This window comes from Micromonospora halotolerans, assembly GCF_032108445.1.
In the GTDB taxonomy this organism is placed as follows: Bacteria; Actinomycetota; Actinomycetes; order Mycobacteriales; family Micromonosporaceae; genus Micromonospora; species Micromonospora halotolerans.
The window spans coordinates 2,721,971-2,778,901 of the sequence record NZ_CP134876.1; the positions used below are offsets into that span (position 1 = coordinate 2,721,971).

Here is a 56,931-nt window from a genome sequence, read left to right on the forward strand (position 1 = left end):
GCGCCCGCGCCAGGCCCACCAGAAGCTGGTCGCCGGCCTGGTGGCCGTACGTGTCGTTGACGTCCTTGAAGCCGTCCACGTCGATCGCCAGCAGGGCCGTGCGCCCCGGTGTGGCGCTCGCGATCCGCTGCCCGAACGGCCCGGTGTGGCGCAGCCCGGTGAGCGGGTCCGAGCTGGCCTGCTCGCGCAGCCGGGCGAGCGTACGCAGCCGGTCGAGGCAGATCCACGCCTGCCCGGCCAGCAGCTCGATGAGGTTGACCGTGGTCGGGTCCGGGCGCAGCAGCCGCTCGTCGGCGACCAGCAGCACGCCGCCGCCCTCCGTCGGCCCGACCGGCACGGCCACCAGGGTGCGCGCCCCGGCCCGGGTCAGCGGCAGGTAGTCCTCGGTCGGCGGATGCCCCTCCTCGCCCAGCGTGTACGTCGAGCCGTGCCGGTGGGCACGGGCGATCATCCGGGCCAGCGCCGCCGGGCCGGCCTCGGCCAGCTCGGCCCGGATCCGGGCCTCCAGCGCTCCCGGGGTGCCCGTCGGCGAGCCCAGCCGGGGTTCGCGCGGGCCGGGGAGGATCAGCACGGCGGCGGAGAGCGCCGACACGTCCCGCGCCGCGGTGATCGCGGCGGTCATCAGGTCCCAGTCGGTGGGCGCGGTGGTCATCGCGGCGGTGTGCCGGAGCAGCTTCTCGCTGCGGCTCTCGGCCGGCGGTCCGTCGAGCGCGGCGATCCGGGCGCCGAGCCGGTCGGCCAGCCGCTGCGCGGTCCGCCGCCACCGGTCCGTCTCGACCGGGCCGCTCCACTGGAGGTCCAGCACGCCGAGCGGCCGGCCCGCCCGGTCCCGCACCGGCACGCAGATCTCGGCGGTGACGTCGGGGCGTACCGGGAGGTAGTCGGGATCGGCGGTCACGTCGGGGACGGTGGCCGCCTCGCCGGAGTCGTACACCCGGGCCACGATCGACCGCTCCTGCTCCCGCCGGGGCGGGCCGGAGTTCTCGCTCGGGGTCTTCAGCGGCACGGTGGAGAAGACCTGCCACGCGCCGGTGGCCGCGACGCAGCGCAGCCGGTCGTGGACCTGGAGCAGGATGGAGATCGTCGCCGCGGTGTGCCGGGCGAGTGCGGCGACGGTCCACTGGCACGCCTCCAGCGCGGTCGACGCCATCGGAAGGCGGACCGTGACGTCCCGGACGACTCGCTCGTGATCCACGTCGTTCCTGCTCGGAGGGGGCGGGGCGCGATCAAGGGTACCCAGCGGGGGAGCCGGCGACCTTCGTACACATGTGCTATCCACAGGCTGTGGACGCAGCCTGTGGGCGACGGGGCCGCGCGGTGGGGACGGCGGCGATAGCGTGAGGGGTCCCGGGTTCGTCAGGAGGCGCCGATGCTCATCGCCCAGCTCAGCGACCCGCACGTGACCACCGGCCTGCTCGCCGCCGAGCAGGCGTCCGGGCTGCACCGGGCGCTCGGCCGGGTGCTCGCCCTGCGCCCCAGGCCGGACTGCGTGGTGATCACCGGCGACCTGGTGAGCAACGGCCGGCCGGACGAGTACCTGGCGCTGCGCGAGATCATCGGGCGCTTCCCGCTGCCGGTCCACCTCGCGGCGGGCAACCACGACGACCGGGAGTCCCTGCTCGACACCTTCGGCGGCACCCCGTACCTGGGCGGTGGCTTCTCGGCCTACTACCACGTGGACCAGCCGGACGGCACGCTCGTGGTGCTCGACTCGCTCGCCCCGGGCGACGACGCCGGGCGGCTCGGTGCCGAGCAGCTCGGCTGGCTCGACGGGGTGCTCGCCGGCCGCGCCGAGGTGCCCGCCGTGGTCTGCCTGCACCATCCCCCGGTCGCGGTCGGCGTCCCGGCCATGGACGCCATGGGGCTCACCGACGCCGACGCCCTCGCCGAGGTGATCGGGCGCCACCCCCACGTGGTCCGGGTCGCCGCCGGGCACCTGCACCGTGCGGTGACCAGCGCCTTCGCCGGCACCGTGCTGACCACCGCACCGAGCACCTGGATGCAGGTCAGCCTGGCCATGACGGCGGAGGAGGAGATCGGCTGGGTCGCCGAGCCGACCGCCTTCCTGCTGCACCGGGTGGCCGACGGCGGCTGCGTGACCCACACCGTCCAGGTCAGCCACGCCGCCGGGCGGACCTGCTGGTTCTGATCCGGCGTGGAGCGGCTTCTCTGGTACGTGGCGTACGGCTCGAACCTGCACGCGGCGCGGCTCGACCGGTACCTGCGCGGTGGGCGCCCGCCCGGCGGGCTGCGCACGTACCCGGGTTGCCGGGACTGCCGACCACCGCGCCGCACGGTCGCCGGGGCGATTCCCGGCGGCGTCTACTTCGCCGGTGAGTCGCGGGCCTGGACCGGCGGGATGGCGTTCTACGACCCGGAGCTGCCCGGTCGAGCCGCCGTGCGGGGCTACCTGGTGACGGTCGGGCAGTTCGCCGACATCGCGGCGCAGGAGATGTACCGGCCGCCCGGCGCCGACCTGGACCTGATCCGGGTGGCGGCCGAGACCGGCCGGGCCACGCTCGGCCCGGGCCGCTACGAGACCCTGCTCCGGGTCGGCGAGCGCGACGGCCTGCCGATGCTCACCTTCACGGCCCCGCACGCGGCGTCCGAGGTGGAGTGGGCCGCACCCGCTCCGGTCTACCTCGGCATGCTCGCCCGCGGGCTGCGCGAGGCGCACGGCTGGGACGTCGCCCGGACCACCGACTACCTGGCGGACCGGCCCGGAGTCGCCGGACACTGGTCCCGCTCGCGGGTGCGCCGGCTGGTCGTGGAGACGTCGGCGCCGTGACCGGGAGCGCCACCGGGCGGACCGGCAGAACGAAGCGCCGTTCGGTCGGGATCGGCCGTCCGGTGGCTGTATTTGTCGACGCAGAGGTTGTCGGCGCAAGCGTTTCTCGGTGACATTGGCAGCGTCGGCGGGGCGTGCCCGGCCGGCGGTTGTTCGTGGACCAGCAGGCGCCGCACCCTCCTGCTGGTCCACCCGGCGCACGGCGCCGGCTCCCTGGTCCCTGGGGGCCGGTGCCGTGGGCGCCGGACCGACTCAGCCGAGCAGGGCGTCCCGCAGCGCGGGGGCCAGCACCTCCGGCGGCACCTCGTGGAAGCCACCCGCCAGGCTGACGTGGCTGGCCCGGGGGATCGCCTCGGCGGTCGCCACCGCCGCGTCCCGCAGCCACGGCGGGCTGCCGGTGCTGTCCACCACCACGGTGGGGGCGGCGATCGCCGCGAGCCGCTCGGTGGGCAGGCCGGCGGAGCCGGTGACCGTCGTGTCGTAGGCCAGGGTGTGCGCCAGCCCGGTCATCCACGACCACTCCGGGGCTTCGCGCATCCCGCCGACCGCCTCGGGCGGCACCCCGACCGCCTCGGTGAGGAACAGCGCGACCGCGTCGTCGCGCCGGCCGGCCGAGACGAGTTCGCTCAACCGCTCGGCCAGCCCGGATTTGGGGCCACCGTGCGGGCCGGCCTGGAACGGCGGCTCGAACAGCGCCAGCCCGGCGACCCCCACCCCCTCGGCCGCCACGTACGCGGCGAGGATCGCGCCGGACGAGAGGCCGTAGAGGTGGGCGGCGCCACCCGCCCGGTCGATCAGGGCCGCCACGTCCTCGATCTCGCGCTGCACCGCGTACGGCCCGGTGTCACCGCTGTCGCCGCGACCCCGGCGGTCGTAGCCGTACACGGTGAAGTCGGCGCTGAGCGCGGCGGCCAGCGCGCGGGTGGTGCTCCGGTCATTGAAGGCCCCACCGACCAGGATGATCGGCGGCCCGTCGCCGGCCGTCTCGTAGGCGATCGTGGTGCCGTCCGCGGAGCGCACGGAGTCCACCGTCCAAGTGCCGTTCGACGTCATGACTCCTTCCTACTGCACACCGCCGACAGCGGAGAGCCGTGAAGGATTTCACCTGCCCGTCATGTCCGACTCGTCGGGCAGACCGGTACAGGTCGCCGTCCATATTCAGCATTCCGCTGTGCTCTCCGGTCGACCTCCCGGCCGGTGGATGAGAAGCTTGCCCCCGGCGGGGCGGTGTCCCCCGACTGCCGCCTTCCGCGATCGACCCCTGTCACGGCACGGTCAGGGTCACCGGGCGAACCATCGTCCGGACACCACGCGCCGGTATCTCACGAGGAGTTCCATGTCCGTCCCCGGGATGCGCCGCCGGGCCGCCGTCGGCCTGGCCGCACTCGCCGCCACCGCGTTCACCGCGGTCGCCGTACACCCCGACCAGGCCTCGGCCCGCTCGAAGCCGATCGACGTCAAGCTGCTCGCCATCAACGACTTCCACGGCAACCTGGAACCGCCGACCGGTTCCAGCGGCACCATCGACGGGCAGACCGCCGGTGGCGCGGCATACCTGGCCGCCCACCTCGACAAGCTCCGTGGCACCACGGAGGAGGAGCGGGAGCACACCGTCACGGTCGCCGCCGGTGACCTGATCGGCGCCTCCCCGCTGCTCTCCGCCGCGTTCCACGACGAGCCCACCATCGAGGAGATGAACCTCGCCGGGCTCGAGTTCACCAGCGTCGGCAACCACGAGTTCGACGAGGGCGCCACCGAGCTGCTCCGGATGCAGAACGGCGGCTGCCACCCGGTGGACGGCTGCGCCGACGGCACCCCGTTCACGGGCGCCAACTTCCAGTACCTCTCGGCGAACGCCTTCAAGACCGCCACCGGCAAGCCGCTGCTGCCGCCGTACGGCATCAAGAAGATCGACGGTGTCAAGATCGGCTTCATCGGGATGACCCTCGAGGGCACCCCGCAGATCGTCAGCCAGCAGGGCGTCGCCGGCCTGTCCTTCGCCGACGAGGCGGACACCGCCAACAAGTACGCCCGAATCCTCCAGGCCCAGGGCGTGCAGTCCATCGTCGTGCTGCTGCACGAGGGTGGCGTGCAGAACGGCGGCGGGATCAACGACTGCACCGGGTTCAGCGGCCCGATCGTGGACATCGCCAACCGGATGGACCCGTCGATCGACGTGATCGTCAGCGGGCACACCCACGCCGCGTACAACTGCAACATCAACGGCAAGCTGGTCACCAGCGCCAGCTCCTTCGGCCGTCTGGTCACCGACATCGACCTGAAGATCGACCGGCGGAGCCGGGACATCGTCAGCGCGTCGGCGAACAACGTCGTGGTCACCCGGACCATCGATCCGGACGAAGACACGAACGACCTGATCACCCACTACAAGACCGCCCTCGGCCCGGTGGCCGACAAGGTGGTCGGCGAGACCACGAGCGTGCTCACCAAGACCCAGGAGAACCTGTACCAGACCGGGGTCGACGTCAACGGCAAGCCGACGTACCAGACCGGTGAGTCACCGCTGGGCAACGTGATCGCCGACGCCCAGCTCGCCGCCACCGACAACGAGCAGAACGCGGTCGCCGCGTTCATGAACCCCGGTGGTGTCCGCGCCGACCTCGACGCCGGCCCGGTCACCTACGCCGAGGCGTTCACCGTCCAGCCGTTCGCCAACAACCTGGTGACCCTGGACCTGACCGGCGCGCAGCTCTACTGCATGTTGGAGCAGCAGTTCACCACCGCCAAGGTGCTGTACGCGTCCTCGACCGTGCACTACGTCGTCGACGTCAACGGCACCACCGCGCCGGCCGCGTCGCCGTGCACCGGCACCCGCGTGGTCCGGGGCAGCCTCACCATCAACGGCACCCCGGTGAGCGACACCGCGACCTACCGGGTCACGGTGAACAACTTCCTCGCCGGCGGTGGCGACGGCTTCAGCGTCCTCACCGGTGGCACGAACGCCGTCACCGGCCTGATCGACCTGGACGCCTTCACCGCGTACCTGACCGAGAAGTCGCCGGTCTCCGCGCCGGCGCTGGACCGGATCCAGACCACCGCGGAGGTCCCGGCCGCCTGACGGGCCGACCCGCACGACGGACGGGCCCCGGAGCATCCGCTCCGGGGCCCGTTCGTGTGCCGCGACAGGGTCAGGCGTGTGCGGGCGCCGGCTCCCGGACCACGGCGGCGACGCGGCCGTCCTGGACGCCGGTGAGCAGCCGCCGCAGGGACAGGGCCAGCACCGAGGCGGTGAGGCAGCCGCCCACCACGACCGCCACCCAGAGCCGGCCGTGCGCCGCGCCGATCAGCGGGCCCGCGGTGACGGGGCCGATGACGCCGCTGATCCCGAAAATCATCGAGCTCATGGCGTTGTACCGGCCGCGCAGCTCGTCCGTGGCGAGCGCGTTGGTCAGCGCCGGCATCACCGGCGACAGCATCGTCTCGCCGAACCCGAAGATCGCCGAGCAGGCCACCACGCCGAGCGCCGCGAGCAGCGCGTTGCCCGTGCCGATCAGACCGGCCGCGCCGAGGACCAGCCAGGCGGTCGCGAAGACCGCGCCCACCGCGGCGAGCGCGCCCGTCCGGCTCCGGCCCTCCATCCGGCGGATCACCAGCAGCTGGGAGAGCACGATCATCACGGTGTTGCCGGCGAGCGCCCAGGCCACCACCCGGGGGGACACCTCCACCACCCGCACCGAGTACGCGGCGAAGCCCACCTCGATCTGCGCGTAGCCGCAGGTGGTGAGGACCAGGCCGAAGATGACCAGCCGGCGGAACGGCCGGTCCCGCAGCACGGTCAGGTAGCCCCCGGCCCCCGAAGCAGCGCCCGCCGCCCGGTCCTGGACCAGGCGGTGACCGACATGCGGCAGGGTCAGCAGGATCAGGCCCGGCATCAGGTAACTGATCGCGTCCAGCACGTAGATGGCCTGGAAGGTGACCGGCCGGGCCACGTCGACCACCGCGCCGGAGATCAGGCCACCCACACCGATGCCCAGGTTGAGCAGCGCGAAGTTCAACCCGAACACCCGCTGCCGCTCACCGTCGCCGGTGAGCGAGGCGAGGATCGTGTTCTGACCGGACCAGATCGCCGAGCTGCCCACCGCGATCAGCGTCATCACGCCGAACGCCGACGCGGTCGAGTCGACCAGCGCCAGCGAGCCGGTGCCGATCGCCTCGACGGCCAGGCAGGGCAGCACCACCCGGCGCGCGCCGAACCGGTCGATCAGCGTGCCGCCCAGCGGCGACAGCGCCAGCGTCACGGCGCCGAACCAGCCGATCACCAGGCCGGCGCGGGCGTCGCTCAGCCCGCGGACGTCGGTGAGGTAGATGAAGAGGAAGGGCAGGGTGAGGCCGCGCCCGACGGCCGACAGCAGGGTGCCGATCAGGAGGCGGCGGGCTTCGGGACGGGCGGGCAGGGCGCGGCGCAGCATGGCTGCATTCTTGGTGCCGGGTACGACGACCCGCGACCCGATTAGCGCCGGTTACGCGCTCGGCAGAGCCGGCGGGTGAGCAAATTAACGCCGTCTGCCATGCTGGCGCGGTGACCACCACCTGGCGCCACCTGCCCGCCCCGGCCCGCGAGATCGCGCAGGCCGCCACCGAGGCGGTCGGCGCCGCGCAGGCCCGGGACGCCGGGGCGTACGAGCCGGCGGTCGAGCGGCTCACCGCCGCGGACCGGGCCGGGCTGGTGCTCGGCGGCGTGGTCCGGCTGCTGCTGGAGGAGAGCCACCCGGACGGGCTGGACGGCGACGACGTCCGTCAGGTGCTGGAGCGGTGCGTCCGGTCCACCGCGGGATGGCGGCCCGACGTCGACCCGCACGTGCTCCTCGTGCTGCTGGCCAGCGCGCTCGGCGTCTACGACCCGGGCGACGACGACGCACCGCCGGATCCGGCCGCGATCGCCCGGCACGCCCCGCTGCTCGTCGCCGACCTGCTGGCGGCCACCGGCCGGCCCCTGGCCGACTACCTGACGGCGGCCTTCACCGAGGTCGCCCGCACCGAACTGCAGGACTGACCACCGCCGGAGCGGGTCACGGGCTGGCGGCGAGGAAGACGAACGCGGCGAGCAGCACCAGGTGCACCCCGCCCTGGAGCACGGTCGCGCGACCCGGCACCACCGTGAGCACGCCGGTCACCGCGGTCAGCGCGAGCAGCGTCATCTGCGTGCCGCCCAGGCCCAGCAGCAGCGGACCCTCCAGCCAGATCGAGGCCAGCGCTATGGCCGGGATGGTCAGGCCGATGCTGGCCATGGCCGAACCGAGCGCCAGGTTGAGGCTGATCTGCACCCGGTCCCGGCGGGCCGCCCGGGCGGCGGCGAGGGTCTCCGGCAGCAGCACCAGCAGGGCGATGATCACGCCGACGAACGCCGGCGGCAGGTTCGCCGCCTCGACGCCCGCCTCGATCGCCGGGGAGATGGTCTTCGCGTCGCCGACCACCGCGACCAGCGCCACCACCAGCAGCACCAGGCTGGCCAGAGCGGTACGCGTGGACGGCGGATCGGCGTGCCCGTCGCCGTCGGCGTCCTCGGGAATGATGCTGCCCTCCTGCGTCACCGGCAGGAAGTAGTCGCGGTGCCGGCCGGTCTGCACCATCACGAACAGGCCGTACAGGGCGAGCGAGGCGACCGCCGCGAAGGCGAGCTGCGCGGGGGAGAACTGCGGGCCGGGCCGGCTGGTGAAGGTCGGCACCACGAGGCTGAGAGTGGCGAGCGTGGCCACGGTGGCCAGCGCCCCACCCGTCCGGGTTGAACACCGCCACCCGGCGGCGCAGCGCGCCCAGCAGCAGGGACAGGCCGAGTATCCCGTTACAGGTGATCATCACGGCGGCGAAGACCGTGTCCCGGGCCAGCGCCTGCGTCTTGTCACCGCCGCTGATCATCAGCGTGACGATCAGCCCGACCTCGATCACGGTGACCGCCACCGCGAGCACCAGCGAGCCGAGCGGCTCACCCACCTTGTGCGCCACCACCTCGGCGTGGTGCACGGCCGCCAGCACGGCCCCCGCGAGCAGCGCGGACACCACCACGACCAGCGGGCCGGGCAGCTCCCGGCCCCAGGTGGCCGCGAGCACCAGGACCGCGATCACGGGTAGGACGGTGGTCCAATCGGTCAGGCGGGATCGGATCATGGCGGCCATGACATCAACCTTGCCAGGAAGATGGATCAACCGCCCGTGGCGAGACGCTTGCGATCCGGCGCCGGACCAGCTACGCGGCCGTGCCGGATGACCGTGAGCCCCGCCACAGCCCGTCGTGTGGCGGCGGGTCTGCTTAAGCGAAGCGGCCGCACCCGGTGGACCCGGATGCGGCCTCTCTCCCTCTGGTCGGGGTGGCCGGATTCGAACCGACGACCTCTTCGGCCCGAACAGTCGTCGGTGCTGTCAGCCGCTATCGGCCGCTGTTGGCCGTTCGCCGTGACCTAGGGTCGGCAGCAGTCTCCGGTTCGTTGATGGGGAACCGTTGTCAGGCGTTCGCTGATTTTCTGCTGACGCGCAGCCTGCGAAGATCCATGGCATGGCCTCCCTGCCTCAACCGGCCGACCTGACTTCCGTGGTCTTGCGTACCGACTTCAACGACGACCCAGCCTGGGACACGCTGAAAGCGGCCATCGACAGCCTTGACGCGTACCCCAGCGCTACCTACGTCAGCGACCCGGTGTACGTCGGTATGACCGTCCAGGAGTTGGTTGACATTGATGCCGCCGCGAGCGACGACGACAAGTTGACCTACCTCTTCCTCGCCGACGCGACGACCATGACGGACGACGAGCACCCGCTGCTCGCCGTTGACCTGTACACCGAGCCCGGTCGAACGTTCCGGCTGCCGCCCCGCTGGTACGCCGACGTCTCTGCCAACCTGACGATCGCGAACATGGGCTTCGACGACTTCGCCGACGCCACCGATGAGTCCGGCACGTTCAGGGGCTTCGATGGCGAGTGAATGGGCGCCGCGGCCGTGAGGTCGTGTCGCACCTTCAGTTTGGAAGAGCGCGCTCAGCCGGTCGTGATGGCCGAAGCGCCTGCGGTCGGCAGTCGGCGCGACTGCGCCTCGTGGCCCCTCATGACCGCGGCGCACCCCGGCTACTGGCCCGTGGATGGCCCGGTGAGGGCTCAGACCTGGGCCGATAGGATCCCGCGCCATGAGACGAGCGGTGATCGCGCTGCTGAGCGCAGGGGCAGTTGCACTTGCGGGGGGCGGGTACGCCATCGGCACCGTCAGCCATCGTGGCCCCGCCAAGCAGTCTGCGGTGTGTGAGCAGGCCGAGCAGGAATTCGCGAGCCGCGCCGATCAGCTCCGGAAGCAAATACAGGCACCGCGACAGCTCGGGTTGAACGAGAGCAAGCGAACGACCGTCGAGGACGCGCGCAGCAGGATTCTTGCAGAGGTCGTGCAGCAGAACCCGACCTGCTTTGGCGCGGGGATGCGCGGGGCGGCAGCCGTAATCCAGCAGCACCGATCCGAGGGGGAAGCAGACGTGGCGATCTGCGATCTTGCTGGGATTAAGGCCGAGGACTGTTTGGTTGCGGTCGGCTAATAGGTGCGGATCTCCTCATCGGGCAGTCGCCAGACCGTCCAGCCTCCCGGACGGGGGACAAGGTGGAGCGCCTCACCAGCCGAACGGCCTTGGCAACGTCCGGGGAGGCTGGTAGGCCTTGTGGTGCCCGGCGAGGTGATCCGCGGCGGCATCTCTGAGGAGGGTCGGGGTTCGGGGCGGAGCCCCGAGGTCTTCTAAGCGTGTTTGAGACGGAGTCCGAGTCCGACGCTCAGCCGAAGCACCGAACGGTTACGGCGATGTCGGGAGCAGGGTCGTAGTCCTCTGGGTGGATGACCCCCAGTTCGACCCGCCTTCGGTCCGAGCGCACGGGGTCGTCTTGCTGGCCGGACAGGCAGCTGGGATAGCCGCCGAGGTGCCGACCACCGTTCGCGTCGATCCAGTACTCACCGACGACGGAGTAAAACCTGGTCGGCTCGTCGCCGTCGGCGTCAAAACCGATTGTGCTGGTCTCCTGGTTCGACCAGGTCACCGTGCCGGTGATTCGTTTGGGTGTCACGGTGTGACCGGGTAGTAGTCGCCCGAGAGTGAAGCCGGTCACGAGCCCCAGCGCGACGAGCAGGGCGAGCTGTAGGCGCCGGGGATGCTGCCGGACCAAGCGTCGGATGGATCTCCACTGCGACATGGGGCGTACGGTATCGACTCCCGCAGAAGGACCAACTCCTGCAACCGTCCGCCCGAGACCTGGCCGTTTAGAGATCAACCGGCTAGGAGCACCTTTTCAAACACGCAGTAGGTCCCTGGTCGTCCTTGACCGGTACGGCACGCCTTGGAGGCCGGCGCGGAGAAGGTCAGAGACTCGTTGGCTGACTTTCCGCTGACTTTTGATGCTGACGGGGACGGAACTGGCGACTAGCAGGCGATCAGAGCCGTGAAGAAGATCGTCGGGGTATAGCAAAAGGCCAGGTGAGGAGAGTCCTCACCTGGCCTTTACCTCTGGTCGGGGTGGCCGGATTCGAACCGACGACCTCTTCGTCCCGAACGAAGCGCGCTACCAAGCTGCGCCACACCCCGAGGCGTGCCGACAAATAGTAGCCCACCCGCTCCGATGGTCAAACTCGGTACCCCTGGGGTCGTGAGGTCAGCGGGGGATCAGGGTGAGGACGCTCGCCTCGGGCGGGCAGGCGAAGCGGACCGGCGCGGTGGGATGGGTGCCCAGGCCGGCCGAGACGTGCAGCCAGGAGTCCGAGCCGGGCCAGCGGTGCAGCCCGCGCGCCATCGACCGGGGCAACCCGCAGTTGGTGACCAGCGCGCCGTAGCCGGGCACGCAGACCTGTCCGCCGTGGGTGTGCCCGGCGAGCAGGAGCCCGAAGCCGTCGGCGGCCATCTGGTCCAGCACGGCCGGCTCCGGGGAGTGGGCCAGGGCGATGGAGAGCGCCGCGCCGGCGCTGACCGGCCCGGCGACGGCCGCCCAGTCGTCCCGCTCGATGTGCGGGTCGTCCACGCCGGCCAGCTCGATCTCCCGGCCTCCGGCCTTGAGGGTGGTCCGCGCGTTGTTGAGGTCCACCCAGCCGGCGCCCGTGAAGACGTCGCGCAGCTCCTCGTACGGCAGCGACACGCCCTCGGTGTACTCCCGGTCGGGCAGGAAGTAGGTGAACGGGTTCTTCCACACCGGCCCGGTGTAGTCATTGGAGCCGAAGACGAAGGCGCCGGGCAGGTCGAGCAGCGGTTGCAGGGCGCGCAGCACGCCCGGCACCGCGTCCGGGTGGGCCATGTTGTCCCCGGTGACCACCACGAGATCGGGGTCGAGGGCGGCCAGCGAGGCCACCCAGTCCTGCTTGCGCCGCTGGTCGGGCATCATGTGCAGGTCCGACAGGTGCAGTACGCGCAGCGGCTCGGCGTCGGTCGGGAGCACCGGTACGTCGTACCGGCGCAGGGTGAACATGTTGCGCTCGATGAGCGACGCGTACGCCAGGGTGGCCGCCCCGGCGGCGACGGTGCCGGCCGCGAGCCGGAATAGTGTGCGCTTTCGCATGGCGTTCAGGGTAGTTTGACCGTCCATGAGCACGCTGAAGGACCGCCTCACCGCCGACATGCGCGCCGCACTCAAGGCGCGCGACGAGCTGACCACCTCCACGCTGCGGATGGCCCTCGCGGCCGTCGGTAACGCCGAGGTCGCCGGCAGGGAGAAGCGCGAGCTGAGTGACGACGAGGTGCTCGCGGTGCTGACCAAGGAGGCGAAGAAGCGCCGCGAGGCGGCGACCGCCTTCGCCGACGCGGGCCGCGCCGAGCAGGCCGGCAAGGAGACCGCCGAGGGTGAGGTGCTGGAGCGCTACCTGCCGAAGCAGCTCTCCGACGACGAGCTGGCCGAGCTGGTCTCGGGGGCGCTCGCCGCGGGCGGCTTCACCGGCAAGGCGCAGATGGGCCCGGCCATGAAGGCGGCCCAGGCCGCGGTGGCGGGCCGGGCCGAGGGCGGCCGGGTCGCCGCGGAGGTACGCCGCCAGCTCGGTCTCTGACCGCACTCGTCCGACGACGAAGCGGGCGGACACCCGGTGGGGTGCCCGCCCGCTGGCGTTGCTCGGGTCAGCCGCGCGGTCGGCCCGGGCGGCCCCCGTTGGGCGGCGGGACCACCGGCCCGCCGGGGCCGGTGCCGGTGCCGGGCTTCGGCTGACCGCCGCCGGCGCTGACCTCGATGGTCACCACGCCGTCCTTGATGGTGCGCCCGTCCGGGCTGGTGCCGGCCGCGGTGCCCACCGGACATTCCGACGGGGTCTTCTGGCTGGCGACCACCGGCTCGAAGCCGGCGCCGCGCAGCCGCGACTTGGCGGTGTCGATGGACTCGCACTTCACCCCGGGGATGGCGCGCTGGTCACCCTCGATGATCTTCCCGCTCGGCGGGGTGAAGTCGATCCGCTCCTTGCCGATCATGGCGGCGCGCAGCGTCTGGTAGACCGCCGGGTTGATGCCCCACGGCACCTCGTTGTGCTTCATCCGCTGGTTGGTCTGCGGCCAGTCCGGGTCGGCCTCGATGCCGGCCACCGCGTACTGCTTGGTCATGGCGACCAGGGCGGAGGTCTTGTCCCCGTCGGTGGTACCGGACTTGCCGGCCACCGGGGCGTCGACGATGCCGCGGACGTTGCCCGCGGTGCCGTTCTTGCACTTCGAGGTCGAGGAGTGGTCACCCACCGGGCAGCGCGCGGCGTCCACGGCAGCCCGGGCCACCTGCGTGCTGATCCGCTGCTCGCAGTGCGGGTTGGCGATGTCCAGCTTCTCGCCGTCCGGGCCCCGGATCTCCTGCACCGGGATCGGCTCGCAGTATTTCCCGTCGGCCGCCAGGGTGGCGTACGCGTTGGCCAGCTCCAGCGGAGTGGTCTGCGAGACGCCCAGGGTGAACGCGCCCCACTGGTGCGCGGCGTCCTTGTTGGCGGCGAACTTGGCGTCGTTGGAGGCGCGGAAGGTGATGCCCAGCTTCTCGGCGGCCTTCACCACGTTCTCCGCGCCGACCCGCTGCTGGAGCTCGACGAAGAAGGTGTTGACCGAGGCGCCGAAGGCGCTCCAGATGGTGTGCACGCCCGCCATCGACTTCCCGGCGTTCTGCGGGCAGTAGAAGTGCGTGCCCGTGCAGGCGGCCGGGTTGCCCGAGTCGATGATGTATTCCGACTTGAACTGGTGCTGGGCGTTGATGGTGTAGCTGAGCGGGTAGCCCTTCTCCAGGGCCGCCACCACAGTGAAGATCTTGAAGGTCGAGCCGGCCTGGTAGCCGGTGATGCCGCCGCCGCCGGTGACCAGGGGGTTGACCGTGTTCGGGCGGTTGCCCCGGATCTTCTTCTTGGCCTTCTTCGGGTCGCTGGAGATCTTGTTCTGCGGGTGGTCCGGGTCGTCGAGCTTGAAGTTCCGGTTGACCGCGATGGCGCGGACCCGGCCGCTGCCCGGCTCGATGGCGGCCACCATCCGGGCGGCCGTGCTGCTCTCGCTCAGCTGGTTGCGGACCGCCTTGTCGGCGCCCTTCTGCGCCTGTACGTCGAGGGAGGTGACGATGGTGTAGCCACCGCTCTTCAGCCGCCGCTCCCGGTCGTAGGAGGTGGAGCCGAAGGTCTCCTGCTGGAGCCACCAGCGGTAGAAGTAGTCGCAGAAGAAGCCCCAGGACCGGGTGTTGGTGGCGACGCAGCCGTTCGGGGTGCGCTTCTTCGCCACCGTGAGCTTGATCTGCTTGGCCTGGTCGGCCTGCTCCTTCGTGATGGCGCCGATCTGCACCATGTTGTCGATGACGTAGTTGCGCCGGTCCACCGCGTCCGGGTAGCCGGCCGGGGTGGTGGGGTCGAACGAGGTCGGCGCCTTCACCAGGCCGGCGAGCAACGCCGACTCCTGGATGTCGAGCTTGCTCGGCGGCTTGTTGAAGTAGACCTGGCTGGCGGCGTAGATGCCGTACGCGCCGTTGCCGAAGGCGGCGATGTTCAGGTAGCGCTCCAGGATCTCGTCCTTGGAGAGCTCCTTGTCGATCTGGAGCGCGTAGCGCATCTCGCGCAGCTTGCGGGCGCTGGTGTCCTCGGTCGCGGCCACCACGTCGGCCGGGTGCGTCGCCGAGTAGGAGATGGCGAGCCGGACGTACTGCATGGTGAGCGTCGAGGCGCCCTGCCGCGAGTTCGTCCCGGACTGGTTGTTGACGAAGGCCCGGGCCACACCGTTGAGGTCCACGCCGTTGTGCTTGTAGAAGTCGTGGTCCTCGGCCGCGATGATGGCCTTCTGCATGAGCGGCGAGATGTCCTTGAGCTTCACGTCGCGCCGGTTCTCGTCGTACATGGTGGCCAGCGGCGTCTTGCCGTCGGAGGCCAGCAGGTAGGTGATCTGCGGGGCCCGGGCCACCGTCAGTTCGGTGGGGAGCGCGCCGAAGGTCTCGGCTCCGGCCTTGGCGGCCAGTCCGGACATCGCCACCGCGGGGAAGGCCGCTGCAGCGACCACCACGCCGGCCAACAGGCCACAGATGAGTAGCGATGCGGCGTTGGTCAGCACGTTGTGGTCACGTTTCCGCATCCAGGTCACCTCGACAGGGTACGCGAGTAGGGAACGAGGGGCGCGCGGGGAAGTTTCCCCATTTCCTGCGCGCGCCGGTCTCGTTGTGCTAAACGCACGAACCCCGGTGCGTGGTTGCGTGAAACCTGGCAGAAGTCTCCTCCGAACGGAGGAGTGGCGCAGCGTTTCCACCTACTCCGGCGGGGTAGACGGCGGGCGAAAGCCCGGGAAGCCGGGAGTGTCCGGAATGATGGATTTCGCCGACAACGTTGCGTAATCAGGCGACTACACAGCATGATGGTGGCGGCGACAGCAGCCACACGTCGTCCGCGCCGCCCTGGGGAGGCCGGCCCGGACGACCGGGGGGAATTCGACGGCTGGTCGCGCGAAGTCGGTAGGTACTGCAAGGGGGGACGTGTACAGATGGGCATGATCACTGACTGGCCGTCACTGGCGGCGTGTCAGAACGGGGACCCGGACGCGTTGTTCGTACAGGGCGCCGAACAGAACGTGGCGAAAAGGATCTGCCGGAGCTGCCCAGTTCGGTACGAGTGCCTGGCCGACGCGCTCGACAACCGGATCGAGTTCGGTGTGTGGGGTGGCATGACCGAACGCGAACGCCGGGCGCTGCTGCGGCGTCATCCGCAGGTCACCAGCTGGCGCAAGATGTTCGAGGCGGCCATGAAGAAGAACGCCAAGGAGAAGGCCGGTCGGGACAAGGTCCTCGTGACCACGGCCAACTGACCGACGCGCCGGTCGGTCGCGCCGCTCAGTGCCGGCTGATCGCCTCGCCGATCGTCCGCAGCCCGTCGACGTCGTGCACGTCGGCGGGCTGCGCCGTCACCGACACCGCCGGCACCGCCGGGAACGCCTCGGTGAACCGGGCCGCCACCCGCTCCTCGCGGGCCGCCTGCTCGGCCAGCGTGGCGTGCGCCCGCAGCACCTCGGCGGTGCGCTCGTGCCCGCCCGCACCCGCCAGCCGCTCCGCCGCGGCCAGACTGTCCGCCGCGGACAGGTCCGGCACCGCCGGCCGGTGCACCCGGTTGAGCACCAGGCCGGCGAGCGGCATCCGCTCGGCGCCCAGCCGGCCGGCGAAGTAGGCGGCCTCGCGGACCGCGTCCGGTTCCGGTGCCGCGACCAGCAGGAACGCCGTCTCGCGGGCCTGGAGGATCCGGTACGTCTGCTCGGCCCGCTGCCGGAACCCGCCGAACATCGAGTCCAGCGCGGCGACGAAGCCGGACAGGTCGGTGAGCAGCTGCGCGCCGATCACCTTCTGCACCACCTTCGAGAACATCCCGAAGCTGGCCGTCACCAGGCTGAACATGCTCCGTCCGCCGCTGCGGGCCGGGGCCAGCAGCAGCCGCAGCATCCGCCCGTCCAGGAAGCGGGAGAGCCGGGCCGGCGCGTCCAGGAAGTCCAGCGCCGAGCGCGACGGCGGGGTGTCCACCACGATGAGGTCCCACTCGCCCCGGGCGTGCAGCTGGCCCAGCTTTTCCATCGCCATGTATTCCTGCGTGCCGGCGAAGGTGGAGCTCATGGCCTGGTAGAAGGGGTTGGCGAAGATCTCCGCCGCCTTCGCCGGGTCGGTGTGCTGGAGCACCACGTCGTCGAAGGTGCGCTTCATGTCGAGCATCATGGCGTGCAACTGGCCGCCGCTGGACTCGACGTCGATGCCCTTGACCTGGCGTGGGGTGTTGTCCAGCTCGGTCAGGCCGAGCGACTGGGCCAGCCGGCGGGCCGGGTCGATGGTGAGCACCACCGTCCGCCGGCCGTGCTGTTCGGCCGCTCGCAGCGCCAGGGCCGCCGCGGTGGTCGTCTTGCCCACTCCGCCCGCCCCGCAGCAGACCACGATCCGCACGCCCGGATCGGCGAGGATCTGGTCGACGTCCAGCGGTGGCGCCGCGTCTTCGGAAGGCACCAATCGAGCGTATCGGTCTCGAGGGTCTCTCTGCTCCGTGCCGGCCGCAGGTGTGAGTCAATCCGCCCGGACGAGCGTCTCGGCCAGCGCCTCCAGCCCCGCCCGGTCGACCCCGCCGGGCAGCAGCGGCAGCTCGGTCAGGGGCAGGCCCAGCTCCACCAGGTCGGCGCGGAGCGAATCCTCCAGCTCCCGGCGTACCTGCTGGTCACGGGCCTCGGCGGCGAGGCCGGCCACGGTCCCGGCGTCGGTCGGCAGGCCGGCGGCGGCCAGCCCGCGCTTGAGCTCGGCGGCGGTCACCGGGCGGTCGGCCGGCACCGGGGGCCGGGCCCCGTTGACGATCACCCGGCCGACCGGGAAGCCGAGCTTGGTCAGCTCGGCGATCGCGTCGACGGTCTCCTGGACCGGCATCTCCTCCAGCAGCGTGACCACGTGCACCGCGGTCATCGGCGACCGGAGCAGCGCCGAGACCCCCTCGCTCTGGGTCTTGATCGGACCCACCTTGGCCAGCCGGGCGGTCTCCGCGGTGACGTTGAGGAAGCGGCCGATCCGCCCGGTCGGCGGCGCGTCCAGCACCACCGCGTCGTACGCCCGGCGTTGCCCGCTGGTCCGGGTGGTCGCCTCCTTGACCTTGCCGGTGAGCAGCACGTCCCGAAGGCCCGGGGCGATGGTGGTGGCGAAGTCGATGGCGCCCAGCTTGCGCAGCGCGCGGCCGGCCGCGCCGAGCTTGTAGAACATGTCCAGGTATTCGAGGAGCGCCTCCTCGGCGTCGACCGCCAGGGCACGCACCTCGCCGCCGCCCGGCGCGTCGGTCAGGTGCCGCTCCTCGTAGGGCAGCGGGTCGGTGCCGAAGAGCTGGGCGATGCCCTGCCGCCCCTCCACCTCGACCAGCAGGGTGCGCCGGCCGCCGGCGGCCAGCCCGAGGGCCAGCGCCGCCGCCACGCTGGTCTTGCCCGTGCCGCCCTTGCCGGTCACCACGTGCAGGCGGGCCGGCCATCTGCCGGCGGACTCGGCCGGCTGCTCAGTCGCTGCCACCCGTCGAGCCTATCCAGCCGTCGCGGTCAGGCGACCTCGCAGACCCACCAACCCGTCTTCCGCACCACCGTGAAGCGCAGCTCCTGGTCGGCCGTCTTCTCGTCGGCGGTGGTCATGGTGACCCTGGTGCTGACCGTGGCCCGGTCCCCGGTCTGGTTGTCCACCTTCGGGGTGGTCCAGCGGAACCGCGCGTTCTGGTACTGCCCGGCGTACTTCCGCACCTCGGCGACCTTGGCGGCGATCTTCTCGTCGTCGCGCGACGCCGAGCAGACGAAGGTGGCCGCCGCGCGGGCGTCCCGGTCCTTGTAGACCGCGGTGAGGAAGCCGTCCACGGCGACCGTCGGCTCCTTGGCGCCCTGGCCGTCCTCGGCCTGGCGCAGGGTGAGGAACGCGGCCGTGCCGCCACCGCCGCAGAGCAGGACCGCCGCGGCCAGCACGATCGAGGCGATCAGCAGGCCGCGCCGCTTCTTCGGAGCCGCCGGCTGCGGGTGCGGCGGGTAGCCGGGCGTGGCCGGGTCGCCGGGGGCCGGCGTGGCGCCGGCGGTCGGCTCCTGGTGGGCGGGACCTCCGGGCGAGCCGGCGGCGCCACCGATGGGCGGTTGGGTCATGTCGTTCCCCCGGGGTGCGGCGCGCCGACGCCGCCCCAGGCGACGGACACGTGATCGAGCGTGGCGGGCGAGCGCGGGCACTCATCCAGACCGGAAGGGTAGCGGTCGGCGGACGGCTTGCCAGCCCCGCGTACGCCGCGCCGCGCCGCGCCGGACGTGAGCCCGCCGCCGCTTTCCCGATCGGGGATGTGTCGCATATGTGACTGGAGGTGACCGGGTGTGCGCGTCCCGTTGCCGGGACTCCCGGCAGGTCCTACGTTCGTCGCGACGCGGGGGGCCGGACCGGCGACGGGTTCCGAGCCGGATGGTGGTGACGGTGAACAGGTATGAGGCCCGGAGGCAGCGGATGCGCGACGCGGAGAACATTCCCCGAGCCCAGTTCCCCGGCGAGCGGGCCGGACGGCCCGGCGACGCCGAGGGGCCCGGCGCGGGAGCGCCGTTCAACGAGCGGTCCTACCGCCCGCCCGCCGAGGTGGTGCGCACCCTGGGCCGGCCGGCCGGGCGGGGCCGCGAGGAGGAGGAGCCCGGCTACGTCATCCACCTGCCGGTCCGGGTCCCCGACCTGGCGGCGGCCACCGCGCTCGCCGGCACCGTGGCCACCTCGCTGGGCTTCCTCAGCGAGCTGGACGCCGGCGAGACCACCGTTTCCACGGCCGACGACCAGAACAACCGGCACCGGGTCTTCTGCGACCTCCTGCTGTCCGACCGCAGCCGCTGCCCCCAGCAGTACGAGCACGAGGGCCCCTGCGGCGAGCCCTCCGGTACGCCCGAGCAGCGTCCCGCGTCCCCGTAACGGCGGCGGACCGTAGGCTGTGCCTGACCGCAGTCCATGTCAGGCAAGGGAGCCTTCACCCGATGCAGAAGTGGGAATACGCCACGGTCCCGTTGCTGGTCCACGCGACCAAGCAGATCCTCGACAACTGGGGCGAGGACGGCTGGGAGCTGGTCTCCGTGGTACCCGGTCCGAACCCGGAGCAGCTCGTCGCCTACCTGAAGCGCCCGAAGGGCTGACGGGCATGAGCAACGGACCGCACGCGAAGCTCGCGGAACTCGGCCTGACCCTGCCCGAGGTGGCGTCGCCGCTGGCCAGCTACGTGCCGGCCGTCCAGTCCGGGCAGCACGTCTACGTCTCGGGCCAGCTCCCGATCGCCGAGGGCAAGCTGCTCGCCACCGGCAAGGTCGGCAACGGCGTCTCCGCCGAGCAGGCGAAGGACCTGGCGCAGCGGTGCGCGTTGAACGCGCTCGCCGCGGTCGACTCGCTGGTCGGGCTGGAGAACGTGGTCAAGATCGTCAAGCTGACCGGCTTCGTGGCCAGCGCGCCCGGCTTCACCGGCCAGCCCGGCGTGGTCAACGGCGCCTCCGAGCTGTTCGGCGCCGTCTTCGGCGAGGCCGGCCGGCACGCCCGCAGCGCGGTGGGCGTCGCCGAGCTGCCCCTGGACGCCCCCGTCGAGGTCGAGGTCATCGTCGAGGTCGCCTGACGCCGCGTACCCGTGATCTTGCCGGTGCCGGAGGGGCAGACGACCCGCAAGGGGACATAACTCCTGGCGGCACCGCAAGATCGCGGGCAGTGGCGGGCGGGGTCGTACGATCGCTGCCATGGGGCCTGTGACCGGAGCCGCAGGGGCGCTCGCGGACGAGCTGCCGGAGTGGGTGACGCTGGTGCGTGCCCCCAACCCGGGGCCGATGACGCTCGACGGCACGAACACCTGGGTGCTGCGCGCCCCGGGCGCCGAGCACGCCGTGGTGGTCGACCCCGGCCCGGCCGACGAGGAGCACCTGGCCGCGCTCGCCGCGCACGGCCCGGTCGGTTTCGTGCTGATCACCCACGGGCACGCCGACCACACCGAGGGCGCGCCGCGGCTCAGTGAGCTGCTCGGCGGGGCGCCCGTCCTCGCCGTCGACCCGGCGCACACCGTCGGCGGCGCGCCGCTGACCCCGGACACTCCGCTCGACGCCGGCCTGGACATCCGCCTGCTCTCCACCCCCGGGCACACCGCCGACTCGGTCTGCTTCCTGGTCGGGCACGGCGACGAGCGGGTCGTGCTCACCGGCGACACCATCCTCGGGCGGGGCACCACCGTGGTCGCCCACCCGGACGGGCACCTCGGCGACTACCTTTCCAGCCTGGAGCTGCTCGCCACGTACCGGGGGATCCGGGCGTTGCCCGGGCACGGCCCGGCGCTGGCCGACTGCGGTGTGGCGGCCGAGTTCTACCTGGCCCACCGGCGGGCGCGCCTCGACCAGGTCCGCGCGGCGGTCGCCGCCGGCGCGACCACCGCGCCCGAGGTCGTCGAGCGCGTCTACGCGGACGTCGACCGGTCGCTGTGGTGGGCCGCCGAATGGTCGGTCCGGGCCCAGCTGGAGTACCTCGGGGTGAGCCCCCGGGAATCCGGCGCCGGGGGTACGGGGTTGGAGCTGCCGTGACCTGCCCGGTGTGTGGAACCGTCGCCGTACCCGGCGCGCGGTTCTGCCACAACTGCGGAGCCGCCCTGCCGGCCGCCGCCACGCTGCCCGCCGCCGAGCGGCGGGTCGTCACCGTGCTCTTCGGCGACCTCTCCGACTTCACCTCCTGGTCGGAGGACCTCGACCCGGAACGGGTCGGCGCCGTCACGGACCGGGTGCTGGCCGCCCTGGCGGGCGCGGTCAAGACCTTCGGCGGGCACGTCGACAAGCTCACCGGCGACGGGATCATGGCGGTCTTCGGCGCGCCGGTGGCGCACGAGGACGACGCCGAGCGCGCCGTCCGGGCCGCGCTCTCCATGCAGCGGGCGGTCCGCCGGGTGCTCGACGACGAGCGGGGCGGTGGCGCGCCGCTCGGCCTGCGGGTCGGCCTGAACACCGGCGACGTCATCGCCGGCATCCAGGCCGCGATCGAGTACACGGTCATCGGCGACACGGTGAACACCGCCGCCCGGCTCGCCGACGCCGCCGCCGTCGGCGCGGTCTACGCGGGCGGTCGCACCTCCGCCGCCACCCGGCACGTCGCCTCCTGGCGGGCGCTGCGCCCGCTGCGGCTCAAGGGCAAGCGCGAGCCGGTCGAGGCGTACGAGCTGCTCGGCCTGCTGGACGCGCCGGGCACCCGGTCCGGCCTCGGCGACGAGGCGCCCTTCGTGGGCCGGGAGACCGAGATCGGCCGGGTCGCCGGCCGGCTCGCCGAGGTGATCGACCGGGGTGAGCCCCGGGTGCTGTTGATGACCGCCGAGGCGGGGATCGGCAAGTCCCGGTTCGCCGCCGAGGTGGAACGCCTCGCCGCCGGCTACGACGTCGGCGCCGGCCGGTACGCCGCGCACACCGGCGCCCGGGTGCTCTCCGTGCGCTGCGCCGCGTTCGGCGAACGGCGCCGGCTCGCCCCCCTGGCCGACCTGGTCCGGGCCGCGGTCGGCCTGCCCAACGACGCGGCCACGGCGCTCACCCGGCCGGCCGTCGAGGAGCGGCTGCGCCGGCTCGGGCAGCGCCTCGGCCGGCTCCCCGGCGACCCGCCCCCACTCGCCGTGGACCAGCTCCTGGCCCTGCTCGGGTACGCCGAACTCCCCGCCGGCACCGAGAACGGCGAGTGGAACGCCGCCTCCCCGCCCCCGGACGCCGAGGCCGTGCCCAACGCGGTCGCCGAGCTGCTCAGCGCGCTCGCCCTGGAGGCGCCGCTGGTGATCGTGGTGGACGACCTGCACGACGCCACGGCCGAGACGATCAAGGCGCTCGCGCTGACCCTCAACCGGCTCAGCGGCCCGGTGCTGGTGCTGCTGCTCGGCCGGCCCGAGCTGGTGCGGACCGCCGGCGCGCTGACCCGCGTCGCGGACGCCGAGGTGCACGCGCTGCCCCCGCTGCGCGGCGCCGACGCCTCCCGGCTGCTCACCAGCTATCTGAGCGGCGGCAAGCTGTCCACGGGCGACGCCGACCGGCTGCTCGCCACCGCCCAGGGCAACCCGTTCTACCTGGCCGAGCTGGTCACCCTGCTGATGGAGCGGGGGGCGCTGACCGCCGGCCCGGGGCGGGACGCCAACGTCGGCTGGCGGCTCGCGCCCGGCTCGCTGGGCAGCCGGCTGCTCTCCCGCGACCTGGCCGCCGTGCTCGCCGCGCGTATCGACGCCCTGCCGCCGGACGCCCGCTCGGTCCTGCGGGACGCCGCGGTGGTCGGCGACATCGTGCCCGACGGCGCGCTGGAGGCGCTGCGCGAGCAGCGCGTCGGGCGGGACGGCCGGCCGGCCGCGGTGGCGGCGGTCGAGCTGGACCGGGCCGTGGAGGAGCTGCTGCAACGCCGCATGCTGCACCGCACCCGCACCGGGTTCGCCTTCGCCACCCCGCTCATGCGGGAGGCCGCGTACGCCGGGGTGAGCAAGGCCGAGCTGGCCGAGCGGCACGCCGCGCTGGCCCGCTGGGCGGCACCGGAGAACGTCGACGGCACCACCACGGCGGCCGGCGGGTTCACCGAGTCCGCCCGGGACGACTTCGTCGCCCAGCACGTCGAGCGGGCCGCCGCGCTCGCCGACGCGGTCAAGCTCCGCCCGGACGCGCCGGCCCGGGCGGTGTCCCCGCTGGGCGTGGCCGCGCTGGGCCGGGCCGCCCGCCGCGCGCTGCGGTCCGGGGAGCCGGCGATGGCCGTCGAGTACGCCGAACGCGCCGCCGAGCTGGCCCGCGACGGGGTGCCGCTGGCCGACCAGGTGGTGCACGCCCGGGCGCTGCTCCAGATCGGTCGCCCGGCCGACGCGCTCGCCTTCGGCGAGAAGATCGCCGCGAACGCCGGGGACGCGGCGGCCACCCGGACCAGCGCCCTCCTGCTGGCCGGGCAGGCCCACCAGACGCTGGGTGACGCCGCCCGGGCCGAGCGGAGCTGGCAGGAGGCGTTGCAGGTGGCCACGGCGGCCAACCTGCCGACCATGCGCGCCTCGGCGATGCGCCGGCTCGGCATGGCCGACTTCATCGCCGGCCGGCTGGGCCAGGCGAGCAGCCGCCTGGCGGCCTCCTACCAGGTCAGCCTTGCCGCGAAGGACCCGCGCGGGCAGGCCTGGTCGTTGCAGAACCTGGCCTGGGTCACCACGACCCGGGGCGACTTCGCCGGCACCGACGCGGTGCTCGGCCGGGCCGCCCGGCTCTTCGCCGAGCTGAAGGACCCGTACGGGAGGGCCTGGCTTCGCGGCACCACGGCGTTCGCCCGGCTGCTGGCCGGCCGGCTCCGCGAGGCGTGCCGGATGGCGCAGGTGTTCCTGCCGTTCGGCGAGCGGGTCGGCGAGGCGTGGGCGGTGGGCACCCTGCGCGCCGTCGAGGCGTACGCCACCGCCGAGCTGGGCGAGCTGGCCGAGGCGGACCGGGCGGCACGCCGCGCGTACCGGGAGTTCGCCGAGGTGGGCGACGACTGGGGCCAGGGCTTCGCGCTGGTGGTGCGCGGTGTGGTGGCGCGCGGGCTGGGCGAGCCGGAGCACGCCGCCGACCTGCTCACCGACGCCCTCGGGTACGCCGACCGCACCACGCACCCGCTGCTCACCGGGATGGCCGGGACACTGCGCGGCTTCGTGGCACTCGACATGGGCGACGCCGCGACGGCCGAGCGGGAGGCCCGGTCGGTGCTGACCACCGTGGAGCCGCACAATCCGCAGGCCCCCGCCCAGGTGGCGCCCCGGGTGCTGCTCGCCATGGCCCGGCTCGCGACCGGCGACGCCGCGACCGCGGTGGGGCTGCTCGCCCCGGTCGCCACGACCGCCGCCAACACCCCGTCGCTGCTGTTCTCCCGCCGCCAGACCATGGCCCGGTACGCGTCCGCGCTGCTCGGCCTCGGCCAGCGCGAGCAGGCGCTGGACTGGGCGCAGCGGGCCGTGTCGGCACCGGCCGAGGACGTGCGCAGCCAGGTCATCGCGCGGATGGTGCTCGCCGAGTCGTTCGAGGCCTGCGGCCGTCCGGCCGAGGCGCTGGCCAGCGCCGAGGAGGCGGTGCGGCTGGCGTACGCCACCGAGCAGCGCAGCGAGCGGGCCGCCGCCGACGCGCTCCGCGTCCGCCTCGCCGCGCACTGATCCCCACCCGGTTCTGCCGGTTCCGGGGATGTGCCCGTCGGAGGGGGCGGTTAGCGTGGGGGCGAGCGAGCGGGCCGTCCACGCCGACGGCCACGGTTGGGGGAGGGACGATGAGGCTGCCGCGCTCCGGCGCCGGCTGGACGATCGCGGTCTTCGGGCTTCTGGCGCTGCTGCTCGGCGCGCTGGGGCTGATCTGGCCGGAGACCCAGCTCCGCCTGCTCGGCTTCGAGGTGCCGGCCGAGCGCGCCCCGGGTGACTACACCGGCACGTTCCTGACGGCGTCGTCGATGGCCTCGTTCAACATGGGGGTCTACTACCTGCTCGCGGTGGCGACCGAGTGGCGGCCGTTCTACCGGTTCACCGTCTGGTTCCGGCTGGTCACGTTCACCGTCTTCAGCATCGCGGTGCTCTCCGACGTCGCCCCGGACCGGTTCTTCGGGGTCGCGGCCTGGGAGGGCCTGGGTGCGGTCGCGACCGCCGTCGGCCTGTGGTGGGACGCCCGCCGGGCGGCCGGCGGGCCGGGCCGGCCGGCGGCGGCCGACGACACCGCTCCGGGTCCGGGCCCGGTTCCGGCGACCGACGCGGTGCGCTGAGCGACCGGGACCGTTGGGTATTTTCGAGTCGTGACCGAGACCCCGCCCGGCGCCCTGCGGCTGCCCATCGTGCCCGGTCTGACCGACCTGGAGGTCTTCGCCCGGGGCGGCTACGCCACCGTCTACCGGGCCACCCAGATCTCGGTGGGGCGCGAGGTCGCGGTCAAGGTGGAGAACCGCACACTGGACAGCGACCGGGACCAGGCGCGTTTCCTGCGCGAGGCGCGGGCCGCCGGCAAGATGTCCTCCCACCCGCACGTGGTGGACCTCTTCGACGTCGGGGTCACCGTCGACCAGCACCCCTACCTGATCATGGAGCTCTGCGACGGCTCGTACGCGGAGCGGATGCGCCGGTGCCCGTTGGGCGCGGTCGAGGCCCGCGACCTCGGCGTGAAGATCGCCGATGCGCTGGCCCACTCGCACGCGGCCGGGGTGCTGCACCGCGACGTCAAGCCGGCCAACATCCTCTACTCGCACTTCAATTCGGCGGTGCTGGCCGACTTCGGGCTGGCGGTGCTGGCCGAGGTGCGCGACGCCTCGGTCACCCTGGAGGTGCTCACCCCGGCCTACGCGCCGCCGGAGATGTTCAGCCACAGCCCGCCCAGCCCGGCCGTCGACGTCTACGCGCTCTGCGCCACCCTCTACGCGGTGATGCACGGCCGTCCGCCGCGCTGGCAGTCCGAGCGCAACCCGAGCCTGGTCACCGTGCTGGAGATGTTCCAGCAGCCGATCCCCGGCCTGCCCGGGGTGCCCGACGAGCTGATCGACGTGCTGCGGCTCGGCATGGCCAACGACCCGGACGAGCGTCCCTCCGCCGTCGAGCTGCGCGGCATGCTCGCCGCGCTCCCGCTGGACCCGGGGGCCGCGCCGGTGAGCGGCGCGCCCTATCCGGGGGCTCCGGTCAGCGGCGGCCCGACCACCGGTGGCCAGCCGCTGACCCGCGCCGGCCAGCCGGGCCCGCGCCCGCCGGCCGAGGACGCCCACCCGACCGTGCCGAGCCGCGGCCGCCGCTGGCCGCGGCGCTGGTTCCTCGGCGGGGCGGGCGTGCTCGCGCTCGCCGCCTCGGCCGGTGCGGGCGCCTGGCTGGCCGACGGTGCCCCCGCCGTGGTGTCGCCGACGCCGGTGGCCAGCGGGGCGGTCGAGCCGGCGCGGGTGCCGCCCGGCTGCGCGGCGGGCGACGTCCGCCTGCCGGCGGGCGCACACTGCGCGTCCGAACTGGAGTGTTACGGCCCGGTGCGGCTGCGCCGCGACCGGGCCGAGGCGACCCGGGTGCCCTGCGACGGCCGGCACACGTGGGAGAGCTACGCCGAGGGCGACCTGCCGGCCGCGCTCGTCGGCGCGGGCCACGACGCGGTGGTCGCCCACCCGGCCGTCCAGCAGGTCTGCAGCGTGGACACGTTCCAGCTGGCCAGCGGAGTGCGACAGCTGACCGGCTGGAACCTGGAGGTGCTGCCGCCGGCCGGCGCCAACCGCACCTACCGGTGCCTGGCGGGGCGGGGCGTGGACGCGCTGGCCGTGCCGACCCTCACCGGTCGCTGATCCCGTTCGCCGTCCGCTGCTGCCGCACCGCCCGCGGGTCGAGTGCGCCCGGGGTGTCGGCGTCGCCCGGGTAGCCGCTGCCGGACGCCCGCAGGTCCCGGACCGCCCGTGGGTCGAGCGCCTCCAACGTGTCGGCGTCGCCCGCGTAGCCGCCGACCGGCGTGCGGAGCTGCCGGACCGCGCGGGGGTCGATCGCCTCCAGGGTGTCGGCGTCCACCCCGTACGCCATGGGGGCCGGCCACTGGTCGGTGGACGCGTCGGCGCGGGGAGGAGCCTGCCGGGCGGCGGTGACCGCCACCCCGGCGATCATGCCGAGCAGGACGCAGACCAGGGCCAGCACCACCGACAGGATGCCGGCCGGGCGCCACACCACCAACGTCACCAGCGCCGCCACCGCCGTTACCGACGCGACGACGGCCTTGACCCGCGCATCGGGCTTCGGGAACGAACTCACCCGACAAGCATGGCCCAGGGCGTCGAGCTGTCAACTGCCGGACCGGTACGGCTTCCCGCCGACCACGCCCGCCGAGCCGACCAGCCTCCACTACGGAGAGCGATGAAGGCGCCGATCAATACGATTTCGTTACACATAACCGGCAGGTTCCCCGGTTCAAGTCTGGGCTACGGGACGGGGCGCAGGGGCGGGGAGCCGGGGAGGGCCGTCGTCTCTGCTGCCAATCCGGGGGTGCCGGAGCAGCCTATCGGCCCGGTGTGGCGTCCGGGACACCAAAGCGCCGCAGCGACCGTGCCGACCTGGCTCCGCTCCACGGGGGCCAGGCGGCACGGTCCGCAAGACAACCCAACCGAGGAGTCGAATGCGACGAGCTGAGCTTGCCGCAGTCCTCGCCGGGACTGGGCGGCGACATGGTCCGGTACGAGCGCGGGCTGCTGGACGACATCGAGACCTGTGACCTCTTCCAGCGACTGGTCGACACCGGCCTGGTCTGGGGGGCTGCAGGGACACTACGTGCGGGCGGCGCACCGGCCGCTCGACTGTGGACTGATCAAGCAGAGGGAGGCGGCGATTGAGACGCCGCTGAGGCACGGTGACCTGGCGCTGGTGCGGGCGACCAACCTGTCGGGGCTCGGCCGGTACAACGACCTGGACCAGGACCGCCGGGACGCGGGGAAACGACCCTGACTTCCTGGTCGACCCGTACTGGACGTTCTTCGGGTCCGAGTACACGGTCGACGAGATCGAGGTGGTCAAGCGCCTGCGGCTGGTCGACGAGGACGGCAACGAGGTGCGGGTGGAATGAGCCGCCGCTGGCACCCCAAGGGCAAGGGCTGGACCCGGACCCTGGACTACGGCTCGGTCGTCGCGTGGATGCGTCCGCACCCCGCTGGCCTGGAGGTCGTGGTCTACACCGGGGACTGCTGGGGCTGGGACGAGACCCGGGGCGAGGTGTGGCACGTCCTGTGCCCGCCGCACTCCTGGATCCCCCGCCACGTCCAGGACAAGCCCCACCGGATCCGGTGGTTGCTCGACGAGCACGACGGGTCGGTGCTGCTGGCCCGGTACAAGGTGCGCGGCCTGCCTGCGCACCGCGTCGGCGGACGGCGCGGTAGTGACCATCCCCGGCTCAACTCGCGGCGGTGGGTCAACATGTGGCCGCCGCCGCGCAAAATCGTCCGGGCGCTGGGCGAGTCACCCGACCAGCTCCGGTACCGGCCAAGGCCGGACACCTCGCTATTCCCGGCGAGGATCGAGCAGAGCTTCGCCGAGGCCCTGCGACTCGTGGCTGAGGAGGAGAGCCAATGAACAACTCACCGAGATCGTGACCCCGGCCGTGGCCCCGGCCAAGGAGCGCCCGCACTACATCCCGAAGCGGGAGGCCGACGCGGGCAAGACCCGATGCCGTCAGTGCCTGGTCCGGGGCACGACGCGCAACAGGGGTGGGCGTGACGGGACCTACCGTCACCAGCCCCGGTACCCGGTGCTCTACCTGCACCCCGAGGCGGCTGCGTGAAGGACCAGACGGCTGGGTGACGCTCGGCTGTTTGGTCGACACGCCCCGTCGCGACTGGACCCACGCCCTGATGACGGGGCATGGTTGCCCCGTCCGTTCCATAAACTGGAGGAGAAGGATCTTGAAAAAGGTACTGAGCGCTGCCGTGTTCGCGCTCGCGCTTCCGGCAGCGCTGGTACTCCCGAGCCCGGCCTCGGCGCAGGCTGGCCCGGTTTCGGTGGCCAGCGAGTGCCACACGGGGTGGTACGTCAACCCTGACGAGGCCGCGCTGCTGCCGAAGCAGACCGAGGCCGGGTTCCTGTTCGACGGCCCGAGCCTGGTCCACCACGCGACCAACGTGGCGCTGGCCGACGTGCCCGACGAGGTGGGCTTCACCGCCGCCGACGTGACCGGGGCCAAGCCGCTGTTCAAGATGGAGACGACGGCCCAGTACTCCACGATCAACGTCACCGCTGACGGCAAGTTCTGGTCGAGCAAGATCCCCGCCACCGATGAGGGTGGGCAGAACAAGCCGGTCGACAAGGCGGGCGACCTGGTCGGCAAGTGGAGCGGCTACACCGAAGCCACCCGGGTCGTCAGCTTCGGGGTGGGCTACGCCAACGACACCGGCAACAAGGCCACGGTCACCAGCATCACCTTCGGCACCAAGTACGCTCTCGGCTGCAAGGAGGTGTCCGCAGAGGAGCCGGGCCACACCCCGCCGACCTGCACCACGACCGGCACGGTCACGCCGAAGACCACCGAGGGCGTCACGTACACCGCCACGCGCAAGATCGAGAACGGCGTCACGGTGTCGGCCACGGTGACCGCCACGGCCAAGGAGGGCTACGTCCTCAAGGAGGGCACCGCCACCTGGACGTACCCGGTGGCCAAGCTGACCGGGGCGCAGTGCGAGGAGAGTCCGTCACCGGACCCGAGCACCAGCAGCCCGGCCCCCACGGCCGAGCCGACCACGACACCGGCCGCCACCCCGAGCGTTTCCACGAGCCCGGTCGGCAACGCAGGTGGTGGTAGCGACGACGGTGGCCTGCCGGTGACCGGAGCGGACGTACTCACGGTGGCCGGTCTCGGTGGCCTGCTGGTGGCCGTGGGCGGTGCACTGTTCTGGCTGACGCGGCGCAGGCGAGTGGCGTGAACCACTCGTAACTACGTTACGTAGCACCAAAAACGCCGGAAAGGCCCCTACGAGCCTCCCAGAGGCCCGTAGGGGCCTTTTGGCTACTAGGAGTAGCACATCATCGGCGATCTGTTGCTTCCATCCGCGCTTGACGGACCGCCCGTGGTGGCACCGCTGCCGGCGGTCGGCGCGCTGACCGTCCGCTGACGGACCCCGGGGGTACGGCGGGTGATCGGGCACCCGCCGTACCCCGGGCCGACCGGACGACGCACGCGATCGGGGCAGTGGGCAGGCGCTTCGGCGGGTTAGAGTACGGCCGCACCCCGCTCCCGCCGATCCCCGGCCGGAAGGCGGGGGCGCCCCGCCGCCGTGATCCGCCCCCTGGCGAACGGCGGCCCTCGACCTCCCGACCAAGGAGATCTCCACTCCCATGTCTCGAAGATGGATCTCTGTTCTGATGTCCGCCGGGCTCGCGCTCGGCGCGCTCGGCATGGCGCAGCCGGCCAGTGCGGCCGACGCGGCGCCCGACGGTGGTGGCCACGCGAACGCCGGCGTCAAGCCGGGCGCGCGTACCACCTCGGCGTCCACGAGCGCCGCCATCCCGGCCGGCTACACGATCCGCGGCATCGACGTCTCCAGCCACGACCACAACCTCGGCCCGATCGACTGGCCGGCCGTGGCGGCCGGTGGCGCCAAGTTCGCGTACGTCAAGGCGACCGAGGGGCACACGTACCGCAACCCCTACTTCGCCGAGGACTACGCGGCGGCCAAGGCGGCCGGCCTGCTCGTCGGCGCGTACCACTTCGCCCGCCCGGACGGGCGTGACCCGGTCACCGAGGCGAACTTCTTCATCGACAACGCCCAGTTCGCCAAGGACAGCCAGACGCTGGTGCCCATGGTCGACATCGAGTGGCCGTACTGGTCCGGCGCGCCGACCTGCTACGGGCTCACCACGACGGAGATGTCCGCCTGGATCAAGTCCTTCACCGACCAGGTCAAGGCACGCATCGGCCGGCCGGTGATGATCTACACGAACACCAACTACTGGAACCCGTGCACCGGCAACAACGCGTCCTTCGGCGCCAACCCGCTGGACATCGCCGGCTACACCGCGACCCGCCCGCCCCTGCCGGCCGGCTGGACGACGGAGACCATCTGGCAGTACGCCGCCGGTGACCCCAGCACGCCGGGGAGCTACAGCCAGAACGTGTTCAACGGCGACTACCCGGCGCTCACCCGGCTCACCGGCGCTCCGGCGGTCGCGGCCCCGATCGCCCTCCGCGCCCGGATCAACAGCCGTTACGTCGTGGCCGAGAGCGCCGGTGCCAAGCCGCTCATCGCCAACCGGACCTCGGTCGGGCTGTGGGAGCAGTTCGACATGGTCGACGCGGGCGACGGTTTCGTGGCCCTCCGGGCGCGTGCCAACGGCCGGTACGTGGTGGCGGAGAGCGGGGGCGCCCAGCCGCTGATCGCCAACCGGACGTCGGTCGGCGCCTGGGAGAAGTTCACGGTGATCGACAACGCGGACGGCAGCATCAGCCTCCGGGCCAACGCCAACGGCCGGTACGTGGTGGCGGAGAACGCGGGCACCCAGCCGCTGATCGCCAATCGCACGTCGATCGGCCCCTGGGAGAAGTTCGACCGGATCGCCACCTCCTGAGACCGCGCTGCCCGTGCCCGGCGCCCCCGAACAGGGGCGCCGGGCACCGGCGTCTCAGTAGGACTTGTCCTGGCCGAGGACGTGCTGGGCGACGAAGTTGAGGATCATCTCGCGGCTGACCGGCGCGATCCGGCCGGCCCGGACCGCGCCCAGCAGGGTCGCCACGCCGTACTCCGTGGTCATGCCGGCGCCGCCGAGCGCCTGGACGGCGGTGTCCACGGCGAGCGCGGCGGCCTCGCCGGCCGCGTACTTGGCCATGTTGCCGGCGACGCCGGCCTCCAGGTCGCGGCCGGCGTCGTAGAGGGTGGCCGCCTTGTGGATCATCAGGCGGGCCAGCTCCACCTGCACCGCCGCGTGGGCGAGCGGGTGGGCGACGCCCTGGTGGGAGCCGATGCTCTTCCCACCCCACACCGCCCGCTTGGCGGTGTACTCGCTGGCCCGCTCGATGGCGTACCGGCCGGTGCCGGCGCCCATCGCGGCGACCGTGATCCGCTCGGGGTTGAGGCCGGAGAAGAGGGCCGGCAGCCCGGCGTCCAGGGATTCGCCGACCAGCGCGTCGCCGGGCAGCCGGACGTCGTCCAGGTAGAGCAGGAACTGGTTCTCCGGGGAGAGGATCTCCATGTCCAGCTTGGACCGCTCCAGCCCGGGGGCGTCGGTCGGCACGATGAACAGGGCCGGCTTCAGCTTGCCCGTCCCGGAATCCTCGGTCCTCGCCACCACCAGCACGTGCCCGGCCTCGTCGACGCCGGAGATGTAGCACTTGCGGCCGGTCAGCAGCCAGTCGTCGCCGTCGCGGCGGGCCACGGTGCCGAGCCGGTGGAAGTTCGACCCGGCCTCCGGCTCGGTGATCGCGAAGACGATCTTCTGTGAGCCGTCGGCGAGCCCGGGCAGGTGGCGCTTGCGCTGCTCGTCGGTGCCGTGCCGGGTGATGACGGTGGCCGCGATCGCGGGTGAGACGACGAGCAGCAGCAGCGGGCAGCCGGCCGCGGCCAGCTCCTCGCAGACGATGGCCAGCTCGGTGATGCCGCCGCCCCCGCCGCCGTACTCGGTGGGGATGTTGACGCCCAGGTAGCCGAGCCGCCCGGCCTCCTGCCACAGCTCGGTGGTGTGCGTGCCGGCCCGGGCCTTCTCGACGAAGTAGCCGTGGCCGTACTTCCGCCCCAGCGCCCGGACGGCGTCGCGGAGCTGGTCCTGCTCGGGGGTGAGGTCGAAGTTCATCGCGGGTCCTCCTCGGGATTCGACGGCGCCGGGCCGGAGCCGTCGATGACGGCCAGCACGGCCCCGGTGTCGACCTGGCCGCCGGCCGGCACGGGCAGCTCCGCCACCACGCCGTCGGCCGGCGCGAGCACGGGGTGTTCGAGCTTCATCGCTTCGAGGGTCAGCAGCAGGTCGCCGGCGCTCACCCGCTGGCCGACCTCGACGTGCACGCGGGTGACCGCGCCGGGCAGCGGCGCGAGCAGCGACCCGGCGGCCAGCTCGGCGGTGGGCAGGGGGAACCGGGGCAGCTCGGTGAGGCTCGCGGCCCCGTCCGGGCCGTCCACGAAGACCTCCGACCCGACCCGGTGTACGCGGAACGTCCGCCGCACCCCGTCGATGTCGAGCGCGACGCGGTCGGGGGCGGCCTCGACCACGGTCACGGTCGGGACGGCGTCCGAGGCGGTGCCCCCACCGGCCGGGGACACCGACCAGTCGGCGAGCGCGCCCGTGCGGTCCAGCCGGTACCGGACCTCGATCTCGCCGCCCGTCCCGGTGAACCGGGTGACCTGCGGAAACGCCGGCACGTTGCGCCAGCCCGACGGGAGCCCGCCCAGCCGGGGCGCGGACGCCCGGCGTCCGGCGGCGCCGGCCAGCGCGGCGGCGAGGGCGGCCACCGGGAGCCGGTCGGCGGGGAGCAGCGGGGCGAAGACCTCGGGGTGCCGGTCCAGGAAGCCGGTGTCGATGTCCACGGCAGCGAACTCGGGGCTGCGCAGCACCCGGACCAGCAGGTCCCGGTTGGTGGCGACGCCGTGCAACTCGGCCCGGGCCAGCGCGCCGGCGAGGGCGCGGGCCGCCTCGGCCCGGGTGGGCGCCCAGGCGATCAGCTTGGCCAGCATCGAGTCGTAGTGGACGCTGACCGCCGACCCGCCGGTCACGCCGGAGTCGAGTCGCAGGCCCCTGGTCGGACCGAACTCGGCGCCGACCCCGGGGACCGCGAACCGGTGCAGCGTGCCGGTGGCCGGGCGGAAGCCCTGGGCCGGGTCCTCGGCGCAGAGCCGCACCTCGATGGCGTGACCGTCGGCCGGCGGCGTGGCCGTCAGCGGCAGCGGCTCGCCCTCGGCGACGAGCAGTTGCAGCCGGACGAGATCCAGCCCGGTGGTCAGCTCGGTGACCGGGTGCTCCACCTGGAGGCGGGTGTTCATCTCCAGGAAGTGGACCTGCCCGTCGGGGGCGAGCAGGAACTCCACGGTGCCCGCGCCCACGTAGTCGACCGCCCGGCCGGCGGCCACCGCCGCCTCGTGCAGCCGCTCGCGCACCTCCGGGGGCAGGACGCCCGGCGCCTCCTCGACGATCTTCTGGTGCCGGCGCTGGATCGAGCAGTCGCGCGCCCCGAGAGCCACCACCGTGCCGTGGCTGTCGCCGAAGATCTGCACCTCGACGTGCCGGCCGCGTTCGACGTACCGCTCGATGAAGACCGTGCCGTCGCCGAACGCCGCGGCCGCCTCGCGGCGCGCACCCGCGACGGCCTCGGCGAGCCCGGCGGCGTCGCGGACCACCCGCATGCCCCGGCCGCCGCCGCCGGCGGCCGCCTTGACCAGGACCGGGAAGTCGGTCACCTGGCCGGCCTCGGTCCAGGTGGGCAGCATCGGCACGCCCGCGTCGGCGAGCAGCGCCTTGGCCGCCATCTTGTCGCCCATCGCGGCGATCGCCTTGGCCGGCGGGCCGACCCAGGTCAGCCCCGCGTCGGTGACCGCGGCGGCGAACTCCGCGTTCTCGGCGAGGAACCCGTAACCCGGGTGGACCGCGTCCGCGCCGGCCCGGCGGGCCGCGTCCAGGACGAGGTCGATCCGCAGGTACGTCTCGGCCGGCGAGTTGCCGGGCAACCGGACGGCCTGGTCGGCCTCGGCCACGAAGGGCGCGTCGGCATCCACCTCGGAGTGCACGGCGACCGTCTCCACCCCGAGCGCCCGGCACGTGGCGAAGACCCGCCGGGCGATCTCGCCCCGGTTGGCGACCAGCAATCTCTGGATCATGGTGGGCAGCCCTCTCACATCCGGAAGACGCCGAAGCCGTCGGCGCCCTTCACCGGTCCGTTGTGGATCGCCGACAGGCAGAGCCCGAGGACGGTACGGGTGTCCCGGGGGTCGATCACCCCGTCGTCGTAGAGCCGGCCGGAGAGGAAGAGCGCCCCGGACTGGGACTCGATCTGCTGCTCGACCATCATCCGCATGGCGGCGTCGGACTCCTCGTCGTAGTCGCGGCCCCGGGCGGTGGCGGCCTGCCGGGCGACGATGGAGAGCACCCCGGCGAGCTGCGCCGGCCCCATCACCGCCGACTTCGCGTTCGGCCAGGTGAACAGGAACCGCGGCTCGTACGCCCGGCCGCACATGCCGTAGTTGCCGGCGCCGTAGGAGGCGCCCAGGTTGACGGTCAGGTGCGGGACCGTCGAGTTCGACACCGCGTTGATCATGAGAGCGCCGTGCTTGATGATGCCGCGCTGCTCGTACTCGGTGCCGACCATGTAGCCGGTGGTGTTCTGCAGGAAGACCAGCGGGGTGTCGGCCGCGTTGGCGAGCTGGATGAACTGGGCCGCCTTCTGCGCCTCCTCGCTGAACAGCACACCGCGGGCGTTGGCCAGCACGCCGACCGGGTAGCCGTGCAGCTCGCCCCAGCCGGTGACCAGGGCGGTGCCGTAGCCGGGCTTGAACTCGTCGAAGTCGCTGCCGTCGAGGACCCGGGCCAGCACCTCGCGCGGGTCGAACGGCACCTTGAGGTCGGCGCTGGCGATGCCGAGCAGCTCGTCGGGGTCGTACTTGGGTGGCGAGGGGAACGGGTTGCGCGGCGCGGGGCCCTGCTTGCGCCAGTTGAGCCGGCGGACGCACTGCCGGGCCAGCCGGATGCCGTCCCGCTCGTCCTCGGCCAGGAAGTCGGCCAGGCCGGACTTCGCCGAGTGCATGACCGCCCCGCCCAGCGACTCGTCGTCGGTGACCTCGCCGGTGGCCATCTTCACCAGCGGCGGCCCGGCCAGGTAGACCTGCGACCGGTCCCGGATCATGATCGTGTAGTCCGACATGCCCGGCACGTACGCGCCACCCGCGGTGGCGTTGCCGAACACCACGCTGACCGTGGGGATCTTCGCCGCGGAGAGCCGGGTCAGGTCGCGGAACACCCGGCCGCCCGGGATGAAGATCTCGGCCTGGGTGGGCAGGTCCGCACCGGCGCTCTCCACCAGGTTGACCATGGGCAGCCGGTTGGCCAGGGCGATCTCGCCGGCCCGTCGGGTCTTGGCGAGCGCCCAGGGGTTCACGGCGCCGCCGCGTACCGTCGGGTCGTTGGCGACGACCAGGCACTCCACGCCCTCGACCACCCCGATGCCGGTGACCGTGCTGGCCCCGACCGGAAAGTCGGTGCCGTAGGCGGCCACCGGCGACAGCTCCAGGAACGGGCTGTCCTGGTCGAGCAGCAGCTCGATCCGCTCCCGGGGGAGCAGCTTGCCGCGCTTGTGGTGGCGGGTCACGTACTTCTCGCCGCCACCCGCCCGGGCCTGGTCGAGCGCAGTCTCCAGCTCGGCGAGGCGTTCCAGCAGCGCCTCCCGGTTGGCCCGGTAGGCCGGCGAGGACGGGTCGAGCCCGCTGTCAAGTGTGGTCACAGCGATCCTTCCGTTCGTGACTGCGGGGCTCGCAAACCCGGCTCACTCCTCGCACTCACAGGCCCATGCCCTTCGCGATGATCTCGTTCATGATCTCCGTGGTGCCGCCGCCGATGCCCAGGATCCGGGCGTCGCGGTAGTGCCGTTCCACCTCGGCGTCGCGCAGGTAGCCGAAGCCGCCGTGCAGTTGCAGCGCCGCGTCGACGACGAAGTCGCAGGCCGCCACGGCGACGTTCTTCGCCATCGCCACCTCGGTCACCACGGGTTCGCCGGCCACGACCCGCTCGGCCACGTCGTGCACGTACGCCCGGGCCGCCTCGGCGCGCGTGTGCATCTCGGCGAGCCGGTGCCGGACGAGCTGTCGGCTGGCCAGCGGGCGGCCGAAGGTGGACCGGTCCCGGCACCAGCGGGTGGCCAGCTCCACGCAGCGCTGCGCGGTGGCGTAGGCCTGGGTTGCCAGGGACAGCCGCTCGGTGGCGAACTGCTGCATGATCGCCAGGAAGCCGGTGTCCTCCGGGCCGACCCGGTTCGCCACCGGCACCCGGACGTCGACGAAGGAGAGTTCGGCGGTGTCCGAGCAGTGCCACCCGAGTTTCTCCAGCCGCCGGCCGACGGTGAACCCGGGCGTGCCCTTGTCGATCACCAGCAGGCTGAGCGCGCCACTGCCCGGCAGTTCGGTGCAGACGGCGGTGGTCACGAAGTCGGCCCGGATCCCGCTGGTGATGTAGGTCTTCGACCCGTTCACCACGTAGTGGTCGCCGTCCCGCCGCGCGAAGGTGCGGATGCCCGCCACGTCGGAGCCGCCGTCCGGCTCGGTGATCGCCAGTGCGCCGATCATCGTGCCGGCGAGCGTGGGCCGCACGTACCTCTCGATAAGATGCTGCGGACCGGCGGCGCCTGGGCCTGCCTTGTCTCCGCAGGCGGCGACGATGTGCGGCAGCGCGATGCCGTGGGTGAAGAGCGCGGCGATCAGCCCGGACGAGCCGCCCGAGCGGATGATCTCCTCGGTGACCAGGATCGAGTCGAGCAGGTCGCCGCCGCTGCCGCCGACCGACTCGGGGAAGCCGATGCCGAGCAGCCCGATCTTCGCGGCGGTCTCGTGCAGCGAACGGGGCACCTCGCCGGCCCGCTCCCAGTCGTCCAGGTGGGGCAGGACCTCCCTGGTCACGAAGGACCGGGCCAGCTCGCGGAGCTGTCGGCGCTCGGGATTGTCCACCATGGTCACGACGGCACCCCCGGGGTGAGGTGGGCGGGCAGGTCGACCAGCCGGGAGCGGAGCAGCTCGCCGAGCGCCTTGGCCTGCGGGTCGAAGCGGGTGGAGGCGGCCACCCCCTGGCCGAGCAGCCCCCGGATCACGAAGTTGACCGCGCGCAGGTGCGGCAGCTCGTACCGCTCGACGGTCAGCGGGGCGGTCTCCGGCAGCAGCTCGGCCAGCCGATCGACGGTCAACCAACCGCGCAGCCAGGCCCAGCCGGCGTCGGAGCGGGCCCAGACGCCGAGGTTGGCGTCCCCGCCCTTGTCGCCCGACCGCGCCCCGACCAGTTCGCCGAGCGGCGCCCGCCGGGTCGGGTGCGCGGAGGGGCTTGCGGTTGACGCCTCGCGTGGTACCGGGGCCCCCGGCGAACTCGTGACGGTGGGTGGCGGGATCGGCTTGCGGGTGCCGTCGGGAAGGACGGCCACGTGCGCGACCGCGTCCTGCGGGACCGCGTCGGCGGTGAACACCCCGTACGGGGTGGCGTCGCCGGGCAGCGTGGTCAACGTGCAGCCCGGATAGGAGGCCAGCGCCAGCTCCACCGCGGCCGCCGAGAAGGCCCGCCCGGCCCGCGCCTTGTCGCCGTCCCGCAGGTGTACGTGCAGGAGTGCGCTCGCCGCCTCGGTGTCGGTGGCGTCCGGGTGGTCGGTCCGCGCCAGCGTGAACTCCAGCCCCTCCTTGCCGACCGCCTCCTCCAGCTGGCCCCGGACCAGGGCCGCCTTGGCCGGGATGTCCAGCCCGCAGAGCACGAACGTCATCGAGTTGCGGAAGCCGCCCAGGTTGTTGACGCCCACCTTGAGGGTGTCCGGCGGGGGCGTGCCCCGGACACCGGAGACCCGTACCCGGTCCGGCCCGTCCTGCGCCAGCTCCACCGTGTCCAGCCGGGTCACCACGTCCGGCCCCAGGTAGTCCGGCCCGCCCACCTCGTAGAGCAGTTGGGCGGTGACCGTCTCCACGGTGACGGCGCCGCCCGTGCCGGGGTGCTTGGTGAGCACCGACGACCCGTCGGCGTGGATCTCGGCGATGGGGAAGCCGGGGCGGTGCCCGCCGTCGGGCAGCTCGGTGAAGAAGCTGAAGTTGCCGCCGGTGACCTGCGCCCCGCACTCGATGAGGTGCCCCGCGACGGTGGTGCCGGCCAGCGCGTCGAGGTCGTCCCGGGTCCAGCCGAAGTGGGCGATGGCCGGGCCGACCGCCAGCGAGGCGTCACTCACCCGCCCGGTGACCACCACGTCCGCCCCGGCGTCGAGGCAGGCCGCGATCCCGAACGCCCCCAGGTACGCGTTCGCGGTCAACGCGTCCGGCCGGGCGAGGGCGTCGCCCTCGACGTACCCGATCCGGACGGTGAGGCCGAGCCGGTCGGCGAGGGCGCCGATGGCGGCGGCCAGCCCGGCCGGGTTGAGCCCGCCCGCGTTGGTGACCAGCCGGACCCGGCGCTCCAGCGCGGTGCCGAGGGTGCCCTCCAGTTGGCGCAGGAACGTCTTCGCGTAGCCCAGCGAGGGGTCGCGCATCCGGTCCCGGCCGAGGATCAGCATGGTCAGCTCGGCCAGGTAGTCGCCGGTCAGGACGTCCAGCTCGCCGCCGTCGAGCATCTCCCGCCAGGCGGTGAGGCGGTCACCGTAGAAGCCGGACGCGTTGCCGACCCGCAGCGCGGTCACCGGACCACCCCGCCGCCCGCCGCCTCCCGCTTGCCGCCGGGCGGCCCCGCGAACGCCTGGGCCACGTCGAGCCACTCGTCGGCGACCGGCCCGGTGGCGACGAGCGCCAGGTCCGCGCGGTGCCGCCGCTGGGTGACCAGGAGGCAGAAGTCGAGCGCCGGGCCGGTGACCCGGTCGGCCGCGTCCGCCGGCCCGAAGGCCCAGGTGTCCCCGTCGGGTCCCGCGAGCTCGACGCGGACCGGCGCCGTCGGCACCGCGCGGCCATGGGCCGCGAAGCTGTGCCCGAGGGTACGGAAGCCCAGGTGCGCGACGTGCCGGAGCCGGGCCGTCGGGGCACGCCGGACGCCCAGCGCGTCGGCCACGTCCTCGCCGTGCGCCCAGGTCTCCATGAGCCGGGCGGTCGCCAGAGAGGCGGGCGACATCCGGGTGCCGTACCAGGGGAGCTTCTCCTCGGCCGGGACGGCGGCGAGCGCCGTCGCGAGCGCGGCCCGGCCCGCCCGCCAGCGCGCCAGCAGCGCCGCGGCCGGGGCGAGGAACGATTCGGCGCCGTCGTCGACCAGCCGGGACGGGTCCGGGGCGGAGGTGACCGAGGCGTAGAACGCCGCCGCGTCGGTCGCCGCGAGGTGAGCCACGTGGTCGGTCCAGGCCAGGTGGGCGATCTGGTGGGCGATGCTCCACCCGGGCGCCGGGGTCGGCCGCTCCCAGGCTTCCGGCGGCAGCGGTGCGACGAGGGCGTCGAGCTGCTCGGACTCGGCGGCCAGGTCCGCGAGCAGGGCTGTCAGGTCGACCATGGTGCCTCCGGGGGGATCAGTGCGGCCGTGCGCTCCCGGGCGTCGGCGCTCCGGCGTCGGGGGTGAGCAGGGTCGCGAGCTGGCGTTTCCAGGTGTGCAGCAGGGCGGTGCGGCGGGTCGTGTCGTCGCTGAGCAGGTTGGCCACGCCGAGGCCGCGGAGCAGGTCGAGGGTGGCCTGCACCGCCTCGCGGACGCCGGGTCGCCGCTCGTCCACGCCGAGCAGCTCGACGGTGAGCCGGTGCATCTCCCGGCCGACCCGCGCTTCGAGGGGGACCAGGGCGTCGCGCAGCTCGGGGTCGGTGCGGGCGGCCACCCACAGCTCCAGCGCCGCGACGAAGAGCGGCCCGGTGAAGGCGGCGGCGAGCAGGTCGACCACCCCGTCGAGGCGCCGTGGGCCGGCCGGCAACGCCGCGGCCTCGGTGCGCAGCTCCACGGCCCGGCGCTCGGTGAGGTGGGTGACGGCGGCGGTGACCAGGGCCGCCTTGGTCGGGTAGTGGTGCAGCTGGGCGCCCCGGGAGACGCCCGCCCGGGCCGCCACCACGGTCGTCGTGGTGCCGGACCAGCCGTGCTCCACCAGGCACTCGACGGTCGCCTCCAGCAGCCGGGCCTGGGTGGCGCGGCTGCGCTCCTGTTGAGGGACGCGGGTCGATGCGGCGGGCACGGGGACAGCGTGCCGCCCTCGAAACAAACAGTCAAGCCTGACTTTTTCTGAGTCGTGACCGAGCGATGTATACAATCCATGCGCATAGATCTAGCTGTCCGTCGATGGCTGGACTAACGTGCGCCTCACCAGATCAAGGAGGCGTGCCGTGACTCATCCTCCCGACCCATCCGAGACAGTCGCCCAGGTCGAACGGTTCGGCTACCGGCAGGAACTCAGCCGGACCCTCACCTTCACCGACCTGCTGATCTACGGTCTGATCTTCATGGTGCCGATCGCACCCTTCGGCATCTTCGGCAGCGTGTACGCCGGCTCCGGCGGCATGGTCGCGCTGGCCTACCTCATCGGCATGGTGGCGATGATGTTCACCGCCTCCTCGTACGCGCAGATGGTCCGCGCGTTCCCCATGGCCGGCTCCGTCTACAGCTACACCGGTCGCGGCATCGCACCGCCCGTCGGCTTCCTCGCCGGCTGGGTGATCCTGCTCGACTACGTCCTCGTGCCCGGCCTGCTCTACCTGGTGGCCAGCGTGGCCATGCACTCCCTCGTGCCGGGGGTGCCGGTGTGGGCGTGGCTGGCGGCCTTCGTCGTGCTCAACACCGTCGTCAACTACTTCGGCATCCAGCTGACCGCCCGGGTCAACCGGGTGATGCTCGCCGCCGAGCTGGTCATCCTCCTGATCTTCCTGGTCGTCGGCGTGATCGCCCTGGCACAGGGCAAGGGTGCGGGCTTCTCGCTCCGGCCCCTGTTCGACGCGGACACCTTCTCCTGGCCGCTGGTCTTCGGCGCGGTGTCGATCGCCGTGCTCTCCTTCCTCGGCTTCGACGGCATCTCCATGCTGGCCGAGGAGAGCCGCGAGGAGGCCCGGCAGATCGGCCGGGCGATGATCGCGGCGCTGCTGCTGGCCGGCGCCCTGTTCATCGTGCAGACGTGGGTCGCGGCCCTGCTGGTGCCGGACGCGCCCAGCCTGCTCGACAACGGCGACCCCGAGGGCACCGCGTTCTACGACGCGGCACGCGCGGCCGGCGGGGGCTGGCTGGCCGGGCTGACCGCCCTGGCCACCGCGATCGCCTGGGGCTTCGCCAACTCCCTGGTCGCGCAGGCCGCGACCTCCCGCCTGCTGTACGCGATGGCCCGCGACCGGCAGATGCCGCGCTTCCTCGCCCGGATCAACCCGAAACACAAGGTGCCGGCCAACGCCACCCTGCTGGTCGCCGCCATCTCCCTGGCGCTCGGCCTCTACATGGCCAGCCGGGACGACGGCATCTCGCTGCTGTCCACACTGGTCAACTTCGGCGCCATGACCGCGTTCCTGGCGCTGCACGTCTCCGTCGTGACCCACTACGTGGTGCGCAACGGCAGCCGGGACTGGTTGCGGCACCTGGTGGTGCCGGTGATCGGGTTCCTGATCCTGCTCTACGTCGTGATCAACGCCAAGGTCGCCGCCCAGGTGCTCGGCTTCGTCTGGTTGGGCGTCGGTCTACTGGTCCTGTTGGCCTTCTACCTGACGGGCCGGCGTCCCGAGCTGGCCGCGCTCGTCGACGTCGCCCACGACAGCACCGACGAGCCGGTGAAGGAGCCGCAGTGACGACCGACGTGGTGAAGTACCGGCCGGAGCCGGACGAACTCTCCTACACCTTCGGTGGGCGCGAGGCGGTGCTCCGGGTGCGCCCGGGCACCATCCTCGAGCTCTACACCGAGGACTGCTTCGGCGGCCGGGTCCGGACCACCGACGACCTGCCGTCGCAGGTCTGCCAGTTCCCGTACCTCAACCCGGTGACCGGGCCGATCCACGTCGAAGGGGCCGAGCCCGGGGACACCCTCGCCGTGCACTTCATCGCCATCGAGCCGGCCCGGGACTGGGCCGTGTCCACCACCTTCCCGCACTTCGGCGCACTTACCAGCACCCACACCACAGCGACCCTGCAACCCCCGCTCGACGAGGTGGTCTGGCGGTACGACGTCGACGTCGCGGCCGGCACGGCGACGTACCGGGCGCGCCGGGGCGACTACACCGTGGCGCTGCCGCTGGACCCGATGCACGGCACCGCCGGGGTGGCCCCCGGTGCCTTCGAGGCGCGGATGACGATCACCCCGGACGCGCACGGCGGGAACATGGACACCCCGGAGCTGCGGGCCGGCGTCACCGCGTACTTCGGCGTGAACGTGCCGGGAGCGCTCTTCGCCCTCGGCGACGGGCACTGCCGGCAGGGCCACGGCGAGGTCTGCGGCACCGGCATCGAGGCGGCCATGAACACCACGGTCGTGGTGGACGTCGTGAAGGGCGCCGGCACCCCGTGGCCGCGGCTGGAGTCCGACGACGCGCTGATGTCCACCGGCTCGGCCCGCCCGCTGGAGGACGCGTACCGGATCAGCCAGCACGACCTGGTCACGTGGACCGCCGAGCTGGTGGGGCTGGACCAGCTCGACGCGTACCAACTGGTCAGCCAGGCCGGTGGGGCGCCGGTCGGCAACGTGTGCGACACGAACTACACGATGGTGGCGAAGGTGGACAAGCGCTACCTGGGCGGGGCCGGCGGGTACGACGGCGTGCACGCCCGGCTGCGCCAGACGGCCCAGCACTACCTGAGCCACCGCTGACGGGCACCGGGACCGGCCGGGTCGCTCCCGGTCGGTCCCGCCACCCGTGGCGGTGGCGGGACCCGTTGCCCACGGCGCGCTCTCGAAAGGCGATTCACAAACTTCACGATCTCGCGCGGGCGTGGCCGGTCAGCGGCCGTCGCGGGGGCCGAAGACGGCGAGGGCGTCCGCGTCCGAGTGGCGGGAGCGCACGTACTCGTCGGCCCAGGCGGCGGCGTCCGGGAAGCCCGACTCGGCGGCCACCCGGGCGCAGGCGGCGTCCACGTCGAAGCCGGTCCGGCGCAGCTGCACGCCCGGCCCGAGCAGCGCCCACCAGGCGCCCGCGCCCCCGTACGGCATGCCGACGCTGCCCGGATTCACCACCAGGCGGCGGTCGACCAGCCGGGTGAACGGCATGTGGGTGTGCCCGCAGACCACCGTGTCCACCCCGGCCGGCAGCCCGGCGAAGACCTCGGCCCAGCGCTCCAGGCGGGAGTCGACCAGCACCATCTCCTCGTCGTCCCGGGGCGTGGCGTGGCAGAAGAGCACGTCGCCCAGGCCGGCGACCGGCAGCGTGACGGTCGGCGGGAGCGCGGCGAGCCGCGCCACCTGGTCGTCGCGGAGCTGGGTCGCGGCCCAGTTGGACACCTCGATCCCGGCCGGCCGCCCGGCCCGTGCCTCGACCAGTTCGCGGTCGGCGTTGCCGCCGACCCAGCAGGCCCGGTCGCCGAGCGAGGCGAGCAGGTCGAGCACCTCGACGGGCTGCGGCCCGGCCGCGATGTCCCCGGTGAGCACGATCAGGTCGGCGGCGGCCACGTCCGGCTCGGCCAGGACGGCCTCCAGCGCCGGCAGCACGCCGTGGATGTCGGAGAGAACAGCTACCCGCTCGATCATCGGCCCAGCCTGCGCCGGTGCGGGCTGGCCGGTCCAGGAATTCTGCGCCCGGCAGAGCCGGAACCGGCCGGCCCGCGGACCCACGGCGCGGGCGGAGCGGGCAGACGGAACCGGCCCGCACCCGCGGAGGCGGGCACGGGCCGGGATGCCGGTGGAGGTGTCAGACCCGCGCGCGGCGGGCCAGGCGCTCCGGGTCGAGGATGATGATGCTCTTGCCGTCGAGCCGCAGCCACCCGCGCGAGGCGAAGTCGGCGAGGGCCTTGTTGACGGTCTCCCGGGAGGCGCCGACGAGCTGGGCGATCTCCTCCTGGGTCAGGTCGTGGGTCACCCGCAGCACGCCGCCGTCGCGGGTGCCGAACCGGCCGGCCATCTGGAGCAGGTTCTTGGCGACCCGGCCGGGCACGTCGGTGAAGATCAGGTCGGCCAGCGAGTCGTTGGTCCGCCGCAGCCGGCGGGCCAGCACCCGCAGCAGCTGCTCGGCGATCTCGGGCCGGTTGTTCAGCCAGGGCCGCAGCGCCTGCTTGCGCAGCCGGACCAGCCGGGTGTCGGTGACCGCCGTGGCCGTCGCCGTACGCGGGCCCGGGTCGAAGAGCGACAGCTCACCGACCATGTCCGACGGGCCCATCACGGCGATCAGGTTCTGCCGGCCGTCCGCGGCCCGGCGACCCACCTTGATCTTGCCGGACAGGAGGATGTAGAGACTGTCGCCGGGCTCGCCCTCGTTGAAGACGACCTCGCCCTTACGGACCTCGATCGTCTCCATCTCCTTGGCGAGCGCCTCGGCAGCCTCCGGGTCGACACCCTGGAAGATCCCGCTACGGGCCAGTACCTCGTCCATCGCGCACCTCCGCTTGCGCGTGCCGTCCGTCGGCCGGGTCCGCCGTCCGCTGATCCCTCGCGCGCCGCCAGTCTAGGCGCACATGAGCACGAATCAGAGGTGCACCCCTGGAATCTTGATCGTTGGGCGTAACCTGCCCGGCCCGGTCGAGGGCTAGGATCCCGCCTCCGTGCGGGTGGGCGCCACCCGCCCCCACCTGTGATCGTAGGGTGACCGGCGTGCTGAGCGAGCCGTTCCTGACCAGCCGGCCCGAGGACGGGTCGGACATCCCGCTGCTGGTCTGGCGGGCCGAGGCGCCGCTGCTGGCGGTCGGCTCCGCCCCGCTGGGCGGGGGGATCGGCGTACGCGGGTGGGTGGTCAACGCGACCGTGCCCATGTCGTACGACCGGGAAGACCCGGCCGCGCACCTGGCCGAGCTGGCCGACGGGCTCGGCCTGGCCGGGCCCGGCGTCGGGCTGCTGACCGGGGTCGACGTGACCGAGGTGGTGCCGCGGACGGACGGCGGCGTGCGGGTCTGGGCGACGGTCGGCCTCGGCATGCCGGTCTGGGCCGCCGCGCCCGCCCCCGCCACCCCCGCCCAGCGGGTCGGCACGGTCAACATCGTGGTGTACGTGCCGGCCCGGCTCGGGGACGCCGCTCTGGTGAACGCGGTGGCCACGGCCACCGAGGCGAAGGCCCAGGCGATCTGGGAGCTGGGGTTGCCGGCCACCGGCACCCCCACCGACGCGGTCACCGTCCTCTGCCCGGCCGACGGCGATCCGGCCCCGTACGGCGGTCCCCGCTCGGCCTGGGGCGCCCCGCTTGCGCGGGCCGTGCACGCGGCCGTCCTGACCGGCGGCGCCGGCACCGTCGTGCCCTGGTCCCACCGGCGGACGGGCTGAGCGTGGACCGGCCCCCGCCCGGCCGACGGCGTTTCCGACCGATCGGCCCTCGTCGCCGCGTCCCCGGGACGGTAGCGTCGCCCACGATGTACGCTCCCGCCCTTTCCGTGTCTCGTCCCCGCCGCCGCCCCGCCGGCCTGCGCGCGCGCCTCGCCGCCGCCCTCGGCGCGGCGCTCGTCGTCCTGCTCGTCGCCGGCTGCGGCGACGCGGGTTCCGGCGACGGCCCCCTCTGGCAGCCGGGCCAGGGCGGGGGATCGACCGCGTCCGGAGGGCCGGCCGAGGGCGACCAGGCCGCCGAGCCGAGCGGTTCGACCGAGAAGTCCATCTCGCTGACCGCGACCGGTGACGTGATCATGGGCAACGCCCCGTCCCGGCTTCCGGCCAACGGCGGGAAGGGCTTCTTCGACGACGTCAAGGCCGCGCTCAAGGGCGACCTGGTGATGGGCAACCTGGAGGAGCCCCTCACCGACGACACCGGCGCCGGCAAGTGCGGCCCGAAGCCCAAGAACTGCTACCAGTTCCGGGCGCCCCCGGGCTGGGCGGCGCACCTGCGTTCGGCCGGGTTCCAGCTGCTCAACCAGGCCAACAACCACGGCTACGACTACGGCCAGCAGGGCTACGAGAACACCCAGTCGGCGCTGGAGGCGCACGGGCTCAAGCACACCGGCGCGCCGGGCGAGATCACCGTCGTCGACGTCAAGGGCGTGAAGGTGGCCGTGGCGGGCTTCTCGTCGTACCCGTGGTCGAACAGCCTCGTCGACATCGACGCCGCGAAGCAGGTCATCACCATGGCCAAGGGCATGGCCGACCTGGTCGTGGTGCAGGTGCACATGGGCGCCGAGGGCGCCGACCGCAGCCGGGTGAAGCCGGGCACCGAGATGTACGTCGGGGAGAACCGGGGCGACCCGATCCGCTTCTCGCACGCCGTGATCGACGCGGGCGCCGACCTGGTGATCGGGCACGGCCCGCACGTGCTGCGCGGCATGGAGTTCTACAAGGGGCGGCTGATCGCCTACAGCCTGGGCAACTTCGCCGGCGGCGGGAAGTCGCTGAACAGCGCCGGCCGGCTGGGCTGGGGCGGCGTGCTGAAGGTCTCGCTGACCGCGGAGGGTCGCTTCGTCGGCGGCCAGTTCACGTCGACCGCGATGAACAGCGTGGGCCGGCCGGCCGTCGACGGGCAGGACCGGGGCCTCGGGCTCGTCCGCGAGGTGACCCGGTCGGACTTCCCGACGACCGGCGCCAAGCTCGACGGGAGCGGCAAGATCAGCGCCCCGGCGGGTGGCTGAGGAGCACCGCCGCCCGTGTGGGCCCGACGGGACGTCGTCCCCGCGACGTAGGCTGACCGGCGTGACCACGTCCTCCCCCGAGACCGACCTCGGTCGCACGCGCCGTGCCCGGCGGATCGGCCGGGTGCTCACCGAGACCCACCCCGACGCGCACTGTGAGCTCGACCACTCCAACGCGCTGGAGCTGGCGGTCGCCACGATCCTGTCGGCGCAGTGCACGGACAAGAAGGTCAACGAGGTCACCCCGAAGCTGTTCGCCCGCTACCGCACCGCGGCGGACTACGCCGGGGCCGACCGCGCCGAGCTGGAGGAGCTGATCCGGCCCACCGGCTTCTACCGCAACAAGACCAGCTCGCTGATCAACCTGGGCCGGGCCCTCTGCGAGCGCTACGACGGCGAGGTCCCCGGCCGGCTGGCCGACCTGGTCACCCTCCCGGGCATCGGGCGCAAGACCGCCAACGTCATCCTCGGCAACGCCTTCGACGTCCCCGGCATCACCGTCGACACCCACTTCCAGCGGCTGGTGCAGCGCTGGCGGCTTACCACCGAGACCGACCCGGTCAAGATCGAGCACGCGATCGGCGCGCTCTACCCGAAGCGCGACTGGACCATGCTGTCGCACCGGATCATCTTCCACGGCCGGCGGGTCTGCCACGCCCGCAAGCCGGCCTGCGGCGCCTGCACGCTGGCGAAGCTCTGCCCGGCGTACGGCACCGGGCCGACCGATCCGGTGGCCGCGGCCAAGCTGCTCAAGGGCCCCCGCGCCCGGGATCTGGCGGCGGCCGTCGGCATCGACCCCGACCTGGTGCCGCAGCAGGCGGTCGCGGCGGAGGTGCCGTGACCCGCCGGCTCGCCTACCTGCTCGTCCCGCTGCTGCTCGCGGTGGCCGGCTGCACCGGCACGACCGTCGAGCCGGCGGGCCCGGCGCCGGCCACCCGCGCCGAGCGCCCCTCGCCGTTCGCCGACTGCGCCCCGCTGACCGCCGCGCCGGCCTCCGGCCCGACCCCCTCCGGCGCCGCCGGGGACCCGCTGCCCGACCTGGCGCTCTCCTGCTTCACCGGGGGCGCCCCGGTGAACGTGCGGGACATCCGGGGGCCCGCGGTGATCAACGTGTGGGCGTCCTGGTGCCCGCCGTGCCGCAAGGAGCTGCCCGCGTTCCAGCGACTCAGCGAGCGGGCCGGCGGCCGGTTCCAGGTGATCGGCGTCAACAGCCGGGACAGCCGTGGTGGCGCGCAGTCCATCGGTGAGGACTTCGGCGTCCGGTTCCCCATGCTGGTCGACCAGGGTGACGCGTTCGAGCGGGCGCTCGGCCGCAACGCCTTCCCGCTGACCGTCCTGGTCGACGCCGACGGGCGGATCCGGCACACCGACTCGACCGGGGCGCTGGACGACGCCCGCCTGGCCGAGCTGGTCCGCACCCACCTCGGGGTGCGGCTGTGACCCGACGGCCGCCGGACTGGCTCGATCCGCTGCTCGGCCGGCTCGGCACCGCGCGGGCCGAGGACTTCACCCGGCTCGCCACCCCGGAGAGCGGCGGCCGGGAGAGCGCCGTGCTGGTGCTGCTCGGCGAGGAGCCGGGCGCCGGCCCGGACGTGCTGGTCCTCCAGCGCGCCGCCACGCTGCGCAACCACGCCGGGCAGCCGGCCTTCCCCGGCGGCGCGGCCGACCCGGAGGACGCCGACGCCAGCGCCACCGCCCTGCGCGAGGCGAACGAGGAGGTCGACCTCGACCCGGCCAGCGTGACCGTGCTGGCCGAGCTGCCCAAGCTGTGGATCCCGGTCAGCGACTTCGTGGTCACCCCGGTGCTCGCCTGGTGGCACACCCCGCACCCGGTGCACCCGCGCGAGCCGGCCGAGGTGGCGCACGTCGCCCGGCTGCCGGTCGCCGAGCTGGTCGACCCGGAGAACCGGATGCGGGTACGCCACCCGAGCGGCTGGATCGGCCCGGCCTTCTCGGTGCGCGGCATGCTGGTCTGGGGCTTCACGGCCGGGGTGCTGAACACGCTGCTGGAGATGGGCGGCTGGGCCCGTCCGTGGCCGCGTTCCCGGGTGGTGGAGCTGCCGCCGGCCGCCGCGCCCGCCCCCTCGGCCGGCACCGACGCGGTCGACGAGAGCCCCGTCCGCTGAGCCGGGGGGCGTCACCCGCCCGGATCCGAAGGTCACGTTCAGCGAGCGGTCAGCCTCTTCGGGGCGCGGTGCCCGTACCCTGGGGGCGTGTCCGCCGTGGATCTCGTACTGCTCCTGCTCATGCTCGTGTTCGCGATCAGCGGATACCGTCAGGGTTTCGTCATCGGGGCGCTGTCGTTCTCCGGTTTCTTCCTGGGCGCGCTGCTCGGCCTGCAGCTCGGGCCCCTGGTCGCCCGGCAGTTCACCGACAGCGGGACACGCGTGCTGATCTCCCTGGTCGCCATCTTCGGGCTGGCCGTGCTGGGGCAGGCGCTGGCCGGCTGGCTGGGCTCCAACCTGCGGGCCGCGATCACCGGGCCCGCCGGGCGGAAGATCGACGACGCCGGCGGCGCGGTCATCTCGGTCTTCGCGGTCATGCTGGTGGCCTGGCTGGTCGCCGTGCCGCTGGGCTCCTCGTCGGTGCCCTGGCTGGCCTCCTCGGTCCGCAACAGCGCCCTGCTCACCGTGGTCGACCGGGTGCTGCCGGACCAGGCGCAGGAGCTGTCCACGGCACTGCGCGACACGGTCGACACCAACGGCTTCCCGGACGTCTTCGGCGACCTCGCGCCCACCCGGGCCCGGCAGGTCTCCCCGCCCGACCCGGCACTGGCCAACTCGCAGGTGGTGAAGAACAGCCAGCGGGCGGTGGTGAAGGTGCTGGGCTCCGCGCCGAGCTGCGCCCGCCGCATCGAGGGCTCCGGCTTCGTGTACGCCGACGACCGGGTGATGACCAACGCGCACGTGGTGGCGGGCACCCGGTCGGTGGCCGTGGAGCTGCGCGGCGAGCGCTACGACGGTGAGGTCGTCGTCTACGACCCCGCACGGGACCTGGCCGTGCTGCACGTTCCGGGGCTGCCCGGACCGTCGCTGCGCTTCGCCGCCGGTGAGGCCGGCAGCGGGGCCGACGCCATCGTGCTGGGCTTCCCCCTCGACGGTCCGTACGACGCCCGCCCGGCCCGGATCCGGGACGTCGACCGGATCACCGGGCCGGACATCTACTCGTCCGGTGACGTGACCCGGGAGATCTACACGATCCGGGCGCTGGTCCGCAGCGGCAACTCGGGCGGCCCGCTGGTCTCCTCGAACGGGCTGGTGCTCGGCGTGATCTTCGCCGCCGCCGCGGACGACCCGAACACCGGCTTCGCGGTGACCGCCGCCGAGGCCCGGTCGGTGGCGCTGGCCGGCGCGGAGCGTACCCGGGGGGTCGCCACCGGCGAGTGCACCTGAGCCGCCGGTGATCAGCGGGCGGCGGTGCGCGCCGGGGCCACGTCGCCCCCGGAGCGGCCGAGCGGCAGTTTGGCCCGGCCCCAGGTGAGCGTGCGGTCCAGCACGGCCCGCGCCATGATCGCCACGCAGGCGGCGCCGTTGAGGAAGGACGCCACCACGTCGCTCGGATGGTGCATGCCCCGGTACATCCGGGTGAGGGCGACCCCGACCGGGACCAGCACGAGGAGGGTCCACCAGGCGACCTTGGCCGGCCTGCTCCGCGCCCGCAGCGCGAGCAGCACCGCGAGGCCGACGTAGAGCGCCATCGCGGCCGAGGTGTGCCCCGAGGGGAAGCTGGAGGTCGGCGGCGAGTCGTCCATGTGCTCGACGGCCGGCCGGTGGCGGTCGATGACCATCGTGGTGAAGAGGAAGATCAGCGCCTGCGCGCTCACGGCGGCGCAGAGGAAGATCGGCTCCCGCCAGCGGTGCAGCACGAGCCGCAGCACCAGCGCCGCCAGCACGGTCACCACGACGATCAGCTGGGTGCTGGCCAGCGTGCTGAACACCAGCGAGACGTCGTTCCAGCCGGGTGTCCGGTGCGCGGCCAACTCGCGGTTGACCGCGTCCTCCACGGTGAACGGCCAGGTCGTCGCGAGCACCCGGGTGACCAGCAGGCCCAACCCCACCAGGACGGCGAAGAGCAGGGCCACCGGCAGGAGCACCCGCCGGGCGATGTGGACCGCGACATCGGACATGGGCCGCCCATTACCCCAACGGGTGCCCGACTACGCGTGGCGGCCGTCCGGCCCCGGCTCGGCCACCTCCGGCTCGACCCCCTCCCGGGCCGTACGCACCGGCCGCCGGCCGACCCGGGTCCGCCAGGTGGAGAACGCGGCCGCGGTGGCGACCACCACCGCCACGCCGAGCAGCCAGCCGCCGACCACGTCGCTGGTCCAGTGCACGCCCAGTGCGATCCGGCTGAGCCCGGTCAGCACCGCGATGAGCACCGCGGCCACCCAGAGCGCGCCGCGCCACACCCGGCTGTGCCGGGCGAACGGCAGGAAGACCAGCAGGAGCACCCCGGCGGCCAGGGTGGCGTTCAGCGCGTGGCCGGACGGGAAGGAGTAGCCGGCCGCCCGGGCCACCGGGTCGAGCAGGTCCGGCCGGTGCCGGCCGACGAGCAGTTTCAGCAGCGCGCCGAGCAGCCCACCGACGGTCATCGTGGTGACCACCCAGAGGGCCAGCCGGGGCGCGCCGCGCCACAGCAACCACACCACCACGCCGGCGGCGGCCAGCCGGAGCGGGCCGGGCCCGAAGACGTGGGTCCAGACCTCGGTCAGCCGGACCCAGGCCGGGTGGTCGAGGGCGTACCCGTGCAGGGCGTCGGTGATCGCGGCGTCCAGCCGGGACAGCGGCGACCAGGCGCCCAGCACCAGCAGCGCGAGCAGGGCGAACGGCACCAGCACCAGGAACGCGGCGGTGGCCGCCAGGGTCAGCCGGAGGCCCAGCGAATGGTCCGGGTCCAGGCGGCGGTGCCGCCAGGACCGATCGCGAGTGGAGAGGCCGACGGGCGTGTTCATGTGCTGTTCCCTACCCAGGGTGGGGCCAGGTCAGACGGGTGCCACCGACGACTCCAGCTCGGCGCGTCTTCGCCGCGCCGCGACCTGGAGCCGCCGCCGGTCAGCGGCGGGACTGGCGTAGCCGGCGGACCACCAGCGCGGCACTGGTGACCAGGGCGACGAACATTGCGAGCCCGGGCCAGAGCCGCTCCCGCGCCGAGTCGGCGACCTGGCCGGCCGGGTGGGCCGCCCACCGGGTCTGCTGCTGCGGCGCGGCGACGCTGAACCGGTCGCCGCCCGCCCCGGCGGCGGCCCTGGTGTCCGGCCCCAGGCCGGGCGCCCAGCCGAAGCCCACCGTCCCGGGCGAGCCGTTGTCGTCGAGCGGGTTGCGCTGCACCGCGGGCACGTCGGCGGTCAGGGCCGCCACCGGATCCACCATGCCGTAGCCGAACCGGTCGTCGCGGCCGGTGGGCCCGAGGTCCCGGGCCGTGTTGATGATCCGGTTGACCACGTCCGCTGCCGACATCTGCGGGTACCGGGCCCGGACGAGGGCCGCGGTCGCCGCGACCAGCGGAGCCGCGAAGCTGGTGCCCTGCACTAGCCAGTATCCGCCGGGCCGGGCCCCGTTGATCGCGGTGGCCGGGGCGCTGAGCACCGTCTCGTGACCGGTGATGGCGCCGGACCAGAGGTTGTCGTTCGCGTCCAGCCCGGTGACGGCGAGGACGCCCGGCTCGCGGGCCGGGTACCAGACGTCGCGGCTGTTCGAGGTGGCCAGGTTGCCCGTGCAGGCGACCACCACGACGTTGCGGGCGAAGGCGTAGTCGATGGCGGCGGCCAGGGAGTCGCTGGTGTCGCTCCCACCGAGGGAAAGGTTGATCACACGGGCGCCGTGGTCGACCGCCCAGTACACCCCGTCGGCGACCGTGCCCGCGTCGTCGTACCGGTTCTCCTGGTCGAGCACCCGGACCGGAAGGATCTTGGCATCCGGCGCCAGCCCGACCGCGCCACGATCGTCGTCCCGGCGCCCGGCGATGAGGCCGGCCACCGTGGTGCCGTGCCCCACCGGGTCGGGCCCGTCGGCGCCGCCGGAGACCAGGTCCACGCCGGACAGCACCTGGCCGGCCAGGTCGGGATGGGAAGCGTCGACTCCGGAGTCGACCACCGCGACGATGACGCCGCGACCGGTGGAGGTCTGCCACGCGGTCTGTGCCCGCAGGCTGGCGAGCTGCCACTGGCCGTCGCGGGTCGGGTCCACCCCGGCGAACTCGTCCGCCGGCGCCAGCCGGGCGGCTCCCGGTGCGGCGGTGGCCGGGGCGGCGTGAGCGGGCGGCGCGAGGGGACCGGCCACGGCGGCCACGACCGCCGCCGCGGCGAGCAGCGCGCGGCCGGCGAGACGCCGGGGAGGCGCGGTGGGAACTCCCTGCCGATCCCTGGTCACATTCCCCAGCCATTTCATCGCGTCAGACACATGCTGCTCGGAGATTACCGGTTTTCGCGCGCGTCACGGTGCAACTCCGGTCACCCGGGTGGGAGATGGGCCAGCTGGACCAGGCGTACGCCCTCGCGCCGGGTCACCAGCCGGCCCCGCCCCGGTGGCAGCGGACCCGCCTTGACCTGGCCGACGAGCGGGCCTTCCTCCGGGCCGCCCGACATCACCAGCCCGGCGGTGGACAGCTCCCGCAGCCGCTGGATGATCGGCTCGAACGAGGTCCGGCCCGCGCCACCGGAACGGCGGGCCAGCACGAGGTGCAGGCCGACGTCCCGGGCGTGCGGCAGGTGCTCCTCCAGCGCCCGCAACGGGTTGGTCGGCCCGCCGGCCACCAGGTCGTAGTCGTCCACCAGCACGAACAGCTCCGGCCCGGTCCACCACGACCGGGTACGCAGCTCGGCCGGGGTGACGTCCGGCCCCGGCAGCCGCCCCTGGAGGTAGCCGGCCGCCGAATCCACCAGCTCGGCCGTGTGTGGCGCGGCGGTCCCGTAACCGATCAGGTGGGCCGTCTCGATGGTGCCCATCAGGCTGCGCCGGTAGTCGACCAGGATCACCCGGGCCTGCTCCGGGGTGAACCGCCGGACGATCGAGGTGGCCAGCGCGCGCAGGAACGAGGACTTGCCGCACTCGGCGTCGCCGAAGACCACGAAGTTGGGCTCGGTGGCGAAGTCCAGCACCACCGGGCGCAGGTCCGCCTCGGCCACCCCGATCGGGAAGGCCAGCCCGCTGGTCGCGGCCTGGTCCAGCTCGGCGTAGGGCAGGACCGGCGGGAGCAGCCGCACCCGGGGCGCGGCCGGTCCGGCCCAGGCCCCGGCGACCGCCTTGACCAGATCCCCGGTCTCGTCGCCGAGGCCGGCGACCCGGGGCGCGGCGGCGAGGAAGTGCAGCCCGCCCGCGGTGATTCCCCGCCCCGGCCGCTCCTCCGGCACGGTCGCCGCCAGGGCGCGCTTCACCACCACCGAGTCGGCCGGGTCGCCGAGGCGCAGCTCCAGCCGGGAGCCGAACAGGTCGCGGATCGCCGGCCGGAAGTCCGACCAGCGCAGCGCGCTCGCCACCACGTGCACCCCGTACGCCAGGCCGCGGGTGGCCAGCTCGGTGACCAGCGGCTCCAGGTCCTCGTACTCGCCGCGCAGGGTGTTCCAGCCGTCGACCACCAGGAACACGTCGCCGAACGGGTGGGTGGCCGGGTGGCTCCCGGCCGGGGCCGCGGCCCGTCGCCGCCGCCAGGCCGCCATCGACTCCACCCCCGCCTCGGTGAACCGCCGCTCCCGCTCGGCCAGCAGGGTGGCGATCTCGCCGACGGTCCGGCGTACCGCGGTGTCGTCGGTCCGGCCGCTGACCCCGCCGACGTGCGGGAGGTCGCGCAGCGCGCCGAGCGTCCCGCCGCCGAAGTCCAGGCAGTAGACCTGCACCTCGGCCGGGGTGTGGGTGAGCGCCAGCGCGCAGACCAGGGAGCGGAGCAGGGTGGACCGGCCGCTGCGGGTGGTGCCGACCACCGCGACGTGCCCGGCCGCCCCGTCCAGGGCCAGCCACAGCAGGTCGCGGCGCTGCTCGAACGGCTTGTCCACCACGGCCACCGGCACCTGGAGGGCGCCGTGCAGCTCCGGGTTGGCCACGGTGAGCCCGCGCGCCGGGTCCGGGCCGACCGGGCCGAGCAGCTCGTCCAGCGCGGGCGCGGTGTCCAGCGGGGGCAGCCACACCTGGTGCGCCGGCGGGCCCTGCCCGGCGAGCCGCCCCACCATCAGGTCGAGCAGGGTCTCGCCGGTCTCCTCCTCGGCGGGGAGGGCGGCCGGGGTGGCCGGCTCGGGCACCGGCACCAGGTGGGTGGAGAAGGCGAGCAGCCGGGGGCCCGGGGTGCCGGCCGCGCCCGCCGGGCCGCCGCGCCGGCGCACCGCGCCGGAGACGTACGCGGCCTTGAACCGGACCAGCGGGTCGGTGCCCGAGCGCAGGTAGCCGTGCCCCGGGCTGCGGGGCAGCTCGTGCGCGTCCGGCACGCCGAGCACCGTCCGGGACTCCAGCGCCGAGAAGGTGCGCAACCCGATCCGGTACGACAGGTGGGTGTCCAGCCCGCGCAGCCGGCCCTCCTCGAGCCGTTGGGACGCGAGCAGCAGGTGCACGCCGAGCGAGCGACCCAGCCGGCCGATCTGCACGAAGAGGTCGATGAAGTCGGGCTTGGCGGAGAGCAGCTCGGAGAACTCGTCGCAGATGAGCAGCAGCGACGGCAGCGGGGCGAGCGGGGTGCCGGCCGCCCGGGCCCGCTCGTAGTCGCGCACGCTCGCGAAGTTGCCGGCCCGGCGCAGCAGCTCCTGCCGGCGTATCAGCTCGCCGTTGATCGCGTCGACCATCCGGTCGACCAGCGGCAGCGCGTCGGCCAGGTTGGTGATGACCGCGGCCGTGTGCGGCAGCCGTGCGAACGGCGCGAAGGTGGCGCCGCCCTTGAAGTCGACCAGCACGAAGTTCAGCTGCTCCGAGCTGTGCGTGGCGGCGAGCCCGAGCACCAGCGTGCGGAGCAGCTCCGACTTGCCCGACCCGGTGGCGCCGATGAGCAGCCCGTGCGGGCCCATCCCGTCCTGCGCCGACTCCTTGAGGTCCAGCTCGATCGCCCCGCCGTCGGCGCCCACCCCGATCGGCACCCGGAGCCGGTCCCGGGCCGCCCGGGGCGTCCAGCCCTGCTCGGCGGTGAAGCTCTCCGGCTCGCCGAGGCCGAGCAGCTCGGGCAGGCCGGGCTCGGCGCCGGGCGGGGCGTCCGGTCCGCGTGCCGCGCCGGCCAGCCGCAGCGGGGCGAGCCGGCGGGCGACCGCCTCGGCGTCGGCCGGCTCCAGCGCGTCGGCCGTGCCCACCTCGGCGTGCCCGTCGGCGGAGTGCGAGTGCAGCCGGCCGTCGACCAGGTCGAGCAGGAGGGCGTACCGGTCGAGCAGGCGGGGCGGCGGGCTGTCCAGGTCGAGCACGGTGACCGCGTCGATCCCGCCGTCGCCGGCCAGATCGGTGGCGCCGGTCAGGTCGCCACCGTCGAGCACCACCACGACGTGCGGCCCGTCGGTGGCCGGACCGGCCGGGCTGAAGCGGGAGCGGCTGCCCAGCACGTCGTCGAGGAGCCGTTC

The 56,931-nt window shown here is 73.5% G+C and carries 51 protein-coding genes, 1 tRNA gene and 1 pseudogene (2 of these 53 only partly in view); 28 read left to right on the forward strand and 25 right to left on the reverse strand.

The window, feature by feature from the left end:
* A protein-coding gene (locus RMN56_RS12965; protein WP_313724033.1) for a sensor domain-containing diguanylate cyclase crosses the window boundary here: on the reverse strand, positions 1–1,195 show its 5' portion. Its footprint begins 269 nt before the window's first position; only the first 1,195 of its 1,464 coding nucleotides appear in the window; it begins with the start codon at positions 1,193–1,195; its stop codon lies off the left edge, out of view.
* Positions 1,196–1,369: 174 nt separating this feature from the next.
* Here RMN56_RS12965 and RMN56_RS12970 point away from each other — a divergent pair, with 174 nt between their 5' ends.
* Positions 1,370–2,149, forward strand: a complete 780-nt coding sequence (locus tag RMN56_RS12970; protein WP_313724034.1) for a phosphodiesterase — start codon at positions 1,370–1,372, stop codon at positions 2,147–2,149.
* Between the two features lie 6 nt (positions 2,150–2,155).
* Positions 2,156–2,788: a histone deacetylase gene (locus RMN56_RS12975; protein ID WP_313724035.1), complete on the forward strand. Its 633-nt coding sequence runs from the start codon at positions 2,156–2,158 to the stop codon at positions 2,786–2,788.
* Between the two features lie 252 nt (positions 2,789–3,040).
* Here the strand turns inward: RMN56_RS12975 and RMN56_RS12980 are convergent, their stop codons facing one another.
* The gene (locus RMN56_RS12980) at positions 3,041–3,841 is read right to left on the reverse strand and encodes an alpha/beta fold hydrolase (protein WP_313724036.1); all 801 of its coding nucleotides are present in this window, start codon (positions 3,839–3,841) and stop codon (positions 3,041–3,043) included.
* Positions 3,842–4,124: 283 nt separating this feature from the next.
* Here RMN56_RS12980 and RMN56_RS12985 point away from each other — a divergent pair, with 283 nt between their 5' ends.
* Positions 4,125–5,867: a bifunctional metallophosphatase/5'-nucleotidase gene (locus tag RMN56_RS12985; protein ID WP_313724037.1), complete on the forward strand. Its 1,743-nt coding sequence runs from the start codon at positions 4,125–4,127 to the stop codon at positions 5,865–5,867.
* A 70-nt stretch (positions 5,868–5,937) separates the two neighbouring features.
* On the opposite strand, the gene RMN56_RS12990 is transcribed toward RMN56_RS12985, so the two are convergent.
* Positions 5,938–7,218, reverse strand: a complete 1,281-nt coding sequence (locus tag RMN56_RS12990) for an MFS transporter (RefSeq protein WP_313724038.1) — start codon at positions 7,216–7,218, stop codon at positions 5,938–5,940.
* Positions 7,219–7,328: 110 nt separating this feature from the next.
* Between RMN56_RS12990 and RMN56_RS12995 the strand changes: the two genes are divergently transcribed.
* Complete coding sequence (locus RMN56_RS12995) at positions 7,329–7,802, forward strand: hypothetical protein (RefSeq protein ID WP_313724039.1); 474 nt, start codon at positions 7,329–7,331, stop codon at positions 7,800–7,802.
* Positions 7,803–7,818: 16 nt separating this feature from the next.
* Here RMN56_RS12995 and RMN56_RS13000 read toward each other — a convergent pair.
* Positions 7,819–8,914, reverse strand: a pseudogene (locus tag RMN56_RS13000) (calcium:cation antiporter).
* A 385-nt stretch (positions 8,915–9,299) separates the two neighbouring features.
* Between RMN56_RS13000 and RMN56_RS13005 the strand changes: the two are divergent.
* Together RMN56_RS13005 and RMN56_RS13010 are read left to right on the forward strand one after the other, a co-directional pair.
* Positions 9,300–9,725 carry a DUF6924 domain-containing protein gene (locus RMN56_RS13005; RefSeq protein WP_313724040.1) on the forward strand — a complete coding sequence of 142 codons (426 nt, stop codon included), beginning with the start codon at positions 9,300–9,302 and terminating at the stop codon, positions 9,723–9,725.
* Between the two features lie 199 nt (positions 9,726–9,924).
* Positions 9,925–10,320, forward strand: coding sequence for a hypothetical protein (locus RMN56_RS13010; RefSeq protein WP_313724041.1), 396 nt, complete (start codon positions 9,925–9,927; stop codon positions 10,318–10,320).
* Between the two features lie 229 nt (positions 10,321–10,549).
* Here the strand turns inward: RMN56_RS13010 and RMN56_RS13015 are convergent, their stop codons facing one another.
* From RMN56_RS13015 to RMN56_RS13025, 3 genes are all read right to left on the reverse strand, one after another.
* Positions 10,550–10,963 (reverse strand): hypothetical protein, encoded by a 414-nt coding sequence (locus RMN56_RS13015; RefSeq protein ID WP_313724042.1) that lies wholly within the window; start codon positions 10,961–10,963, stop codon positions 10,550–10,552.
* Between the two features lie 312 nt (positions 10,964–11,275).
* Positions 11,276–11,352: transfer RNA gene (locus tag RMN56_RS13020), tRNA-Pro, on the reverse strand.
* Positions 11,353–11,419: 67 nt separating this feature from the next.
* Positions 11,420–12,313 (reverse strand): metallophosphoesterase, encoded by an 894-nt coding sequence (locus RMN56_RS13025; RefSeq protein WP_313724043.1) that lies wholly within the window; start codon positions 12,311–12,313, stop codon positions 11,420–11,422.
* A gap of 25 nt (positions 12,314–12,338) precedes the next feature.
* On the opposite strand from RMN56_RS13025, the gene RMN56_RS13030 reads away from it, so the two are divergent.
* Complete coding sequence (locus RMN56_RS13030; protein ID WP_313724044.1) at positions 12,339–12,794, forward strand: GatB/YqeY domain-containing protein; 456 nt, start codon at positions 12,339–12,341, stop codon at positions 12,792–12,794.
* A gap of 67 nt (positions 12,795–12,861) precedes the next feature.
* Here RMN56_RS13030 and RMN56_RS13035 read toward each other — a convergent pair whose 3' ends face one another.
* Positions 12,862–15,309, reverse strand: a complete 2,448-nt coding sequence (locus RMN56_RS13035) for a penicillin-binding protein (RefSeq protein WP_313724045.1) — start codon at positions 15,307–15,309, stop codon at positions 12,862–12,864.
* A 402-nt stretch (positions 15,310–15,711) separates the two neighbouring features.
* Between RMN56_RS13035 and RMN56_RS13040 the strand changes: the two genes are divergently transcribed.
* Entirely contained in the window at positions 15,712–16,032 is a 321-nt protein-coding gene (locus RMN56_RS13040; protein WP_091266889.1) for a WhiB family transcriptional regulator, read from the forward strand.
* 25 nt (positions 16,033–16,057) lie between these two features.
* On the opposite strand, the gene bagB is transcribed toward RMN56_RS13040, so the two are convergent.
* From bagB to RMN56_RS13055, 3 genes are read right to left on the reverse strand one after another with little or no spacing between them, the layout of a single operon-like run.
* Positions 16,058–17,209, reverse strand: a complete 1,152-nt coding sequence (bagB, locus tag RMN56_RS13045) for an ArsA family ATPase (protein ID WP_313724046.1) — start codon at positions 17,207–17,209, stop codon at positions 16,058–16,060.
* Positions 17,210–17,263: 54 nt separating this feature from the next.
* Positions 17,264–18,238: an ATPase BagA gene (gene bagA / locus RMN56_RS13050; RefSeq protein WP_313724047.1), complete on the reverse strand. Its 975-nt coding sequence runs from the start codon at positions 18,236–18,238 to the stop codon at positions 17,264–17,266.
* Between the two features lie 26 nt (positions 18,239–18,264).
* Positions 18,265–18,846, reverse strand: coding sequence for an Rv0361 family membrane protein (locus RMN56_RS13055; protein ID WP_313724048.1), 582 nt, complete (start codon positions 18,844–18,846; stop codon positions 18,265–18,267).
* A gap of 346 nt (positions 18,847–19,192) precedes the next feature.
* Between RMN56_RS13055 and RMN56_RS13060 the strand changes: the two genes are divergently transcribed.
* The 7 genes from RMN56_RS13060 to RMN56_RS13090 all read left to right on the forward strand — a co-directional run bounded on the left by RMN56_RS13060 (position 19,193) and on the right by RMN56_RS13090 (position 26,980).
* The gene (locus tag RMN56_RS13060) at positions 19,193–19,639 is read left to right on the forward strand and encodes a hypothetical protein (protein ID WP_313724734.1); all 447 of its coding nucleotides are present in this window, start codon (positions 19,193–19,195) and stop codon (positions 19,637–19,639) included.
* 62 nt (positions 19,640–19,701) lie between these two features.
* The gene (gene sp36 / locus RMN56_RS13065) at positions 19,702–19,857 is read left to right on the forward strand and encodes a Sp36 family protein (RefSeq protein ID WP_013289021.1); all 156 of its coding nucleotides are present in this window, start codon (positions 19,702–19,704) and stop codon (positions 19,855–19,857) included.
* A 5-nt stretch (positions 19,858–19,862) separates the two neighbouring features.
* Positions 19,863–20,324, forward strand: a complete 462-nt coding sequence (locus RMN56_RS13070) for a RidA family protein (protein WP_313724049.1) — start codon at positions 19,863–19,865, stop codon at positions 20,322–20,324.
* Positions 20,325–20,442: 118 nt separating this feature from the next.
* Entirely contained in the window at positions 20,443–21,270 is an 828-nt protein-coding gene (locus RMN56_RS13075) for an MBL fold metallo-hydrolase (protein ID WP_313724050.1), read from the forward strand.
* The gene (locus tag RMN56_RS13080; RefSeq protein ID WP_313724051.1) at positions 21,267–24,848 is read left to right on the forward strand and encodes an adenylate/guanylate cyclase domain-containing protein; all 3,582 of its coding nucleotides are present in this window, start codon (positions 21,267–21,269) and stop codon (positions 24,846–24,848) included. The genes RMN56_RS13075 and RMN56_RS13080 overlap by 4 nt, the downstream gene beginning before the upstream one ends.
* Positions 24,849–24,958: 110 nt before the next feature.
* On the forward strand, positions 24,959–25,441 hold the full coding sequence (locus RMN56_RS13085) for a hypothetical protein (RefSeq protein WP_313724052.1): 483 nt from the start codon (positions 24,959–24,961) through the stop codon (positions 25,439–25,441).
* 30 nt (positions 25,442–25,471) lie between these two features.
* Complete coding sequence (locus tag RMN56_RS13090; RefSeq protein ID WP_313724053.1) at positions 25,472–26,980, forward strand: serine/threonine-protein kinase; 1,509 nt, start codon at positions 25,472–25,474, stop codon at positions 26,978–26,980.
* Here RMN56_RS13090 and RMN56_RS13095 read toward each other — a convergent pair.
* Positions 26,967–27,434 (reverse strand): hypothetical protein, encoded by a 468-nt coding sequence (locus RMN56_RS13095; protein ID WP_313724054.1) that lies wholly within the window; start codon positions 27,432–27,434, stop codon positions 26,967–26,969. The two genes, RMN56_RS13090 and RMN56_RS13095, sit on opposite strands and share 14 nt — an antisense overlap.
* Before the next feature lie 410 nt (positions 27,435–27,844).
* Between RMN56_RS13095 and RMN56_RS32855 the strand changes: the two genes are divergently transcribed.
* The 5 genes from RMN56_RS32855 to RMN56_RS13115 all read left to right on the forward strand — a co-directional run bounded on the left by RMN56_RS32855 (position 27,845) and on the right by RMN56_RS13115 (position 31,727).
* Positions 27,845–28,009 carry a DUF7417 domain-containing protein gene (locus tag RMN56_RS32855; protein WP_446685816.1) on the forward strand — a complete coding sequence of 55 codons (165 nt, stop codon included), beginning with the start codon at positions 27,845–27,847 and terminating at the stop codon, positions 28,007–28,009.
* Positions 28,010–28,026: 17 nt separating this feature from the next.
* On the forward strand, positions 28,027–28,239 hold the full coding sequence (locus RMN56_RS13100; RefSeq protein ID WP_313724055.1) for a hypothetical protein: 213 nt from the start codon (positions 28,027–28,029) through the stop codon (positions 28,237–28,239).
* Positions 28,236–28,742, forward strand: a complete 507-nt coding sequence (locus RMN56_RS13105) for a hypothetical protein (protein ID WP_313724056.1) — start codon at positions 28,236–28,238, stop codon at positions 28,740–28,742. The genes RMN56_RS13100 and RMN56_RS13105 overlap by 4 nt, the downstream gene beginning before the upstream one ends.
* Before the next feature lie 329 nt (positions 28,743–29,071).
* A complete protein-coding gene (locus tag RMN56_RS13110; protein WP_313724057.1) occupies positions 29,072–30,085 on the forward strand; it encodes an LPXTG cell wall anchor domain-containing protein in 1,014 nt (337 codons plus the stop codon).
* A 439-nt stretch (positions 30,086–30,524) separates the two neighbouring features.
* Positions 30,525–31,727 (forward strand): GH25 family lysozyme, encoded by a 1,203-nt coding sequence (locus RMN56_RS13115; RefSeq protein ID WP_313724058.1) that lies wholly within the window; start codon positions 30,525–30,527, stop codon positions 31,725–31,727.
* A 54-nt stretch (positions 31,728–31,781) separates the two neighbouring features.
* Here the strand turns inward: RMN56_RS13115 and RMN56_RS13120 are convergent, their stop codons facing one another.
* The 7 genes from RMN56_RS13120 to RMN56_RS13150 are packed head-to-tail and all read right to left on the reverse strand — an operon-like array spanning position 31,782 to position 40,932.
* Positions 31,782–32,945 (reverse strand): acyl-CoA dehydrogenase family protein, encoded by a 1,164-nt coding sequence (locus tag RMN56_RS13120; RefSeq protein WP_313724059.1) that lies wholly within the window; start codon positions 32,943–32,945, stop codon positions 31,782–31,784.
* Complete coding sequence (locus RMN56_RS13125) at positions 32,942–34,957, reverse strand: ATP-binding protein (protein WP_313724060.1); 2,016 nt, start codon at positions 34,955–34,957, stop codon at positions 32,942–32,944. The genes RMN56_RS13120 and RMN56_RS13125 overlap by 4 nt, the downstream gene beginning before the upstream one ends.
* Positions 34,958–34,971: 14 nt before the next feature.
* Entirely contained in the window at positions 34,972–36,573 is a 1,602-nt protein-coding gene (locus tag RMN56_RS13130; RefSeq protein WP_313724061.1) for an acyl-CoA carboxylase subunit beta, read from the reverse strand.
* Between the two features lie 55 nt (positions 36,574–36,628).
* Positions 36,629–37,798, reverse strand: coding sequence for an acyl-CoA dehydrogenase family protein (locus RMN56_RS13135; RefSeq protein ID WP_313724062.1), 1,170 nt, complete (start codon positions 37,796–37,798; stop codon positions 36,629–36,631).
* Positions 37,795–39,480, reverse strand: coding sequence for an acyclic terpene utilization AtuA family protein (locus RMN56_RS13140; RefSeq protein WP_313724063.1), 1,686 nt, complete (start codon positions 39,478–39,480; stop codon positions 37,795–37,797). The genes RMN56_RS13135 and RMN56_RS13140 overlap by 4 nt, the downstream gene beginning before the upstream one ends.
* On the reverse strand, positions 39,477–40,271 hold the full coding sequence (locus tag RMN56_RS13145) for a TIGR03084 family metal-binding protein (protein WP_313724064.1): 795 nt from the start codon (positions 40,269–40,271) through the stop codon (positions 39,477–39,479). The genes RMN56_RS13140 and RMN56_RS13145 overlap by 4 nt, the downstream gene beginning before the upstream one ends.
* 16 nt (positions 40,272–40,287) lie before the next feature.
* Positions 40,288–40,932 carry a TetR/AcrR family transcriptional regulator gene (locus RMN56_RS13150; RefSeq protein WP_313724065.1) on the reverse strand — a complete coding sequence of 215 codons (645 nt, stop codon included), beginning with the start codon at positions 40,930–40,932 and terminating at the stop codon, positions 40,288–40,290.
* A 148-nt stretch (positions 40,933–41,080) separates the two neighbouring features.
* Here RMN56_RS13150 and RMN56_RS13155 point away from each other — a divergent pair, with 148 nt between their 5' ends.
* Together RMN56_RS13155 and RMN56_RS13160 are read left to right on the forward strand one after the other, a co-directional pair.
* Positions 41,081–42,520, forward strand: a complete 1,440-nt coding sequence (locus RMN56_RS13155; protein WP_313724066.1) for an APC family permease — start codon at positions 41,081–41,083, stop codon at positions 42,518–42,520.
* The gene (locus tag RMN56_RS13160; RefSeq protein ID WP_313724067.1) at positions 42,517–43,533 is read left to right on the forward strand and encodes an acetamidase/formamidase family protein; all 1,017 of its coding nucleotides are present in this window, start codon (positions 42,517–42,519) and stop codon (positions 43,531–43,533) included. Before RMN56_RS13155 ends, RMN56_RS13160 begins: the two co-directional genes overlap by 4 nt.
* A gap of 129 nt (positions 43,534–43,662) precedes the next feature.
* Here RMN56_RS13160 and RMN56_RS13165 read toward each other — a convergent pair whose 3' ends face one another.
* Positions 43,663–44,406 carry a metallophosphoesterase family protein gene (locus RMN56_RS13165; RefSeq protein ID WP_313724068.1) on the reverse strand — a complete coding sequence of 248 codons (744 nt, stop codon included), beginning with the start codon at positions 44,404–44,406 and terminating at the stop codon, positions 43,663–43,665.
* Positions 44,407–44,566: 160 nt separating this feature from the next.
* A complete protein-coding gene (locus tag RMN56_RS13170; protein WP_007073398.1) occupies positions 44,567–45,244 on the reverse strand; it encodes a Crp/Fnr family transcriptional regulator in 678 nt (225 codons plus the stop codon).
* A gap of 218 nt (positions 45,245–45,462) precedes the next feature.
* On the opposite strand from RMN56_RS13170, the gene RMN56_RS13175 reads away from it, so the two are divergent.
* The 6 genes from RMN56_RS13175 to RMN56_RS13200 all read left to right on the forward strand — a co-directional run bounded on the left by RMN56_RS13175 (position 45,463) and on the right by RMN56_RS13200 (position 50,803).
* The gene (locus RMN56_RS13175) at positions 45,463–46,125 is read left to right on the forward strand and encodes an adenosylcobinamide amidohydrolase (protein WP_313724069.1); all 663 of its coding nucleotides are present in this window, start codon (positions 45,463–45,465) and stop codon (positions 46,123–46,125) included.
* Positions 46,126–46,211: 86 nt separating this feature from the next.
* Complete coding sequence (locus RMN56_RS13180; RefSeq protein WP_313724070.1) at positions 46,212–47,411, forward strand: CapA family protein; 1,200 nt, start codon at positions 46,212–46,214, stop codon at positions 47,409–47,411.
* 61 nt (positions 47,412–47,472) lie between these two features.
* Entirely contained in the window at positions 47,473–48,252 is a 780-nt protein-coding gene (gene nth / locus RMN56_RS13185; RefSeq protein ID WP_262282676.1) for an endonuclease III, read from the forward strand.
* Positions 48,249–48,851 (forward strand): TlpA family protein disulfide reductase, encoded by a 603-nt coding sequence (locus tag RMN56_RS13190; protein ID WP_313724071.1) that lies wholly within the window; start codon positions 48,249–48,251, stop codon positions 48,849–48,851. Before nth ends, RMN56_RS13190 begins: the two co-directional genes overlap by 4 nt.
* Positions 48,848–49,537: an NUDIX hydrolase gene (locus RMN56_RS13195; RefSeq protein WP_313724072.1), complete on the forward strand. Its 690-nt coding sequence runs from the start codon at positions 48,848–48,850 to the stop codon at positions 49,535–49,537. The genes RMN56_RS13190 and RMN56_RS13195 overlap by 4 nt, the downstream gene beginning before the upstream one ends.
* A gap of 87 nt (positions 49,538–49,624) precedes the next feature.
* Positions 49,625–50,803, forward strand: coding sequence for a MarP family serine protease (locus RMN56_RS13200; RefSeq protein ID WP_313724073.1), 1,179 nt, complete (start codon positions 49,625–49,627; stop codon positions 50,801–50,803).
* A gap of 11 nt (positions 50,804–50,814) precedes the next feature.
* On the opposite strand, the gene RMN56_RS13205 is transcribed toward RMN56_RS13200, so the two are convergent.
* The 4 genes from RMN56_RS13205 to eccCa form a co-directional block, all read right to left on the reverse strand.
* Positions 50,815–51,537 carry a phosphatase PAP2 family protein gene (locus RMN56_RS13205; RefSeq protein ID WP_313724074.1) on the reverse strand — a complete coding sequence of 241 codons (723 nt, stop codon included), beginning with the start codon at positions 51,535–51,537 and terminating at the stop codon, positions 50,815–50,817.
* Positions 51,538–51,567: 30 nt separating this feature from the next.
* A complete protein-coding gene (locus RMN56_RS13210; RefSeq protein WP_313724075.1) occupies positions 51,568–52,362 on the reverse strand; it encodes a phosphatase PAP2 family protein in 795 nt (264 codons plus the stop codon).
* Between the two features lie 100 nt (positions 52,363–52,462).
* Entirely contained in the window at positions 52,463–53,797 is a 1,335-nt protein-coding gene (gene mycP / locus RMN56_RS13215) for a type VII secretion-associated serine protease mycosin (protein WP_313724076.1), read from the reverse strand.
* Positions 53,798–53,859: 62 nt separating this feature from the next.
* Positions 53,860–56,931, reverse strand: partial view of a type VII secretion protein EccCa gene (gene eccCa / locus RMN56_RS13220; RefSeq protein WP_313724077.1) — the 3' portion only. Its footprint extends 885 nt past the window's final position; the window shows 3,072 of its 3,957 coding nt (coding positions 886–3,957); its start codon lies beyond the right edge, outside the window; its stop codon occupies positions 53,860–53,862.

Coding starts and splice junctions, on each gene's coding strand:
- RMN56_RS12970 (WP_313724034.1), top strand. CDS start 1,370: ATGCTCATCGCCCAGCTCAGCGACCCGCACGTGACCACCGGCCTGCTC.
- RMN56_RS12980 (WP_313724036.1), bottom strand. CDS start 3,841: ATGACGTCGAACGGCACTTGGACGGTGGACTCCGTGCGCTCCGCGGAC.
- RMN56_RS12985 (WP_313724037.1), top strand. CDS start 4,125: ATGTCCGTCCCCGGGATGCGCCGCCGGGCCGCCGTCGGCCTGGCCGCA.
- RMN56_RS12990 (WP_313724038.1), bottom strand. CDS start 7,218: ATGCTGCGCCGCGCCCTGCCCGCCCGTCCCGAAGCCCGCCGCCTCCTG.
- RMN56_RS13005 (WP_313724040.1), top strand. CDS start 9,300: ATGGCCTCCCTGCCTCAACCGGCCGACCTGACTTCCGTGGTCTTGCGT.
- RMN56_RS13010 (WP_313724041.1), top strand. CDS start 9,925: ATGAGACGAGCGGTGATCGCGCTGCTGAGCGCAGGGGCAGTTGCACTT.
- RMN56_RS13015 (WP_313724042.1), bottom strand. CDS start 10,963: ATGTCGCAGTGGAGATCCATCCGACGCTTGGTCCGGCAGCATCCCCGG.
- RMN56_RS13025 (WP_313724043.1), bottom strand. CDS start 12,313: ATGCGAAAGCGCACACTATTCCGGCTCGCGGCCGGCACCGTCGCCGCC.
- RMN56_RS13030 (WP_313724044.1), top strand. CDS start 12,339: ATGAGCACGCTGAAGGACCGCCTCACCGCCGACATGCGCGCCGCACTC.
- RMN56_RS13035 (WP_313724045.1), bottom strand. CDS start 15,309: ATGCGGAAACGTGACCACAACGTGCTGACCAACGCCGCATCGCTACTC.
- RMN56_RS13040 (WP_091266889.1), top strand. CDS start 15,712: ATGGGCATGATCACTGACTGGCCGTCACTGGCGGCGTGTCAGAACGGG.
- RMN56_RS13055 (WP_313724048.1), bottom strand. CDS start 18,846: ATGACCCAACCGCCCATCGGTGGCGCCGCCGGCTCGCCCGGAGGTCCC.
- RMN56_RS13060 (WP_313724734.1), top strand. CDS start 19,193: ATGCGCGACGCGGAGAACATTCCCCGAGCCCAGTTCCCCGGCGAGCGG.
- sp36 (WP_013289021.1), top strand. CDS start 19,702: ATGCAGAAGTGGGAATACGCCACGGTCCCGTTGCTGGTCCACGCGACC.
- RMN56_RS13070 (WP_313724049.1), top strand. CDS start 19,863: ATGAGCAACGGACCGCACGCGAAGCTCGCGGAACTCGGCCTGACCCTG.
- RMN56_RS13075 (WP_313724050.1), top strand. CDS start 20,443: ATGGGGCCTGTGACCGGAGCCGCAGGGGCGCTCGCGGACGAGCTGCCG.
- RMN56_RS13085 (WP_313724052.1), top strand. CDS start 24,959: ATGAGGCTGCCGCGCTCCGGCGCCGGCTGGACGATCGCGGTCTTCGGG.
- RMN56_RS32855 (WP_446685816.1), top strand. CDS start 27,845: ATGGTCCGGTACGAGCGCGGGCTGCTGGACGACATCGAGACCTGTGAC.
- RMN56_RS13105 (WP_313724056.1), top strand. CDS start 28,236: ATGAGCCGCCGCTGGCACCCCAAGGGCAAGGGCTGGACCCGGACCCTG.
- RMN56_RS13115 (WP_313724058.1), top strand. CDS start 30,525: ATGTCCGCCGGGCTCGCGCTCGGCGCGCTCGGCATGGCGCAGCCGGCC.
- RMN56_RS13120 (WP_313724059.1), bottom strand. CDS start 32,945: ATGAACTTCGACCTCACCCCCGAGCAGGACCAGCTCCGCGACGCCGTC.
- RMN56_RS13125 (WP_313724060.1), bottom strand. CDS start 34,957: ATGATCCAGAGATTGCTGGTCGCCAACCGGGGCGAGATCGCCCGGCGG.
- RMN56_RS13145 (WP_313724064.1), bottom strand. CDS start 40,271: ATGGTCGACCTGACAGCCCTGCTCGCGGACCTGGCCGCCGAGTCCGAG.
- RMN56_RS13165 (WP_313724068.1), bottom strand. CDS start 44,406: ATGATCGAGCGGGTAGCTGTTCTCTCCGACATCCACGGCGTGCTGCCG.
- RMN56_RS13170 (WP_007073398.1), bottom strand. CDS start 45,244: ATGGACGAGGTACTGGCCCGTAGCGGGATCTTCCAGGGTGTCGACCCG.
- RMN56_RS13180 (WP_313724070.1), top strand. CDS start 46,212: ATGTACGCTCCCGCCCTTTCCGTGTCTCGTCCCCGCCGCCGCCCCGCC.
- RMN56_RS13205 (WP_313724074.1), bottom strand. CDS start 51,537: ATGTCCGATGTCGCGGTCCACATCGCCCGGCGGGTGCTCCTGCCGGTG.
- RMN56_RS13210 (WP_313724075.1), bottom strand. CDS start 52,362: ATGAACACGCCCGTCGGCCTCTCCACTCGCGATCGGTCCTGGCGGCAC.
- mycP (WP_313724076.1), bottom strand. CDS start 53,797: ATGAAATGGCTGGGGAATGTGACCAGGGATCGGCAGGGAGTTCCCACC.